The sequence below is a fragment of the Streptomyces sp. CBMA291 genome, assembly GCF_014596525.1.
GTDB lineage: Bacteria > Actinomycetota > Actinomycetes > Streptomycetales > Streptomycetaceae > Streptomyces.
In genome coordinates, this window is record NZ_MSJP01000114.1 from 112,908 (window position 1) to 169,746 (window position 56,839).

Sequence of the window (56,839 nt, forward strand, 5' to 3'; positions counted from 1 at the left end):
GCCCGTCACCGCCCTCGTCGGCGTCGTCGTCCTCGCCCTCGTCGCGGGCGGCACCGGCATCCTCGGCTCCGGCGGCGACTCCACCGCCTCGGGCCCGGACACCGGCCACGGCAAGAAGATCAGCATCGGCTACATCCCCTGGGACGAGGGCATCGCCTCCACGTACCTCTGGAAGGAACTCCTGGAGCGGCGCGGATACGAGGTCGACGCCCTCCAGCTGGAGGTGGGCGCCCTCTACACGGGCCTGGCCGGCGGCCAGCTCGACTTCCAGACCGACTCGTGGCTGCCCGTCACCCACGCCCAGTACTGGGAGAAGTACCGGAACAAGCTGGAGGACCTCGGCTCCTGGTACGGCCCCACCTCCCTGGAACTCGCCGTCCCCTCGTACGTCGAGGGCGTCGACTCCCTCGCCGACCTGAAGGGCAAGGGAAAGCAGTTCAAGGGCCGGATCGTCGGCATCGAGCCCAGCGCCGGAATGATGGGCATCCTGAAGGACAAGGTGCTCAAGGAGTACGGCCTGGAGGGCGAGTACAAGGTCGTCGACGGCTCCACGCCCGGCATGCTCGCCGAGCTGAAGCGCTCCTACGAGCGCAAGGAACCGGTCGTCGTCACCCTCTGGTCGCCGCACTGGGCCTACTCCGCCCACGACCTGAAGAAGCTCACCGACCCCAAGGGCACCTGGGGCACCGGCGACGGCGTCCACACCCTCGCCCGTAAGGGATTCACCCAGGACAACCCCGAGGTCGGCCGCTGGCTGAAGGACTTCTCGCTGACCGAGAAGCAGCTCACCGACCTGGAAGCCGTCATCCAGGAGACCGGCAAGGGCAAGGAACAGCAGGCCGTCCGCACCTGGCTCGACGCCACCCCGGGCCTCGCCGAGAAGCTCACACCGCAGTAGCCCCGGCACGGCCGCCCGGCCCACGACCGGGGAGCCGCTGTCCGAAAAGGGGTGGTCGCCGAACGCATTCGGCGGCCACCCCTTTTCGGCACGACGCGAAACCCCGCCCCAAAGCTGCGTAAGGTTCAGGTAACCGCCCGGTACGGGTACGCGCGAGGAACGAGGGAGGGAGCCGACATGGACGAGAAGGAATCACCACGCGTGGGCGCGGCCGTCAAGAGGCGACGCAGAGCGCTCCAGCTCACCCTGGCCGTCGTCGCCACCCGCAGCGGCCTGTCCGTGCCCTTCCTCAGCCAGGTCGAGAACGACCGCGCCCGGCCGAGCCGCCGCTCCCTCGAACTGGTCGCCGGCGCCCTGGAGACCACGGCCGGGGAACTCCTCGCCGCCGCCGAGGCCGCCAGGACCGTCGACGTCGTCCGGGCCGGGGAGCACTCCACCACGCTGCCGCCCGGCGTCCGCTCCCTCGTCCGGGGCCGGCACCAGCTGCACGCCCTGGAATTCACCGGCGAGCAGGACGCGGGACGCGAATTCCAGCACCGCAACGACGAGCTGCTGTACGTGGCCGACGGCGCCGTCGAGATCGAGGCCGAGGGCCGCGCCCACCGGCTGGGCCGAGGCGACACCCTCTACCTCTCCGGTGGCGTCCGCCACCGCTGGCGCGCCACCGAACCGGGCACCCGGCTGCTCGTCGTCGCGGTCGCCGAACACGTCGAGGCCGAGGAACGGTGACGGCGGCCGGGACCCGGTCCGTTTCGACGGTGGTGCGGACCCCGCCCGTGCAAGCGGTGGTGCGGACCTCGCCCGTGCCGACGGCGGCCGGGACCGCGCCCGTGCCGGGCTTCGGCACCGGCACCGGAGCGCCATGAGAGTCGTCTCCCTCGTCCCCTCGCTGACCGAAGCCGTCGCCGTCACCCTCCCCGGCGCCCTCGTCGGCGCCACCGACTGGTGCGCCCGGCCCGCCGGGCTCGACGTCGCACGCGTCGGCGGCACCAAGAACCCCGACGTCCCCGCCGTCCTCGCGCTCCGCCCCGATCTCGTCCTCGCCAACGAGGAGGAGAACCGCGCCCCCGACCTCGACGCGCTGCGGGCCGCCGGGACCGACGTCCTCGTCACCGAGATCCGCACCCTCGACCAGGCCTTCGACGAACTCGCCCGGACCCTCGCCGCCTGCGGCGCGCCCCGTCGCCCCCGCTGGCTCGACGAGGCGGAGGCGGCCTGGGCGGCGGTCGTCCCGGCAGGGCCGTACACCGCCGTCGTCCCCGTCTGGCGCCGCCCCTGGATGGTCCTCGGCCGGGACACCTTCGCCGGAGACCTGCTCGCCAGACTCGGGGTGCGCAACCTGTACGCCGACCACCCCGAGCGCTATCCGCGCCTCCCGCTCGACGAGCTGCGCGCCGCCGGACCCGACCTGGTCGTCCTGCCCGACGAGCCCTACCGCTTCACCCGCGACGACGGCCCCGAGGCCTTCCCCGGGACCCCCGCCGCACTCGTCGACGGACGCCTGCTCACCTGGTACGGGCCTTCGCTCACCGAGGCTCCGCGCGGGCTGGCGCGGGCCCTGCGGGCAGCGCGCCGCTGACGAGCCCGCGCAGGGTGTGCGCCCCGGCCAGCAGCCAGGCGCCGACGAGCAGCGCGTACAGGCCGAAGGCCAGCCAGCGGAAGACGGCGAGACCGGTGTGCTGGGCGAGCCCCTCGGCGCCGGTCACACAGGTCCCGACGGGGAACGTGAACGCCCAGAAGGTCATCGCGAAGCCCATGCCCTGCCGCCGCGCCCGCAGCACCATCGCCCCGGCGAGCGCCAGCCACAGCAGCGCGAAGCCCATGACGGGGACCCCGTAGAGGACGGCGAAGGAGGCGAAACCCCGCGCGTACGAGGCGGGCAGCACGCCCGGGGCGACGTCGGCGAACTTGTTCGCGGCGGTCGTCGACTGCCCGAGCGGGCCGAGGACCAGGAAGAGCGTGGGGGTCAGCGCGAGCGGCAGCGGCCCGCCGGTCACCAGACGGCCGAACACCAGCGGCAGCATGACCAGGGTCGCGAGCAGACTGACGCCGAACATCGCCCAGCACAGGATCAGCAGGGTCTCCTGGGCCTGCCCCGCGGGCAGGTGGGGCACGAGCAGCGGGCCGAGGGCGGCGGAGACCATGGGCGCGACGACCGGCAGCAGCCACACCGGCGACGCGCTCTCGATCCGGTGGTGCACCACCATGAGATACGGCACCGCCACCGCCGCCGCGAGCCCGACGAGCGTCCCGGCGCCGAACAGGACCCCGTCGAGCGCCACGGCCGCCGGAAGCCCGATCCAGTCGCGGCCCACCAGCATCGCGCCACCGCCGACCGCGAGCAGCGCCATCGAGAGACAGCCGTAGAACGGGGCCATCGCCGGGTCGAGGAGATGCGCGCGGGCCTGGTCGCGATGGCGGATCCAGTGCACCGCACGGGCGGCGAGCAGGACGAGCAGCATCGCGAGGGAGAGCGCCCAGACCGCCGCGCAGACCGTACGCGTGCCGGGACCGGCCCCGGGAAGCCCCACGCCCGCGGTGGCGACGATGGCCGTGCCCATCACGGCGGCGTACCAGTTCGGGCCGAGATGCCGGACGGACCGGGCGGGGGAGCGGAGCGGACGGACGCCGTGCGCGGGGGCGGAGCGGGCGGTACGGGGAGGTGCGAGGCTTGCCATGTCTCCACTTTCTTTCCCCTCCACCGCCCCCACCAGGGATCTTGCGGCTATGACGCCATAAGCTGGCTTTATGAGCGGAGACGGGGAGACACGGAGCGAGGCCACCGACGACGACGGGACCCCGACGGGAGGACCACCGGGCGGCGGCCGTCGCGCGTACGGGGAAGGGGGTCGCCCGCAGCTGCACCACCGGGTTCCGGACCTCGGGGCGCTCGAACTGCTCCTCGCCGTCGCCCGGCACGGCAGCCTCGGCGCCGCCGCCCGCGAGGTCGGCATCACCCAGCCCGCCGCCAGCAGCCGCGTCCGCTCGATGGAACGACAGCTCGGCGTCGCCCTCCTCGACCGCTCGCCGCGCGGCTCGCGGCTCACCGACGCGGGCGCGCTCGTCACCGACTGGGCGCGGCGGATCGTCGAGGCGGCCGAGGCATTCGACGCGGGCGCCGAGGCCCTGCGCGGGCGGCGGGACTCCCGGCTGCGGGTGGCCGCCTCCATGACGATCGCCGAGTACCTGCTGCCCGGGTGGCTGATCGCGCTGCGCGCGGAGCGGCCGGGGACGGCGGTGTCGCTCCAGGCGGGGAACTCGGCGGTGGTCGCGGAACGGCTCCTCGGCAACGAGGCGGACATCGGCTTCGTGGAGGGGCTCGCGGTCCCCGAGGGCCTCGACGGCGTGGTCGTCGCCCACGACCGGCTCGCGGTCGTGGCCGCCCCCTCCCACCCCTGGGCCCGCAGGCGCGGCCCGCTGGCACCGGCGGAGCTGGCCTCGACCCCGCTGGTCCTGCGGGAACGCGGCTCGGGCACCCGGCAGGTCCTGGACGCGGCGCTCTCCGCCCACGGCGGTCTCGCACAGCCGCTTCTCGAACTGGCCTCCACCACGGCGGTGAAGGCCGCGGCGGTCAGCGGGGCCGGGCCCGCCGTCCTCAGCGAACTGGCGATCGCCGAGGAACTGGCCTCCCACCGGCTGGTCGCCCTCCCCGTCCAGGGGGTCCTGCTCCGCCGCGACCTCCGCGCGGTCTGGCCGACGGGCCACCGCCCCACGGGCCCGGCCCGAGACCTGCTCTCCCTGACCCGGGCCCGACCCGCGGGGTGAATCCGGTACGTCGGGGAAGGCCGGGCCTTGGCATGCCGGGGAAACCGGGTCCCGGTACGTCGGGAAGGCCGGGTCCCGTACGAGTCGGAAGCCCGGTCCCGGTACGTCGTCAAGGCCGAGTCCCGTGCGCGCGGAAGGCCCGGTCCCGGTGCGGGTGAAGGCGTCGCCCCGCGTCCTATCCCCCCGCCGCCGCCACCAGCCCCCGCATCACCCGCAGGTCCTCGCCCATCTCCGGGTGCCACTGGACGCCGAGGGCCCAGGCGGGGGCGGGCAGTTCCACCGCCTCCACCGTGCCGTCCTCCGCGTGGGCCGAGGGCGAGAGGCCCGCGCCCAGCCGGTCCACCGTCTGGTGGTGATAGGTCGGGACCTCGGAGAGTTCCGGGACCAGGGACGCGTACAGGCTTCCCGGCACCGGCTTCACCGGGTGCCGGCCGATCACCCCGACCGCCTCCACGTGCCCGTCCAGGTGCTGGACCAGCGTGCCGCCCAGGGCCACGTTGAGGAGCTGCATGCCCCGGCAGATCCCGAGCAGCGGGGTCCCCGAGGCCAGGGCCGCCCCGATCAGGGCCAGCTCCCAGGCGTCCCGCTCGCGGGCGGGCGGGCCCGTACGCGGATCGGGTGCGGCCCCGTACCGTACGGGCTCCACGTCCGCCCCGCCCGCCACGACCAGACCGTCGAGCCGGGCCACGGTCGGGGCCGCCGCACCGGGCGCGTCCGGCGGCAGCATCACCGCGAGTCCGCCGCTCTCCTGGACGAGCCGGGGGTAGCCGGCGGGCAACAGCGCGGCCCGCAGGTCCCACACCCCCCAACGGGCCTGGTCCAGATAGGTGGTCACTCCGATGAGCGGCTTGGACACGTGCTTCCTCCAGGGGTGCGGGGAGGCCGTCGGGCCGGCTCCGGCCGGGTCCGGCCCGGTCGGGTTCAGTTCCGGTCGAGTTCGGCCTCGGCCGCCGCGAGCGCCGCGAACTCCTCCTCGGGCGCCTTGGCCACCAGACGGTGCCGACTGTAGAACGCGAAGTAGGCGAGGGCGATCACGTACACCCCGAGCGTCAGGAGCGCCGCCGCCCGGTCCACCAGGAAGGTCGCGACCAGGGCGGCGAGGGCGAGGACCAGGGCGGTGGCCGAGGTCGCCGTCCCGCCGGGCGTGCGGTACGGCCGGTGCAGTCCCGGCTCGCGGCGGCGCAGCACGATGTGGGAGAGCGCCATCAGGGCGTACGAGAGGGTGGCGCCGAAGACGGCGATGTTCAGCATCCGCGCCCCGTCACCGGTCCCGGCGGCCAGCGCGAAACCGATCGCGCCCGGCACGAGCAGCCCCAGGTACGGCGACTTGCGACGGTTGGTGAGGGAGAGGAAGCGGGGCAGGTAGCCCGCCCGGGAGAGCGCGAAGAGCTGCCGTGAACCGGCGTAGACCAGCGAGAAGAACGAGGCCACCAGACCGGCCAGACCCGCGTAGTTCACGAACCGGCCGAGCGCGGTCGGCGGCCCGTCTCCCTGGAGCGCCACCACCAGCGGATCGCCCGCCTCGCTCACCGCCGACGCGCCCCGCGCGCCCGTCGCGGCGAGAAAGGTCACCACGGCGAGCAGCACCAGCACGCCCAGGGCCGTCGCGAGCGCCCTCGGCAGGGACCGCACCGGGTCCCGCGCCTCCTCGGCGGCGAGCGGCACGCCCTCGACGCCCAGGAAGAACCACATGCCGAAGGGGAACGCGGCCCAGATCCCGAGCAGCCCGAACGGCAGCCAGGAACTTGCCCCGAACGCCCCGCCGTCGACCGGGATGTCGTCGAGACCGTCGAACCGGAAGCGGGCGAAGGCGCCGAACGCGAAGACGACGAGCGCCACGACCGCGATCGCCGTCACGACCAGGCTGAAACGCAGCGCCTCGCCCACGCCCCACAGGTGGATGCCGAGGAACAGGGCGAAGCAGACCAGCAGGACCGGCCGGCCGGACTCCGCACCGAAGAGCCCGAGGGACTCGACGTAGTCGCCGATGAAGATCGAGATCGCGGCCGGGGCGAGGATGTACTCGATGAGGATCGCCGTCCCGGTGAGGAACCCGCCCCAGGTGCCGAGCGCCCGCCGGGCGAAGCCGTAACCGCCGCCCGCCGTGGGCAGGATGGCGGACAGCTCGGCGAGCGCGAAGACCAGACAGGCGTACATCACGCCCATCAGGGCGGCGGCGATGGCGAGCCCGCCGAAACCGCCCTTCGACAGGCCGATGTTCCAGCCGGAGAAGTCCCCGGAGACGACGTACGCGACCCCGAGCCCGGTGAGCAGCAGCCAGCCCGCGCTGCCGCGCCGCAGGGTCCGCCGGGCCAGGTAGTCGTCCGGGGCGGGCGGGCCCGCAGAGACGTTCCCGGGGGCGCTTCCTCCGGTCCTCCGGGCCGCGTTCCCGTCCGTACTCCCGTCCGCCTCCCTCGCCGTGTCCCCGTCCGTCTTCCTGCCCGTGTTCCCGGATGTCTTCCCGTCCGCGTTCCCGGAGGTGTCGTCGAGCGTCATGGCGGCGTCAGCTCCCCGTGGCAAAGGATCGGACGCATACCTTTGCGTCGGCGAGCGGGGGAGCGCAACCCCCCTTCCGGACTTTCACCCCGCCCGCCAGGCCAAGCCGCGCGAGGCCGGGCGAGGCCGTGTCGGGTCGCGTCGCGTCGAGTCGCGTCAGGGCGGGTCGCGTCAGGCCGTCAGGCCGTGTCAGGTCAGAAAGCCCCGCAGCAGCGCCGCCGTCCCCGCGCAGTGTTCCCGCATCACCGCGCGCGCCGCGTCCGCGTCCCCGTCGAGCACCGCCTCCACCGCCGCGGTGTGCTGACGCTGCGAGTGCTCCAGATTGCGCACCAGGAGCGGAATGCAGTCGAGCAGATCGTTCACGGTCGCCCGGACGGCCGCGTACTGGGCTATGAGCGTCGGCGAGCCGGACAGCTCGGCGAACGTCAGATGGAACAGCGTGTCCTGGCGGCGGTATTCGGCCAGCGGGGCGTCACGGGTCGCCGTCAGCGCCGCCCGCAGCCGCCCGGCGCCCGCCGCGTCCAGGCCATGGGCCGCGCACAGCCCCGCCGCGCCCACCTCAAGGACCTCGCGGAACCGCAGCACGTCCTCCATGTCGACGGAGGCGATCCGGCGGCGCAGCTCGTGCTCGTCGGCCGTCCGGTCGCGGGTCCGTACGAACGTGCCGCCGTACCGCCCGCGTCTGCTCTCCACCAGCCCCTGCTCCTGGAGGACCTTCAGGACCTCGCGGAGCGTCACCCGGCTGATGCCCATCCGGTCCGCCAGCTCCCGCTCGGCCGGCAGCCGCTCCCCGGCGGGCACCAGGCCGAGCCGCACCACCTGGAGGATCTGTTCGAGGGCCTCCTCGAAACCGTTGCCCGCCCGCACCGGCCGCAGCACGGGCGTCAACCGGTCCGCCGATCCACTCGTACTGGCCATGTTGTCGTTTCTCCCTCTCCGATGCTTCCCAAGCAATGGTCTCGGCCCATACCTTATGGCTCCTTGGCAGGCCGAAGGAGGAGCAGTCCCGTGGCAGACCGCACACCCCCGCTCGCCGTCGAGGAGCTTCGGGCCCTCGTCGCGAACGGCGAGATCGACACCGTCGTCCTGGCCTTCCCCGACATGCAGGGACGCCTCCAGGGCAAGCGGTTCGCCGCCCCGTTCTTCCTCGACGAGGTACTCGGCCACGGCACCGAGGGCTGCGCCTACCTCCTCGCCGTCGACACCGAGATGAACACCGTCGACGGCTACGCGATGTCCTCCTGGGACCGCGGCTACGGCGACTTCGCGATGCACCCCGACCTCACCACCCTCCGCCGCCTCCCCTGGCACGACGCCACCGCCATGGTGACGGCGGACCTCGCCTGGCACGACGGCACCCCCGTCGCCGCCGCGCCCCGCCAGATCCTCCGCCGCCAGCTGGCCCGCCTCGCGGAACTCGGCCTCACCGCCCACGTCGGCACCGAACTCGAGTTCATCGTCTTCAAGGACGGCTACGAGCAGGCCTGGGACGCCGACTACCGGGGCCTCACCCCCGCCAACCAGTACAACATCGACTACTCCGTCCTCGGCACCGGCCGGATCGAGCCCCTCCTGCGCCGCATCCGCAACGGGATGACCGGCGCCGGGCTCACCGTCGAATCCGCCAAGGGCGAGTGCAACCCCGGCCAGCACGAGATCGCCTTCAGGTACGACGAAGCCCTCGTCACCTGCGACCAGCACGCCGTCTACAAGACCGGCGCCAAGGAGATCGCCGCCCAGGAGGGCCACTCCCTCACCTTCATGGCCAAGTACGACGAACGCGAGGGCAACTCCTGCCACGTCCACCTCTCCCTCCAGGACGCCGAGGGACGGAACGTGATGGCCGGGGATGAGCCGGGAGGCATGTCCGCGACCATGCGCCACTTCCTCGCCGGACAACTCGCCGCCCTCCGCGACTTCTCCCTCCTCTACGCCCCCAACATCAACTCCTACAAGCGGTTCCAGCCCGGCTCCTTCGCGCCCACCGCCGTCGCCTGGGGCCACGACAACCGCACCTGCGCGCTCCGCGTCGTCGGCCACGGCCGCTCCACCCGCTTCGAGAACCGGCTGCCCGGCGGCGACACCAACCCCTACCTCGCCGTCGCGGGCATGATCGCCGCCGGACTCCACGGCATCGAACAGCACCTCGAACTCCCGCCACCCTGCACCGGCAACGCCTACACCGGGGAGTACGCGCACGTCCCCCGCACCCTGCGCGAGGCCGCCGAACTCTGGGAGACCAGCGAACTCGCCAAGGCCGCCTTCGGCGACGAGGTCGTCGACCACTACCGCAACATGGCCCGCGTCGAGACCGAGGCCTTCGACGCCGCCGTCACCGACTGGGAACGCCGCCGCTCCTTCGAACGCCACTGACCCCGCCCCGCCGCACCGCTCCGGCCCCGCCGCTCCCGCCCCGAGCCTCCCCGCGTCACCGAGAGGAACGACGTGCTCCAGGTACTGAACCCGGCGACCGAGGAACCGGTCGCCACCGTCCACGCCACCACCCCCGCCGAAGTCGACGCCGCCGTCACCCGGGCCGCCGCCGCCCAACGCGGCTGGGCCGCCGCCGCCCCCGCCGACCGCGCCCGGCTCCTGCGCCGCTTCGCCTCCGTCGTCGACCGGCACGTCGAGGAACTCGCCCGCCTGGAAGTCGCCGAAGCCGGACACCTCATCGGCAACGCCCGCTGGGAAGCGGCCAACGTCCGCGACCTGCTCGACTACGCCGCCGGGGGAGTGGAACGCCTCACCGGACGCCAGATCCCCGTCCCCGGCGGCGTGGACGTCACCTTCCTCGAACCCCTCGGGGTCGTCGGCGTCATCGCCCCCTGGAACTTCCCCCTGCCCATCGCCGCCTGGGCCACCGCCCCCGCCCTCGGCGCGGGCAACGCCGTCCTCCTCAAACCCGCCGAGGCCACCCCCCTCACCGCCCTCCGCCTCGCCGAACTCGCCTTGGAGGCGGGCCTGCCCGAAGGCCTCTTCCAGGTCCTCCCCGGCCACGGCCCCGTCACCGGCCACGCCCTCGCAACCCACCCCGGCGTCGCCAAGATCGTCTTCACCGGCTCCACCAAGGTCGGCAAGTCCCTCATGGCCACCTGCGCCGGCCAGGTGAAACGGATCACCCTCGAACTCGGCGGCAAGAACCCCAACATCGTCTTCGCCGACGCCGACCTGGAGACCGCGGCGGCCACCGCCCCGATGTCCTTCCTCGACAACAGCGGCCAGGACTGCTGCGCCCGCACCCGCGTCCTCGTCCAGCGCAGCGCCTACGACCGCTTCCTCGCCCTCCTCGCCCCCGCGATCGAGGCGATCGTCGTCGGCGACCCCGCCGACGAACGCACCGGGATGGGCCCCCTCATCTCCCGCGCCCACCTCGACCGCGTCCGCTCCTACGTCCCCGACAGCCTCCCCGGCATCCGGGGCAAGGCCCCCGAGGGCCCCGGCTTCTGGTTCCCGCCGACCGTCCTCACCGAGGTCCCCGAAGACGCCCCCTGCGCCGTCGAGGAGGTCTTCGGACCCGTCGCCGTCGTCCTCCCCTTCGACGACGAGGCCGACGCGATCCGCCTCGCCAACGCCACCGAGTACGGCCTCTCCGGCTCGATCTGGACCCGGGACGTCGGCCGCGCCCTGCGCGTCTCCCGCGCGGTCAGGGCCGGTGCCCTCTCCGTCAACTCGCACTCCAGCGTCCGCTACTGGACCCCGTTCGGGGGCTTCGGGCAGTCCGGTCTCGGCCGCGAACTCGGCCCCGACGCCCTGACCGCCTTCACCGAGACCAAGAACGTCTTCATCAGCACGGAGGGCCCCGCACTGTGAGCAACGAGATCATCTGCCGCCGCCTCGTCGGCCGTACCGCCGTCGTCACCGGAGCAGGCAGCGGCATCGGCCTCGCCACCGCCCGCCGCCTCGCCTCCGAAGGCGCCCACGTCGTCTGCGGCGACATCGACGAGACCACCGGCAAGGCCGCCGCCGAAGAGGTCGGCGGCACCTTCGTCCAGGTCGACGTCACCGACCCCGAACAGGTCGAAACCCTCTTCAGGACCGCCTACGAGACCTACGGCTCCGTCGACATCGCCTTCAACAACGCCGGCATCTCGCCCCCCGACGACGACTCCATCCTGGAAACCGGCCTGGAAGCCTGGAAACGCGTCCAGGACGTCAACCTCACCTCCGTCTACCTCTGCTGCAAGGCGGCCCTGCCCTACATGCGCCGCCAGGGCAGGGGCTCCATCGTCAACACCGCCTCCTTCGTCGCGGTCATGGGAGCGGCCACCAGCCAGATCTCCTACACCGCCTCCAAGGGCGGCGTCCTCGCCATGTCCCGCGAACTGGGCGTCCAGTTCGCCCGCGAAGGCATCCGCGTCAACGCGCTCTGCCCCGGCCCGGTCAACACGCCCCTCCTGCGGGAACTGTTCGCCAAGGACCCCGAACGCGCCGCCCGCCGCCTCGTCCACATCCCTCTCGGCCGCTTCGCCGAGGCCGAGGAGATCGCCGCGGCCGTCGCCTTCCTCGCGAGCGACGACTCCTCCTTCGTCAACGCGAGCGACTTCCTCGTGGACGGAGGCATCTCGGGGGCGTACGTCACACCGCTCTAACCCCACCCGCCCCACCGGCCGCCGGACGACCCCCGGCGGCCGGACCCGTCAGAGGAACGTACGGCCCTCGCCCCGGTACGTCGGCACCGTCGCCACGACCCGGTCGCCCTCCACGAGGCGCAGACTGTCGAACCGCTCGCACAGCTCACCGGCCTTGGCGTGCCGGAACCACACCTTGTCGCCGATCCGCAGATCGTCGGCGGGCGAACCCAGCAGCGGCGTCTGCACCTCGCCCGGCCCCTCCTGCGGGTCGTACCGCAGCCCCTCCGGCAGATACGGCACCGGCAGCCGGTCCGCCCCCGCAGCCCCGGACGCCGGATAACCGCCCCCGAGCACCGTCACCACCCCGACCCCCGGACGCCGCACCACCGGCTGCGCGAAGAGCGCCGCGGGGCGCCCGCGGAACGAGCTGTAGTGATCGAAGAGACGCGGCACGAAAAGCCCCGAACCCGCCGCGACCTCCGTCACCGCCTCCTCGGCCACCGTGTGCTGCACACTGCCGGTGCCCCCGCCGTTCACGAACTCAAGCTCCGGCGCCACCGCCCGCACGGCCCGCACCGCCGCCGCCCGCCGCCCGGCCAGCTCCCGGCGCGCCGCCCCCTGCATCAGCCGGACCGCCCGCGACCGCAGCGGCCGGCCCTCGACCGCGTCCCCGACCCCCGCCACATGCCCCTCGTACGCCATGATCCCGACCAGCCGGAAACCGGGCCGCCGCGCCACCGAGCGGGCCAGCTCAGCCAGTTCGGCGGGCTCCCGCAGCGGCGAACGACGGGCCCCGATCCTGATCCGGCCGCCCAGCAGCCACAGCGCGGTGTCCAGCTCCAGACAGACCCGGACCTCCTCGGACCCGCCCGCCCGGGACGCGTCGATCAGATCCAGCTGCGCCACGTCGTCGACCATCACGGTCACGGCGGCGGCGAGCTTCGGATCACGCGCCAGCTCCGCGAACCCGCCCCGGTCCACCGACGGATACGCCAGCAGCACATCCTCGAAACCGGCACGGGCCAGCCAGATCGACTCGTCGAGCGTGAACGACATGACCCCCGCGAAACCCGGCCGCGCGAGCACCCGTTCAAGCAGCGCCCTGCACCGCACCGACTTGCTCGCCACCCGCACCGGCTTGCCCCCGGCACGCCGCACCAGATCCTCCGCGTTGGCGTCGAAAGCCTCCAGATCGACGATCGCCACCGGCGCGTCGAGATGGGCGGTGGCCCGGTCGTAGCGGGCCCGGTCGGCGGCACGGGGAGTCATGGCCCGAGCTTGCCAGACGGGTTTACGGGTGGGTAGCCCCTGGGTTCCCGCGCCAGGGGGAACAGCCCGTAGAGTGACGGGCATTGTCGACACGAGCGGGGGACGGGGATGACCGGCGAGCACCGCCCCACGCCCTCCCGCGTCACCGGCGCCCCGCTCCCCGTCCCGGGCCCGGCCGAACCCCCGGCCGACCCGGAGACCACCACCCGCCTCCGCGTCATCCGTCCCCAGGAACCGCCGAAGCCCCCGGAGCAGCCCAGGCCCGCCCCGGTCCCCACGCGCCCGGCCCTGCCCGCCCAGGGCGGCGCACCCGCCCCCACCGCCCTCGCCCCCGCAGCACCCGCCCCCCGGCCCACCCCGGTCCCCGGCCCCGTCCTGCCGGCCCGCCCGGTCCTTCCGTACGGCCAGGGGCCCGTCCCGTCCCGTACGACGGGCAGCGGACAGGCGGCGCCCATAGGGCACGGCGGACACGGCGAACACGGCGGACACCCGGCCTACGCGGGCCCGGCGGCACCCACGGATCACCCGGGCCACCCGAGTCACCCCGGCCACCCAAGTCACCCCGGTCACCTCACAGCCATCCCGACGGCCCCGCCCCCGGCCGAGCCCGTCCCGAAGCGGAAGACCGGGCGGACCCTCGGAGTCGCCGTCTGCGCCGTGCTCGGGATCGGGCTCATCGGCGGGGCGCTCGCCGGGACCTGGCTGGCCGCCGCCGAGCCCGGCGGTCCCGTCCTGCCCGCCGGGTACGCCGAGACCGAGGAGCTGTGGCACAACGCCCCCGTCGACACGCTCTTCCCCCGCACCCTCCCGGGCCCCGGCGCGGGACCCGGAGGCGCGGCGCGCACCTGGACCCGGATCGTCGTCGCCCCCGACGCCCCCTGCTCCTCCGCCACCCTCGCCAAGGGGCTGCTCGCCGTCCTCCGGCCGCTCGGCTGCGAGCGCGTGCTGCGCGCCACGTACACCGACGCCACCGCCAGCAGCGTGATCACCGTCGGTCTCGTCTTCACCCACGCCGAACCGGCCGGACAGCGCGCCCTCGGCCCCGGCCTCACCGGGCGCCTCGGCCGCGATGTCCCGCCCGCGCTCCCCGGCCCCGGCACCGTCGCCGCCCGCTTCGGCGCCGCGCAGCGCGCCAGCTGGTGGCTGCACGCCCCCGCCGACCTGCCCGTCGTGGTCACCGCCGTCTCCGGCTTCGCCGACGGCCGCCCCGTCGACCGCCCACAGCCCGCCGACGGGGCCATGGCCCGGGGCCGTACCGACGCCATCGCGCAGTCCGGTCTCGGTCACGAGGCCAAGGGCATCACCCTCCGCTTCGAGCTGCTGCTGCGGTCCGCCGCCACCCCGGCGGCGAAGGAGCCCGCCCGGTGACCCGAGCCCCCCGCCCCCGAAGGCCCGCCACCGGCCTCCCCACCACCGACTCGCCTGCCACGGAGCCCCTGGACTCCACCACCGGCCTCCCCGCCACCGGCCTCCCCACCACCGACTCGCCCGCCACCGAACTCCGGGGCTCCACCACCGGCCTCCCCGCCACGGAGCCCCGGGATCCCGCCACCGGCCTCCCCGCCACGGAGCCCCTGGACCCCGCCACCGGCCTCCCCGGTACCCGCCTCCGCACCCCCGCCGTCCGTACCCCCGCCGTCCGTTCCGCCGCGCCCGCGGTCCCTCCTCGTGCCCCCGTCCTCCGGCTCCGTCTTCCCGTGGTCGTCCTGCTCGCCGGTGCCTTCTCCGTCCTGCCCGTGCCGGTCACGCCCGCGCACGCCGACTCCATCCGGGCCCGGCAGTGGGGGCTCGAAGCGCTCCACACCCGCGAGGCCTGGCGTACCACCAAGGGCGAGGGGATCACCGTCGCCGTCCTCGACACCGGCGTCGACGCCGAGCACCCGGACCTGACCGGCTCGGTGCTGCCCGGCCACGACCTCGTCGGCTTCGGAGCCACCCGGGGCGACCGCGCCTGGGCCCGGCACGGCACCGCCATGGCCGGCATCATCGCGGGCCACGGACACGGACCCGGCGGCGAGGACGGCGTCCTCGGCATCGCCCCCGAGGTGAGGATCCTCCCCGTACGGGTCATCCTCGAAGGCACCGACAAGGCCCGCGAGAAGGCCCGCAAGACCCGGGGCACCGCCCTCGCCGAAGGCATCCGCTGGGCCGCCGACCACGGCGCCGACGTCATCAACCTCTCCCTGGGCGACGACTCCGAGTCCGCCCACCCCGACGCGGGCGAGGACGCGGCCGTGCAGTACGCCCTCGGCAAGGGCGTCCCGGTCGTCGCCTCCGCGGGCAACGGCGGCGAGAAGGGCGACCACGTCTCGTACCCGGCGGCCTACCCCGGCGTCATCGCCGTCGCCGCCGTCGACCGCTACGGCACCCACGCCTCCTTCTCCACCCGCCGCTGGTACGCCACCGTCAGCGCCCCCGGCGTCGACATCGCCATCGCCGACCCCGACCACCGCTACTACGAGGGCTGGGGCACCAGCGCCGCCGCCGCGTTCGTCTCCGGCTCCGTCGCACTCGTCCGCGCCGCCCACCCCGACCTCACCCCGGCGCAGATCAAACGGCTGCTCGTCGACACCGCCCGGAACCGGCCCAAGGGCGGCCGCAGCGACTCCAAGGGATACGGGACGGTCGACCCGGCCGCCGCCATCGCCGCCGCCGCGAAGACCGGGGGCGCCGACCCCAAGGCCGCCACCTCCGGCTACCGGGGCGAGTACTTCGGCCCCGGCCCGCTGCCCGCAGCCGAGGAACCCCGCCCCCTCGGCCTGCTCGCCCCGCTCGCCGGCGGCCTCGGCGTCCTCCTGCTCCTCACCGCCGCGCTGCTGCGCCGCACCGGCCGGAAGACCCGCTGAGCGCGGGACCCGGCTCCGGGCCCGCCCGGCCCCGCCGTTAGGCTCGGCCCGTGGAGCTCAAGAACATTCCGGACCCCGGATTCTCCGACGACGACGGCACCGCCGCCCCGGCGCTCACCGCGGCCCTCGCCGCCTGGGCCGAGGACAGAACCGCCCACGGCCCGGTCCTCGAAGCCCTGCGCGGAGCCCGCCTCCTGGTCCCCGTCGTCGCCGTCCTCGGCGAGGTCGAGACCGACGAGAACGGCCTCCGCCGCGAGAAGACCAGCGACATGGCCGTCCCCACCCTCACGGCGGGCGACCGGCGCGCCCTGCCCGCCTTCACCTCGACCGACTCGCTCGCCCTGTGGGACCCGGGAGCCCGGCCCGTCGCCGTCCCGCTCCACCAGGCACTCCAGGCGGTCGCGCACGAGAAGGCGGACACCCTCCTCCTGGACCTCTCGGGACCCGTGCCCTACGAGGTGACGGGACCGGCGCTGCTCGCGCTCGCCGAGGGCCGCTCCAGCACCTACCCGCTCGACGACCCCGCCGTGCGGGAAGCGGTCCGCGCCGCCGTCGCCGCCGAGCCCGCCGTGCTCCGCGCCCACCTGGGACCGGGCGAAGCCGACGGCACGCTCGCCCTCATCCTCGCCGGGGACGCCTCGCCCGCCGAGGCCGCCCAGCGGGTCGCCCGCACCCTGGCGGCCGACGAGACGCTGAGGGCCCGCCTGGTGCGCGGCCTCGACCTGGCACTCCTGCCCGCCTCGGCCACCCCGCCGGGCGAGCCCTTCTACGTCAAGGGGCCGCGGACGCCCTGAGGCCTTCCGCGGTCGTGGGCCGCGAGCCTCCAGCCCAGACACGCCGAGGGGCCGGAGACGTCCTGAGACGTCTCCGGCCCCTCGGCATGGAAGGCGGCCGACTAGCCGTACACCGGCCCCGTGTACTTCTCGCCCGGTCCCTGGCCCGGCTCGTCCGGGATCAGGGACGCCTCGCGGAAGGCGAGCTGGAGGGACTTCAGACCGTCCCGCAGGGGAGCGGCGTGGAAGGACGAGACCTCCGTGGCTCCGGCGTCGAGAAGACCCGCGAGGGCGTGCACCAGCTTGCGGGCCTCGTCGAGGTCCTTGTGCTTGTCGCCGTCCTCGGTGAGCCCGAGCTTCACCGCGGCGGCGCTCATCAGGTTGACGGCGACGGTCACGATGACCTCCACCGCGGGGACCTCCGCGATGTCACGGGTCATGGCTGCGAAGTCGGGGGACTCCGAGGATGGGTTCTGGGGCGTCTCGCTCATGCCTCATACGATAGGGCGGTCCTCGGTTAGCGGAGACCGCCGGGTCCTGCTAACCTTGTGTAACGACCGGCCGGACACATGCGTGCCCGGCCCACAAGTGGAGGCTCCGAACTCCCACCTGACCACCCTCACGGGTGGCGGGTCACCGGTCAGGTGGCGCCCATCGTTCCGTACGGACGATGGAGCCGCCCGATGTGCGCCCCGCGGTTGATCGCGGCGGTGCTCCGGTTTTCCATGGAGCCCCGCCTGTGTCCCGTCCGGGGCGTTTTTTCATGTACCGGCGCGGTTGGTCTCAGAAACTGAGTTGCGTGTCCGTCCGCCAGGCGGTCGCGTGGTGCTACCGAGGAGGATCCATCAGCGCCGAGCCCCGCATCAACGACAGGATTCGCGTTCCCGAGGTGCGACTTGTCGGACCCAGCGGCGAGCAGGTCGGGATTGTTCCGCTTGCCAAGGCCCTGGAGCTCGCACAGGAGTACGACCTCGATCTGGTCGAGGTCGCGGCGAACGCCCGTCCGCCCGTGTGCAAGCTCATGGACTACGGGAAGTTCAAGTACGAGTCGGCCATGAAGGCCCGTGAGGCGCGCAAGAACCAGGCGCACACGGTCATCAAGGAGATGAAGCTCCGGCCGAAGATCGACCCGCACGACTACGACACCAAGAAGGGTCACGTCGTCCGGTTCCTCAAGCAGGGCGACAAGGTCAAGATCACGATCATGTTCCGTGGTCGTGAGCAGTCCCGCCCCGAGCTTGGATTCCGGCTGCTTCAGCGGCTGGCGTCGGACGTCGAGGAGCTTGGCTTCATCGAGTCCAACCCGAAGCAGGACGGCCGGAACATGATCATGGTTCTCGGTCCGCACAAGAAGAAGACCGAGGCCATGGCCGAGGCGCGTGAGGCCCAGGCCGCACGCAAGGCAGAGCGTCAGGGCGCCGCCCCCGAGGAGACCCCCGCCGCCGAAGCCCCGGCCGAGACCGAGACTTCGGTCGAGACCGAGACCGAGACCCCCGAGGCGTGATCCGAGGGGCTGCCAACCAGGCCGCCCCGGGCCCCGCCCGGACCCACCACACGAAGAATTGACGCTCCCGGCAGCCCGGTGCCCGCACCGGGGGGAGCGCCACTGACGAGGAGATACGGCGCGATGCCGAAGAACAAGACGCACTCTGGTGCCAAGAAGCGCTTCAAGGTGACCGGCTCCGGCAAGATCCTGCGCGAGCGCGCCGGCAAGCGCCACCTGCTCGAGCACAAGTCGTCCAAGCTGACGCGTCGCCTCACCGGCAACGCCGAGATGGCCCCGGGTGACGCCGCCAAGATCAAGAAGATGCTGGGCATCTGAGTCTGATCTCCCGCCCTCCCCGCCGAGGGCATCCGGCCGAGACCGGGTTCCATCCGTTTTTCGGGTCGCGTGAGGACCACCGCGACCCCGCTACAAGGAGTTAACAAGTGGCACGCGTCAAGCGGGCAGTCAACGCCCACAAGAAGCGCCGGGCGATCCTCGAGCAGGCCTCCGGCTACCGCGGTCAGCGCTCGCGCCTGTACCGCAAGGCCAAGGAGCAGGTCACCCACTCGCTGGTCTACAACTACAACGACCGCAAGAAGCGCAAGGGCGACTTCCGTCAGCTGTGGATCCAGCGCATCAACGCCGCTGCCCGCCTGAACGGCATGACGTACAACCGCCTCATCCAGGGTCTGAAGGCCGCCAACGTCGAGGTGGACCGCAAGATCCTCGCCGAGCTGGCCGTCAACGACAGCAACGCGTTCGCCGCGCTGGTCGAGGTCGCGCAGAAGGCCCTCCCGGCCGACGTCAACGCCCCGAAGGCCGCCGCCTGATCTTCCAGGCCGCAGTACTTCCGCCCGGACCCGCAGCCGCACACGCGACTGCGGGTCCGGGTGCTTCCGCCCCTTGAGACGCCACCCCGCACCTCAAGGGCCCCGGGCCCACCGCACCACCGGGGACCCCGCACCCGCGGGCCCTCCGTACCGCGAAGGCACCCGCCCCTCCGGCCCCGGGGCTCACCCGCCCGGCCCGCCCCGCCCGCCCGGCCCCCAGCCGTCCGGCCCCGAAGAGAGAACCGCGCACCCCATGGTCACCCCCGAGCTGATCTCCCCGCGTTCCCCGCGCGTCGTCGCCGCCCGGCGGCTCGCCAAGCGCAACTTCCGGGGCAAGGACCGCCTCTTCATCGCCGAAGGCCCGCAGGCCGTCCGCGAGGCCGTCGCGCACCGGGGCCCCGGCGGAGAGCCCACCCTCGTCGAACTCTTCACCACCGTCGAGGCCGCCGAACGCCACAGCGCCATCGTCGACGCCGCCCACGCCGCCGGAGCCCGCGTCCACCACGCCTCCGACGACGTCCTCGCCGAGGTCTCCCAGACCGTCACGCCCCAGGGCCTCGTCGGCGTCTGCCGCTTCCTCGACTCCCCGTTCGAGGACATCGTCGCCGCCCGGCCCAAGCTGGTCGCCGTCCTCGCCCACGTACGCGACCCCGGGAACGCCGGCACGGTCCTGCGCTGCGCCGACGCCGCCGGAGCCGACGCCGTCGTCCTCACCGACGCCTCCGTCGACCTCTACAACCCCAAGTCCGTCCGCGCCTCCGTCGGCTCCCTGTTCCACCTCCCGGTCGCCATCGGCGTCCCCGTCGAACAGGCCGTCGCCGGACTCAAGGGCGCCGGTGTCCGGATCCTCGCCGCCGACGGCGCGGGACAGGACGACCTCGACGACGAACTCGACGCCGGCACCATGGGCGGCCCCACCGCCTGGATCTTCGGAAACGAGGCCTGGGGCCTCCCCGAGGAGACCCGGGCCCTCGCCGACGCCGTCGTCCGCGTCCCCATCCACGGCAAGGCCGAAAGCCTCAACCTCGCCACCGCCGCCGCCGTCTGCCTCTACGCCTCCGCCCGCGCCCAGCGCCCCCGAACCTCCCCCTGAGGGGTCCATTCCGCCTCCCTCGCCCAGTAGAGTGACGGTCTCGGGGGCCCACTGCGCTACACGGAGGGGTGGGGATACGGGGATGACGGTCGGCACGGACAGTCCCGCACAGGCACGGAGCGTCACGCCGCACGCCCCGGAACAGGGCGCCCCGCCGCCCGCACCGGAACCGCCGGACCCGAGGGCCGAGCGCCCCCCCGGCCCCGCCGACTTCCACGGCGTCCACCCCGACGACCTGCCCGACGGTCTCGTCGTCGCCGACGAGACCGGCCGGGTCGTCTGCTTCAACGCGGCCGCCGCCCGCATCACCGCCGTCCCCGCCGGACGCGCCCTCGGCCTCCCCCTCGACCGGGCCCTGCCCCTCGAAGACCTCAAGGGCCACCGCTGGTGGACCCTGACCGACCCCTACGGGGGACTCGCCACCCGACGCGGCCAGCCCGAGCGCAACCTCCTGCTGCCCGGCGGCCGCGAGGTCCTCGTCTCCGCCCGCTACCTCCGCGAGCACCCCACCGGACCCGTCCGCCGCGTCGTCGTCTCGCTGCGCGGCACCGAGGCCCGCCGCCGCACCGAACGCAGCCACGCCGAACTCATCGCCACCGTCGCCCACGAACTGCGCTCCCCGCTCACCTCCGTCAAGGGCTTCACCGCCACCCTCCTCGGCAAGTGGGAACGGTTCAGCGACGACCAGAAACGCCTGATGCTGGAGACCGTCGACGCCGACGCCGGACGCATCAAACGGCTCATCGCCGAACTCCTCGACATCTCCCGGATCGACTCCGGCCGCCTGGAAGTACGCCGCCAGCCCGTCGACATCGCCGCCGCCGTCGGCCGGCACGTCCAGGCCCACACCGCCGCGGGCCAGTCCCCCGACCGCTTCTTCGTCCGGATCAGGCCCGAGCTGCCCCCGCTCTGGGCCGACCCCGACAAGATCGACCAGATCCTCGGCAACCTCCTGGAAAACGCGGTGCGCCACGGCGAGGGAACCGTCACCATCGAGGTGGCACCCGCCACGACGCACACCGGCGGGCAGTCCGACGGATCGCCCGGCGGAGAAGAGGGGACGGAGGTCACCGTGAGCGACGAAGGACCCGGCATCCCCGAGGAATCCATGAACCGCGTCTTCACCCGCTTCTGGCGGGGCAGCAAGCGCGGCGGCACCGGACTCGGCCTCTACATCGTCAAGGGCGTCGTCGAAGCCCACGGCGGCACCATCAGCGTCGGAAGAGGCCCCGGAGGCGGCGCCGAGTTCCGATTTATCCTGCCCGTCGGCACCCCGGCCCACCTCGTCTGACGCCATCCGACGAGATCAGGAGCCGCCCGGTCCGCCCACGGGCTCATTCGCGTTCCCCCACCCCGTTAGACTCGTCCTTTGGCACGTTTGCGCCCTTGACGTCGAGCGGGGCCGCCCAGCCAGCCAACGGAAGCACGGGAAGAGATGTCCGCACCCAATAAGTCGTACGACCCGGTTGAGGTCGAGGCACTGAAACCGGAAGAGATCGAGCGCATGCGGGACGAGGCGCTCGCCGCCTTCGCGGCCGCGGGCGACCTCGACGAACTCGCGCAGGCGAAGACCGCGCACACCGGCGGCACCTCGCCGCTGGCGCTCGCCAACCGCGAGATCGGCGCCCTGCCCCCGCAGGCCAAGGCCGCCGCCGGAAAACTCGTGGGCCAGGCCCGCGGCACCGTCTCCAAGGCGCTCGCCGCCCGCCAGACCGAGCTGGAGGCCGAGCGCGACGCGCGCGTCCTCGTCGAGGAGGCCGTCGACGTCACCCTGCCGTACGACCGCGTCCCGGCCGGCGCCCGCCACCCCCTCACCACCCTCATGGAACGCGTCTCCGACGTCTTCGTCTCCATGGGGTACGAGATCGCCGAAGGCCCCGAGGTCGAGGCCGAGTGGTTCAACTTCGACGCCCTCAACTTCGTACCGGACCACCCGGCCCGCCAGACCCAGGACACCTTCTTCGTCCAGGGCCCCGAAGGCACCACCGGCGACGAGTCCGGCGTCGTGCTGCGCACCCACACCTCCCCGGTGCAGGCCCGCACGCTCATCGACCGGGAACCCCCGGTCTACGTCGTCTGCCCCGGCCGCGTCTACCGCACCGACGAACTCGACGCCACGCACACCCCGGTCTTCCACCAGATCGAGCTGCTCGCCGTCGACGAGGGCCTCACCATGGCCGACCTCAAGGGCACCCTCGACCACATGGTCCAGGCGCTCTTCGGCTCGGACATGAAGACCCGGCTGCGCCCCAACTTCTTCCCGTTCACCGAGCCGTCCGCCGAGATGGACATGCTCTGCTACGTCTGCCGCGGCGAGTCCGTCGGCAACCCCGACCGGCCCTGCCGCACCTGCGGCAGCGAAGGCTGGATCGAACTCGGCGGCTGCGGCATGGTCAACCCCAAGGTGCTCGTCGCCTGCGGAGTGGACCCCGAGAAGTACAGCGGATTCGCCTTCGGGTTCGGCATCGAGCGGATGCTGATGTTCCGCCACAACGTGGAAGACATGCGAGACATGGTCGAGGGTGACGTCCGGTTCACCCGGCCGTTCGGGATGGAGATCTGATGCGGGTCCCGCTTTCTTGGCTGCGGGAGTACGTCGACCTGCCGGCGACGGAGACCGGCCGCGACGTACAGGCCAAACTCATTTCGGCCGGCCTTGAGGTCGAGACCGTCGAACAGCTCGGCGCGGGCCTCACCGGCCCCCTGGCGGTCGGCAAGGTCCTCACCATCGAGGAACTGACGGAGTTCAAGAAGCCCATCCGCTTCTGCACCGTCGACGTCGGCCAGGCCAACGGCACCGGCGAGCCCCAGGAGATCATCTGCGGCGCCCGGAACTTCGCCGTCGGCGACAAGGTCGTCGTGGCCCTGCCCGGCGCCGTCCTCCCCGGTGACTTCCGCATCGCCGAGCGCAAGACGTACGGCCGCGTCTCCCGGGGCATGATCTGCTCCGGCGACGAACTCGGCATGGGCGACGACGGCACGCACGGCATCATCGTGCTCCCCCCGGAGCACGAGATCGGCAGCGACGCCACCGTCCTCCTGGAGCTGTACGACGAGGTCCTCGACATCGCCGTCACCCCGGACCGCGGCTACTGCCTCTCGATGCGCGGCGTCGCCCGCGAGGCCGCCACCGCCTACGGGCTCCCGCTGCGCGACCCGGCCCTCCTCGACGTGCCCGCGCCCAACTCGTACGGCTACCCGGTCCGGATCTCCGACCCCTTCGGCTGCGACCGCTTCACCGCGCGCACCGTCGTCGGTCTCGACCCCGAGGCCCGCTCCCCGATCTGGCTCCAGCGCCGCCTCCAGAAGGCCGGCATGCGCCCGATCTCGCTCGCCGTCGACATCACGAACTACGTGATGCTCGAACTCGGCCAGCCGCTGCACGCCTACGACCGCAGCCGCATCGACGGCCCCATCGGGGTCCGCCGCGCCGAAGCAGGGGAGAAGATCACCACCCTCGACGGCACCGTGCGCGTCCTGGACGCCGCCGACCTCGTCATCACCGACAACCGCGGCCCCATCGGCATCGCGGGCGTCATGGGCGGCGCCAACACCGAGGTCGCCGACCCCGAGACCGACCCCGAGACCGGCGTCGTCACCGGCACCTCCGAGGTCGTCATCGAGGCCGCGCACTTCGACGCGATCTCCATCGCCCGCACGGCCCGCCGCCACAAGCTGTCCTCCGAGGCGTCCAAGCGCTTCGAGCGCGGCGTCGACCCGCAGGCAGCGGCCGCCGCCGCCCAGCGCACCGTCGACCTGCTCGTGCTCCTCGCGGGCGGCACCGCCGAGGCCGGCGTCACCGAGATCAGCGCCCCGTCCGCACCGCGCACCATCACCCTCCCGGCGAACCACCCGGACAAGGTCGCGGGCGTCGAGTACGGCCGCGAGACCGTCGTCCGCCGCCTCCAGGAGGTCGGCTGCGACGTCTACGGCCAGGACGAGCTGGTCGTCACCGTCCCCTCGTGGCGCCCCGACCTCAACGAGCCGAACGACCTCGCCGAAGAGGTCATCCGCCTCGAAGGCTACGAGAACCTGCCCTCCACGCTGCCGAGGCCCCCGGCGGGCCGCGGCCTCACCGCCCGCCAGCGCGTCCACCGCCGGGTGGGCCGCGCCCTCGCCGGCGCGGGCTACGTCGAGGCGCCGAACTACCCCTTCATCGGCGAGCAGCTCCTCGACCAGCTCGGCCTCGACGCGGACGACGACCGCCGCCGGGTCGTCACCCTGGTCAACCCGCTCTCCGACGAGGAGCCCGCGCTCCGTACGACGCTGCTCCCGGGCCTGCTCGGCGCGCTCCGCCGCAACGACAGCCGGGGCAGCCACGACCTGGCGCTCTTCGAGACCGGACTGGTCTTCCGCCCCGAGGGCGAGCCCGGCATCGCCGTCCGGCTCCCCGTCGACCGGCGGCCCAGCGACGAGGAGATCGCCGGAGTCGACGCCGTGCTGCCCGCGCAGCCCCGGCACGCCGCCGTCGTCCTCGCCGGTGCCCGCGAGCAGGCCGGCTGGTGGGGCAAGGGCCGCCCGTCCGACTGGGCCGACGCGATCGAGGCGGCCAGGACCGTGGCCGCCGAGGCCGGGGTCGAGCTGATCATCAGCGCCGACCAGCACGCCCCCTGGCACCCGGGCCGCTGCGCCGCCTTCCACGTCGAGACCGACGGCGAGAAGATCCTCGTCGGCCACGCGGGCGAACTCCACCCGCGCGTCGTCAAGGCCTACGGCCTGCCGGCCCGCAGCTGCGCCATGGAGCTCGACCTGGACCTGCTGGAGAAGGCGAACGAGGGACCCGTCCAGGCCCCCCGTATCTCCACCTTCCCGGTCGCCACCCAGGACGTCGCCCTGGTCGTCGCCGCCGACGTCCCGGCCGCCTCCGTCGAGGCAGCCCTCCGCGAGGGTGCCGGCGAACTCCTTGAGTCCGTCCGGCTCTTCGACGTCTACACCGGAGACCAGCTCGACGAGGGCACCAAGTCCCTGGCGTACGCCCTGAAGTTCCGCGCCCCGGACCGCACCCTCACCGTCGAGGAAGCCACCGCGGCCCGCGACGCGGCCGTCGCCCTGGCGACGACCCGCACGGGCGCCACCCTCCGCGGCGCCTGACCCCGAGCGACACCCCCGCAAGGGCCGCCCCGAAACCTCGGGGCGGCCTTTCGCCGTTCCCACCCATCCTCCAGTTCCGAACGCGTGCGCCTGAACCGTGCACACATACCCATGGCGAAGCCCCTGGCGGAGGGTGGTGGGCCGGGGGCGCTCACTCCTTCGGGTGAGATCGCCGGGGGGTGTTCCGTGGTGGGGCGTGCGGTCGGGAGAATCGACGCGGCCGCAGGGGCGGACCTGTGGGCCGCAGGGCCGGTGGGCTCTGTCGGGGCTCGGGAAGGGCCGTGCATGATCCGTACGAGAGCGTTGGTCTCCGGGGGTTCCCGGCTCCGCCGGATGGCTCCGCTCGTGCTTCCCACCGCGTGGGGCGCGGTCGCCGTGGCCTGGAAGTACGGCTGCCCGCTGGCCCGGCAGCAGGGGCTGCCCATGAGAATCACCACCAGCGTCGTCTTCCTCACCGTCGGCATCGGGCTGATCGTCGGCGTCCGGCACGGTCTCGTCCGCGAGCTGGCCCGGGTGCGCGCCATCGCCACCGCCACCCAGCAGGTCCTGCTGCGCCCGCCGCCCGCCCGGCTCGACGGACTCGCCCTGGCCGCCGGGCAGTTGTCCGCTTCCCGGGGCGCCGTCGTCGGCGGCGACCTGTACGAGGCCGCCGCCACCCCCTACGGGGTACGGGTGGTCATCGGGGACGTCCGGGGCCACGGTCTCGCCGCCCTGGGCGCCGTGGTCGCGGTCCTCGGCAGCTTCCGCGAGGCCGCCCACGACGAACCCGAACTCGCAGGGGTCCTGCGCCGACTGGAGCGGGCACTGGACCGGCATCTGCGGGAGCGGGCCCGGGACGAGCACCCGGCACGCTCCGGGACGGCGCCGGAGCACCCGGTGGCGGAGGAGTTCGTGACGCTGCTGCTCCTTGAGATCCGCCCCGACGGGCGGCTGGCGGTGTTCAACTGCGGTCACCCCGGCCCGTACCGCCTCGGATCGGCGGTGGAGCGGCTGACGGTCGGCGAGCCGCTTCCCCCGCTCGGCGTCCTGCCGCTCCCGGCCGTCCTCACCCCGTACACCGCGGCCCGGCTGCTGCCCGGCGAGACCCTCGTCCTGCACACCGACGGCGCGGAGGAGGCCCGTGACCGGCGCGGCCGGTTCTTCGCCCTCGACACCGCCCTGGCCGGGGAGCCCGGCGAGCCGCCCGCCGCCCTCGTCCGACGCGTCCACACCGCGCTGCTGCACCACACGGGAGGCCGGCTGACCGACGACGTCGCCCTGCTCGTCGTACGGAACGACCGCATCCGGGTCCCGGCGCAACCCGCCGAATCCGGGCTGCGCCGACCCCGGCCCGCCCCCTCCTCCCACCGCTGAGCGGAGGGGAGCGGGGGCCGGGCGCCGCCCGCTCCGCCGGGGAGCGTCGGGCAGAGAGGCGGGCGGGCGGCGCGGACCGGGCGGCCGCCTGAACGAGGGGGGCCGGCGGCCCGGTCGTCGCCTTGCGGCGAGAGAAACAGTCAACCGGTCCGGAGGCAGGGGCGGCAGAGCACGCGGACCGGAAGCACGGGTACTCGGTTCACACCCCGTGCGAATCCCCCGGCCCGAGGGCCTGTGCTCTTTCGGCGTCGGCGTCGGCGTCGGCGTCGGTGCCGGTATCGGCGTCGGCCCCGGTGCCGGGAAACCCGTACGGCCCCGCCTCGCCCCGACCACCGCAGCCCCCGCACTCGTCCGTCCCGTACCAAATCGCCCGCCGCTACGCTGAGTTCACCGAACGACCGGAGCGGTCATGCAGCCCAACACCTTGCTCGACGCCCTGCTGGACGAAGCGGGCGTCTCCCACGCCGGACTCGCCGCCCATGTGAACCGGGCCGGTCTGGCCAGGGGGCTCGCCCTGCGCTACGAGCACACCGCCGTGGCCCGCTGGCTGAAGGGCCAGCGCCCGCGCGGCCAGGTACCCGATCTGATCTGCGAGGTGCTGGCCGCGCGGCTGCACCGGCAGGTGACCCTGGACGACATCGGCTACGGGCCGCCGGAAGGACCGCTGCCCGCGCCCGGCTCGCCGCTGTCCGGCTTCGTCGAGCGGGCGGCCGCGCTCTGGCGCTCCGACCAGCAGCAACGCCCCCATCTGGTGGGCGCGCCCGCCGTCACCGGCACCCCGGCCGTGATGCCGGTGTGGGAGTGGGAGAACCCGCCGGAGGACACCGACGTGTCCCGGACCGGCCGGACGACGGTGTCACCGGCCGACATCGCCGTCCTCGGCGCCGCCCGCACCCACTACGAGCAGATGTACCGCAAGGCCGGCGGCATCGCGACCCGCGCCCGGATCGTCGGCTTCCTCACCGCCGAGACCGCCCCGCTGCTGCGGGGCTCGTACGGCGACGCGCTGGGACGGCGGCTGCACCGGGCCACCGGCGGGCTGGTCGCGGTGGCCGGCATCTGCGCGTACGACGCCGACGCGCACGGACTGGCCCAGCGCTACTTCCACCAGGCGCTTCGGCTGGCGAAGGCGAGCGGGGACCGGGGCTTCGGCGCCTATGTGATCGCGCTGCTGGTCAACCAGTCGCTGCTCATGGGGGAGTTCCGGCAGGCGGTGGCGTTCGCGGAGGCGGCACTACGGGCGGCGGGGGCACGGATCACTCCGGCGCTCGCCGCGGACCTGACGGCGATGCAGGCGAAGGCGTACGCGCGTCTCGGCGACGGCACGGCGGCGCTGGCCTGCATCCGGCGGGCCGAGGCGGCGGCGGAGCGGATCAGACCGGGGGAGGAACCGGCCGAGACGGGGTACGTCCAGCCGGGGCTCGTCAACGTACAGGTCGCCGAGGCACTGCTCAGTCTGGGTGACCTCGCCGCGGCCCACGAGCACGCCCGAGCGGCGGTGGGGACGCCCTCGCACGACCGGGGGCGGGTGCACCGGCTCGCGATGCTGTGCCAGATCGAGCTGCGGCGGGGGGAGCCGGACGCGGCGGCGCGGACGGCCGTGGAGATGACGGAACGGGCCCGGGGAATGGAGTCGCGGCGGCTGCGGGACCGGCTGCGACAGGTCAGGCAGCAGCTGCTGGGCAGCGGTTGCGGCGAGGCGAGGGAGGCGGCGGCGTTGATCGACGGAACTCTGCGCGTTCCCCTGTAGTTCTCGAACTGCTGCCAGATCACCACCAAACCAGCACCGACCAGTCGGAAGGTGGCAAGAACGTGCAGTGGACGAAACTGAGTGAACACTCCGTCTATGAGAACCGCTGGTTCCGAGTGAACCTCGCGGACGTCGAACTACCGGACGGGCGCCGCCTCGACCACTATCTGATCCGGCTGCGGCCCGTCGCCCTCGCGACGGCGGTCAACGAAGCCGACGAAGTCCTGATGCTCTGGCGCCACCGCTTCATCACCGACAGCTGGGGCTGGGAACTCGCCGCAGGTGTCGTCGAGGACGGCGAGGACCTCGAAGCCGCCGCCGCCCGCGAGATGGAGGAGGAGACCGGCTGGCGCCCCGGACCGCTGCGCCACCTCCTCACCGTCGAACCCTCCAACGGCCTCACCGACGCCCGTCACCACCTCTACTGGACCGACCAGGCCACCTACACCGGCCCGCCCGAGGACGCCTTCGAATCCTCCCGACGCGCCTGGATCCCGCTGGAGAAGGTCCCCGAACTGATCGCCCGGGGCCGGGTCCCGGCCGCGAACACCGTCGCGGGACTGCTCCTGCTCCACCGGCTGCGCCTCGGCTGAGCACGGACGGCGAGACGGCGGACGGGCCCGTATCCGCGAGGTGCACGGATACGGGCCCGAGGCAGGGAGTGACGGGTGGGGCCGGTCAGGCGTACGGGTAGAAGCCCGAGCCCGTCTTCCGGCCGAGCCTGCCCGCGTCCACCATGCGCTGGAGCAGCGGGGGAGCGGCGTACAGCGGCTCCTTGAACTCCGAGTACATCGAGTCGGCGATCGAGGCGATCGTGTCCAGACCGATGAGGTCCGAGAGCTTCAGTGGGCCCATCGGGTGGGCGCAGCCGAACTCCATGCCGTTGTCGATGTCGTCCCGGCTCGCGATGCCCGACTCGAACATCCGGATCGCGGAGAGCAGATACGGCACGAGCAGCGCGTTCACCACGAAGCCCGACCGGTCCTGGGCGCGGATCGCGTGCTTGCCCAGCGTCTTCTCGGCGAAGGCCTGGGCCCGGCTGATCGTGCCCTCGGAGGTGGTGAGGGCCGGGATCAGCTCGACGAGCTTCTGCACCGGGGCCGGGTTGAAGAAGTGGATGCCGATGACCTGGTCGGGGCGGGAGGTCGCCACGGCCAGCTTCACCAGCGGGATGGAGGAGGTGTTCGAGGCCAGGATGGCGTCCGGGCGGGTCATCACCTGGTCGAGTACCTGGAAGATCTCGGTCTTGACCTGCTCGTTCTCCACGACCGCCTCGATGACGAGGTCGCGGTCGGCGAACTCGCCGAGATCGGTGGTGAAGCTGAGCCGCGCGAGCGTCGCGTCCCGCTCCTCCTCGGAGATCTTGCCGCGTTCGGCGGCCTTGGCCAGCGAGTTGATGAGCCGGGTACGCCCGATCTCCAGCGCTTCGCCGGTGGTCTCGGCGACCTTCACCTCAAGCCCGCTCCGGGCACACACCTCTGCGATGCCTGCGCCCATCTGGCCGCAGCCCACCACTCCGACGCGCTCAATGTCGGCCATGGAGTCCGTCACCTCGTGCCTCTCGCTCTTCTCTGGCGGCGGAGCCCCGTGTGATTCCGGTGCGTCCGCCTCGACCCCACGACGTTACCGCTCATTAACCGATGATCGATCGGCCGGGGCGGGCATGCTGTCCGGGTAGGTGTGACGTATCCGACACAGGAGGGGTACAAGTGCGGCCTATCGGCAGAAGAGGATTCGTGACGGGCGCCACCGGAGCGGCGCTCGCGGCGGCGGGTGCGGGGGCGCTCGCGAGCGCGGGCGCGGGGACGGCGTCCGCCGCCGGGACCGGGCCCGGAGCGGGATCGGGGTCCGCCGCCGGGACCGCGTCCAGAGCTGCGTCCGACGTCGGGTCCGGGGTCGGGCACGGGGGCGCCCCCGGAAGGCGTTCCGGGCGAGGCGGGAGACACCGCCGCGAGTTCCGGGGTGTGTGGATCGCCACCGTCGCCAACCGCGACTGGCCCTCCCGCCCGGGGCTCGGCGCCGGGGAGCAGCGTGCCGAACTCCTCGCCCTCCTCGACGCCGCCGTCGCCCGCCGCCTGAACACGGTCGTCCTCCAGGTCCGGCCCACCGCCGACGCCCTGTGGCCCTCGCGGTACGAGCCGTGGGCCCAGTACCTCACGGGGACGCAGGGCCGCGACCCCGGCTGGGACCCCCTCGGCACGGCCGTGGAGGAGGCCCACGCGCGGGGGCTCGAACTGCACGCCTGGTTCAACCCGTACCGCGTGGCGAACCACACGGACCCCACCCGGCTCGTCCCGGACCACCCGGCCCGGCGCCACCCCGAGTGGGTGCTGCCCTACGGCGGCAAGCTCTACTACAACCCCGGGCTTCCCGAGGTCCGCCGGTTCACCCAGGACGCGATGCTGGACGCGGTCCGGCGCTACGACGTCGACGCCGTGCACTGGGACGACTACTTCTACCCGTACCCGGTGGCCGGGCAGGTCTTCGCCGACGACGAGGCGTACGCGCGCTACGGCGGCGACTTCCCCGACAAGGCGTCCTGGCGGCGGAACAACATCGACCTGCTGGTCTCCGAGACCGCCACCCGCATCAGAAGGACCAGGCGGAACGTCGACTTCGGCATCAGCCCCTTCGGCGTCTGGCGGAACATCGCCACCGACCCCGAGGGCTCGGACACCCGCGCCGGCGTCCAGACCTACGACGACCTGTACGCCGACACCCGCAAGTGGATCAGAGAGGGCTGGATCGACTACGTCGTCCCGCAGCTGTACTGGAACATCGGCCTGCCCGCCGCCGACTACGCCAAACTGCTGCCCTGGTGGGACGCGGCCGTCCGGGACACCGGCGTACGCCTCCACATCGGCGAGGCGCTCTACAAGGCGGGCGACCCCGCCCAGCCCGCCGCCTGGCAGGACCCCGGGGAACTCTCCCGGCATCTGGACCTCGCCGCCCGGTACCCCGAGGTGTCGGGCCACTGCTACTTCGCGGCGAAGGAGGTCGCGGCGGACCCGATCGGGGCGATGGCCAGGGTCGTGGCCGACCACTACCCGACCAGGAGCCGACCGCCGAGACGACGGGGATGACCGGGCGCGGTGACCGAGTGCGGTGACTGGGTGCGGTGACCGGTTGGAGGCACCGGCCGGAGTGACCGGATGGGATGACCGGGCGGGGCGGACGGTCCGGACGTCGGACCCGGTGGGGTGACGCGAGAGCCGGATCGGGTGAGGCGGTTCAGAAGATCGTGCCGGGTCCCGCATCCGGACGGTGCCGTACGACGGTGTCGGGGCCCGGCGACATCAGGGCCTCGTGACCGTCGTCCTCGAACTTCACGCGATACGGGGGCGTGCCGTTCTCCCCCAGTACCTGAAGGACCTCGGCCGTACGGTCATGGTGACCGACGGTCCGGCCGTGCACCAGCAGTGTGTCGCCCACGTTCGCCTGCATCGGGGAGACCTCCTCGCGAGCGGGTCTTTCACCTCGGGCCTGTCCCTGCCATTGTGTCCCGTTTCCGCGCGGCGCGCCGTTCGCCGTGTCGGCCCCGGTCGCCGGACCGCTGGGTCGCCGCGATGCAGAGCAGGACGGCCACCGCCGCGACCGGAGCGGCCGACGGCAGCGTCTCGCCGAGCAGGGACACCGACCAGACCAGGGTCAGCAGCGGCTGGGCCAGCTGCAACTGGCTCGCCTTCGGAATGCCGATCGACGCCATGCCCCGGTACCAGACGTACAGACCGAAGAAGGTGGAACCGGCCGCCACCCAGACCAGACCGAGGACACCGTGCGCACTCAGCCGCACCGGCTCCACCGCGAGGGCCACCCCCGCGCCCGCCACCATCGGCGGCAGACACAGCACCAGCGCCCAGCCGATGACCTGCCAGCCGGGCATCGACCGGGCGAGCCGCCCACCCTCCGTGTATCCGGCGGCGCAGACCAGGAGCGCCCCGAACAGATACAGATCGCCCCGCGACAGCGCCCCGCCGCTCTGCTGGAGCGTGAACACGATGACCACCGCCGCACCGCCCACGGCCGCGCCCCAGAAGGTACGGGACGGGCGGCGCCCCGTACGCAGGGCGGCGAAGATCGCGGTGGTCAGCGGCAACAGGCCCACGACCACGGCGGCGTGCGAGGTGGTGGACGTCCGCAGGGCCAGGGTCGTCAGGAGCGGGAAGCCGATGACGACACCCCCGGCGACGACGGCGAGACCCGCCCAGTGGCGCCGCTCCGGCAACGGCACCCGTCCGGCCAGGAGAAACCCGCCCGCGAGGAGGGCGGCGAGCGTGGAACGCAGGGTCACCAGCGACCAGGGGCCGAAGCTTTCGAGCCCCCAGACGGTCGACGGGAAGGTCAGGGAGAAGGCCACGACACCGAGCACGGCGAGCAGAGTGCCGCGCCGGAGGGGGTCGACTCCTGCCGGAGCGGCGGGGCTTGAACCTGGAGGGGGTGGGGTGGCGGGGACCGGGGCGGCCGGGGACGGGTGGGTGAGGGTTGGGGTGGCCGGGGATGCGGTGGCTGGGGACGGGTGGGGCAGGGGTGAGGTGTCTGGGGATGGGATGCCTGGAGACGAGGTGCCTGAGGACAGGGCTGAGGGGGCCCGGTCGGCAGGACTCGGGTCGGCGGAGCCCGGGTGGGAGGTGCCCGGTTCGGCCGGGGTGACAGGGGCCGGGGCGATGGGGCTCGGGTCGGCGGGGGCCGTCGTGGCGGCTTCGCCGGGAGCGGTGACCGTTATCGCCGAAGTGGCAGTAGCGCTACTCTGTTCTCTCATGAATGAGCGTAGCAGTGTCACGGAACTGGCGCAGGCCCTGAAATCCGAGCTGAACCGCTACTCTCCTGGCGGAAAGCTGCCGTCCAGCCGGGCACTCGTCGAGCGCTACCGGGTCTCCCCGGTGACCGTCACCCGCGCCCTCGCACAGCTCGCCGCCGAAGGACTCGTCGTCACCCGCCCCGGCGCCGGCGCCTTCCGTGCCGAACCCCGCACCACACCCGCCGCCACCGGAGACACCTCCTGGCAGGAAGTCGCCCTCAGCGCCGACACCGCCACCGAACTCGTCCCCCGAGCCGTCGACGCCTCCGGAGTCCTCGCCACCCTCTCCGCGCCCCCGCCCGGCGTGATCGAGTTCAACGGCGGCTACCTCCACCCCTCCCTCCAGCCCGAACGAGCCCTCGCCGCCGCCCTCGCCCGCGCCGGACGCCGCCCCGGAGCCTGGAGCAGGCCCCCCACCGACGGTCTGCCCGAACTGCGCGACTGGTTCGCCCGCGAGATCGGCGGCGGCGTCACTGCGGCCGAGATCCTCATCACCGCCGGCGGTCAGTCCGCCATCACCACCGCCCTGCGCGCCCTCGCTCCGCCCGGCACCCCCGTCCTGGTGGAATCGCCCACCTACCCCGGTATGCTCGCCGTCGCCCGAGCCGCCGGACTCCGGCCGGTACCCGTACCGGTCGACGCCGACGGCGTCCGCCCCGACCTCCTCGAAGCCGCCTTCCGCGCCACCGGCGCCCGCGTCCTCGTCTGCCAGCCGCTCTTCCAGAACCCCACCGGCGCGGTCCTCGCCCCGGAACGCCGCCGCGAGATCATCCGAATCGCCCGCGCCGCCGGAGCCTTCGTCGTCGAGGACGACTTCGCCCGCCGCCTCGTCCACGAGGACGCGCCCCCACTGCCCGCCCCGCTCGCCGCCGACGACCCCGACGGCGTCGTCGTCCACATCTGCTCACTGACGAAGATCACCTCGCCCAGCCTCCGGGTCGGCGCCCTCGCCGCCCGGGGACCCGTCCTCGAACGCCTCCGGGCCATCCAGATCGTCGACAGCTTCTTCGTCCCCCGCCCCCTCCAGGAAGCCGCGCTCGAACTCGTCGGCTCCCCCTCCTGGCCCCGGCACCTGAGGGCCGTCGCCCAGGAACTCGGAAACCGCCGGGACATCCTGCGCGGCGCGATCGCCCACCGGCTGCCCGCCCTCGCCCTGCCCCACGTCCCCTACGGCGGCTACCACCTCTGGCTCCGCCTCCCCGACACCCTGCCCGAGGCCGCCCTGCTCGCCGCCGCCCTGCGAGCCGGAGTCTCCGCCGCCCCCGGCCGCCCCTACTTCTGCGCCGAACCCCCCGCAGGCCACCTCCGCCTGAGCTTCGCGGGCGTCGCGACCCCCACCGAAATCACAGAAGGCGTACGCCGCCTGCGCACGGCCCTGGACGAACTCGGGGGATGACTCGGGGGAGCGGGGCGGGGACGGGGCGGGGGAGTGGAGGTGGGGGTGGGGGTAGGGGTGGAAATTTCCATCGTCGAACTCCGCCGGGGGAGGGGCCCCGCCCCCCCTACCCCCCCACCCCCTCCCCCCCCACCCCCTCCCCGCCCCTCCCTCGCCACCCTCTCCCTCCCCGTCTCGGCAAATTCACCTGACAATTCCCGTCCCCGCTGCGACTCTTCGCCCATGAGCGACAGCACGATCACCAACAGCGCGACTGCGGAACCTGCCCTGACGCACGGCATCTACGACATCTCGGCCGATGCGGGGCGGATCGATGCCGAGCGTGTCCATCACTGGCTCTCCACGGACGCCTACTGGGCCATGGGGCGGCCCCGGGAGAAGCAGGACCGGGCCATCGAGGGCTCGCTCAACTTCGGCGCGTACCACCGTGAGACCGGCGAGATCGCCGCCTACGCCCGGGTCGTCACCGACTACGCCACCTTCGCCTGGCTCTGTGACGTCTACGTCGACCGGCCCGCCCGTGGCACCGGTCTCGGCACCGCGCTCGTCACCGCCGTCCGGGACCACCTCGCTCCGTACGGGCTGCGCCGGATCCTGCTCGCCACGGCCGATGCCCACGGCGTCTACGAGAAGGTCGGCTTCACCCCCCTCCAGATCCCGGACAAGTGGATGGTTCTCGGGCAGCCGTAACCTGAGTCCCCGCAGCCCCGGGGGCCGACCTCTTGACCCTTGGCGTCCCCGGCCTCACGATCGCGCCCATGAGTCTTCGGGTGACGCTCGTCACAGCGGCACGCAGCTCCTCTCTGCTCGCCGAACGGTTCGACGATGATCGGCCTCTCGACGAGGCCGGGTGGTACGACGTCCAGCTCGCCGCGCCCGCGCTCATCCCGCTCGGCGCGGCCGAACTGCGCTACTGCTCCCCGACCCCGCGCTGCCGCGCCACCGGCACCGCCCTTGGCTACGCGCCCCTCGCCCAGCCGGCCCTGCGCGACTGCGACATGGGCCGCTGGCGGGGACGGACCCTCACCGAGGTCGCCGCCCTCGAACCGGCCGCCGTCGACGCCTGGCTGACCGACGCCCGCACCGCTCCGCACGGCGGCGAACCCCTCCTCGCCTTCATCGCCAGGATCGGGAACTGGCTCGACACCCGCCCCGCCGAGGACGGCGCCATCGTCGCCGTCGCCGAGCCCGCCGTCGTACGGGCCGCCCTCGTCTACGCCCTGAAGGCGCCACCCGCCGCCTACTGGAACGTGGACGTCCGCCCCCTCTCCACCGTCACCCTGACCGGCCGCCCCGGCCTCTGGCACCTCCGGCTCGACGCCGCCGCGCACTGACGACCTTCCCGGCTCGACGCCGCAGCGCACGGAGGGAAGCCCGCGACCGGCTAGCCTGGGCAGCACGATGAACCGTCTGACCACGTCATGGGGCGCCTTCACGCTCACCCGCCACCCCGAGGACCCGCGCGACCAGCTCCGTGCCTGGGACGCGTCCGACGAGTACCTTCTCGACCATCTGGCCGAGAGCGGCACCGACCTCTCCGGCAGCGTCGCCGTGCTCGGCGACCGCTGGGGAGCCCTCGTCACCGCCCTGCACTCCGCCGGGCCCGCCGAACTCGTCCAGATCTCCGACTCGTATCTGGGCCGCCGTGCCACCCGCACCAACCTCGCGCGCGCCGGAGCCGCCCGGGACGCCGTCCGGCTGCTCACCACCCAGGACCCGCCGCCCGAGCGGATCGACGTCCTCCTCGTCCGCGTCCCCAAGAGCCTCGCGCTCCTGGAGGACCAGCTGCACCGGCTGGCGCCCGCCGTGCACGAGGGCACCGTGATCGTCGGCACCGGCATGGTCAAGGAGATCCACACCTCCACCCTCCGGCTCTTCGAGCGGATCATCGGCCCCACCCGGACCTCGCTCGCGGTGAAGAAGGCCCGGCTGATCCACGCCACCCCGGATCCGGCCCTCACCCCGCGCCCCAACCCCTGGCCGCACCGGTACGACCTCCCGGCCGACACCCCCGCGCCCGGCCTCCCCGGCCTGACGGTCGCCAACCACGCCGGCGTCTTCTGCGCCGACCGCCTCGACATCGGCACCCGCTTCCTCCTCGCCAATCTGCCCGGCCGCGTCGGCCAGGCCAAGGTCGCCGACCTCGGCTGCGGCAACGGCGTGGTCGGTCTCGCCATCGCCCTCCACGAGCCCGAAGCGGAACTCGTCTTCACCGACGAGTCGTATCAGGCGGTCGCCTCCGCCGAGGAGAACTTCCGCACCCACCTCGGCCCGAACCGCCCGGCCGAGTTCCTCGTCGGCGACGGTCTCGCCGACCTGCCCACCGGCTCCGTGGACCTCGTCCTCAACAACCCGCCGTTCCACACCCACCAGGCCACCACCGACCGGACCGCCCGCCGCATGTTCACCGATGCCCGGCGCGCCCTGCGCCCCGGAGGTGAACTGTGGGTCGTCGGCAACCGGCACCTCGGCTACCACGTCACCCTGCGCCGTATCTTCGGCAACAGCGAACTCGTCGCGAGCGACGCGAAGTTCGTCGTCCTGCGCGCGGTGCGGCGCAAGTAGCCTTTCGCCGCCGGGGAGCGGGGTGTCACGGGGCCGGTGTCCCGTGGCACCCCGCCCTCATATGTTCCAGCTGCGGGAGCACAGGACGAGCCGGTATCCGTCGGGGTCGGCGACGGTGACCCCGTACTCGTCCCAGTACGGATTGTGCGAGGCCACCCGCGTGCCGCCCGCGTCGACCAGCCGCCGCACCTGCTCCTCCTCGACCGGCTCCCCGAGGTAGACGACGAAGAGGTCCTCCACGGTCGGGGTGGGCTCCAGCGGATTCTCCGGGTCGAAGGTCAGCTCGAAGTGCCAGCCGCCGTCCGCGGGGCCGACCATCAGCAGATCGTGCTCGCCCGGGGCGCTCGCGGTGCTCCGCCACAGCACCGCGAGCCCGAGCCCGTCGACGTAGAACCGCTCGGCGGCGGCCAGGTCCCGTGAGGGGCGGGCGACCCGCACCCGCGTCAGCGCATCGATGATCATGCCTCAAGGCTAGGACCGGCGGGGTGCGCCGTCCTCAGGGATGACCCTGGCCCGTCACGGATCCGACCCCGAGAAACGGTTCGGGGGCGGGCTCAGGGGCGCACATGGGCTCGGACAGGGGGCGGGCGCGGGGCGGAAGACGGGGCCACGGTCCCGGACCGGCCCAAACTCCAGCCCCCGCAGCCCGTACAACCCCGCCCCAACCCCCTACACCCCCCAACTCCACACCCCTCACACCCCCGCACCCCAACCCCCCCCTGCAACCCCGCACCCCAACCCCCCTGCACCCCCCGCCCCAACCCAAAGGACCGCCCCGACGCGAGCTGCGTCGGGGCGGTCCTTTGGGATCAGGCGGGCGCGGGGCCCACGGGTCAGTCGTTGCCGAGTTCCATCGCGGCGCGGTCCAGCAGCTCGTCGTCGTCGGAGACCTCGCCGCGGGAGGCGATGGCCTCCGCGCCGCCCTCGGGCATGCTGCCGATCAGACCGGTCGCGGCGGCCTGGGCGGCACCGATGGCCGGGTTGGAGGTGCCGATCAGGCCGAGGCCCGCGTACTGCTCCAGCTTGGCGCGGGAGTCGGCGATGTCGAGGTTCCGCATGGTGAGCTGGCCGATCCGGTCGGACGGGCCGAAGGCCGAGTCCTCGGTGCGCTCCATGGACAGCTTGTCCGGGTGGTAGCTGAACGCCGGGCCCCGGGTGTCGAGGATCGAGTAGTCCTCGCCCCGCCGCAGCCGCAGCGTGACCTCGCCGGTGACGGCCGCGCCGACCCAGCGCTGGAGGGACTCGCGGACCATGAGCGCCTGCGGGTCCAGCCACCGGCCCTCGTACATGAGCCGGCCGAGGCGACGGCCCTCGTTGTGGTACTGGGCGAGGGTGTCCTCGTTGTGGATCGCGTTGACCAGCCGCTCGTAGGCGGCGTGCAGCAGGGCCATGCCGGGGGCCTCGTAGATGCCCCGGCTCTTGGCCTCGATGATCCGGTTCTCGATCTGGTCCGACATGCCCATGCCGTGGCGGCCGCCGATGGCGTTGGCCTCCATGACGAGGTCGACGGCGGAGGCGAACTCCTTGCCGTCGATGGTCACCGGGCGGCCCTGGTCGAAGCCGATGGTGACGTCCTCGGCGGCGATCTCGACCGAGGGGTCCCAGAAGCGGACGCCCATGATCGGCTCGACGGTCTCGACGCCGGTGTCCAGGTGCTCCAGGGTCTTGGCCTCGTGGGTGGCGCCCCAGATGTTGGCGTCGGTGGAGTACGCCTTCTCGGTGCTGTCCCGGTAGGGCAGGCCGTGGGCGACCAGCCACTCGGACATCTCCTTGCGGCCGCCCAGCTCGGTCACGAAGTTCGTGTCCAGCCAGGGCTTGTAGATCCGCAGGTGTGGGTTGGCGAGGAGACCGTAGCGGTAGAACCGCTCGATGTCGTTGCCCTTGAAGGTGGAGCCGTCGCCCCAGATCTGGACGTCGTCCTCCAGCATCGCCCGGACCAGCAGCGTGCCGGTGACGGCACGGCCGAGGGGGGTGGTGTTGAAGTAGGCGCGACCGCCGGAGCGGATGTGGAACGCTCCGCAGGTGAGCGCGGCAAGACCCTCCTCGACCAGCGCCGCACGGCAGTCGACCAGGCGCGCGACCTCGGCGCCGTAGGTCTTGGCGCGGCCGGGCACCGAGGCGATGTCGGGCTCGTCGTACTGGCCGATGTCGGCGGTGTAGGTGCACGGGATGGCGCCCTTGTCGCGCATCCATGCGACGGCGACAGAGGTGTCGAGGCCGCCGGAGAAGGCGATGCCGACGCGCTCGCCGGCGGGCAGGGAGGTGAGGACCTTGGACATGGGAAGAGTATGCATCATCTCGCATGGTCATGCAAAGGGATGTTTTCCCGCGCCCCTTCAGCCTCTCCCTCCGTGCCCGTTTTCGCGCGCGGGCGGATCCTTGACCTGTGGGGCGGGGAAGGGTTCCGGTGTGGCGGTGAGGCCGTCCGTCGATCGAAATCCCTGATCACGACCCCCGCCCCCACTCCAGTGCGTTGCATAAAAGTGCGTACCCACGTATAGTCATGCCATCTATAAGGAGGGTGCTTCGATGACGGTACGAGTAGCAGTGGCGGGTGCGAGCGGATACGCGGGCGGAGAGCTTCTGCGTCTCCTCCTCACTCACCCGCACGTGGAGATCGGCGCCCTGACCGGCCACTCCAACGCCGGTCAGCGGCTCGGGGCGGTCCAGCCCCACCTGCTGCCGCTCGCCGACCGCGTCCTCGTGCCCACCACCGCCGAGGAACTCGCCGGACACGACGTCGTCTTCCTCGCCCTGCCCCACGGACAGTCCGCCGCCGTCGCCGAACAGCTCGGACCGGACGTCCTCGTCGTCGACATGGGCGCCGACTTCCGGCTCAAGGAGCCCGGCGACTGGGAGGCGTACTACGGCTCCCCGCACGCCGGGACCTGGCCCTACGGCCTCCCCGAGCTGCCCGGCGCCCGCGCCGCCCTCGAAGGGACCAAGCGGATCGCGGTGCCCGGCTGCTACCCCACCGCCGTCTCGCTCGCGCTCTTCCCCGCGTACGAGAACGGACTCGCCGAGCCCGAAGCCGTGATCGTCGCCGCCTCCGGCACCTCAGGCGCGGGCAAGGCGCCCAAGCCGCACCTGCTCGGCAGCGAGGTCATGGGCAGCATGTCCCCGTACGGCGTCGGCGGCGTCCACCGGCACACCCCCGAGATGATCCAGAACCTCAGCGCACCGGCGGGGGAGCGGGTCACCGTCTCCTTCACGCCCACCCTGGCGCCGATGGCCCGCGGCATCCTCGCCACCTGCACCGCCGCCGCGAAGCCCGGCGTCACCGCCGAGACCGTCCGCGCCGCCTACGAGAAGGCCTTCGCCGACGAGCCCTTCGTCCATCTGCTGCCCGAGGGGCAGTGGCCGTCGACGGCGTCCGTCTACGGTTCCAACGCCGTTCAGGTCCAGGTCACGTACGACCCGGCGGCGAACCGGATCATCGCGATCAGCGCCATCGACAACCTCGCCAAGGGCACCGCCGGCGGCGCGGTGCAGAGCATGAACATCGCCCTCGGGCTCCCCGAGGCCACCGGACTTCCCGTCGCGGGAGTCGCTCCGTGAGCGACGCGCCCACGGCCACCGGTCCGCAGACGAAGCCCCCGTCCCCGTGCCACGCGGGCACCGACGGGGCGACCCCCCGGGCAACGGCCCCGGGGAAGAACGGAGAGACACAGTGAGCGTCACCGCAGCGAAGGGATTCACGGCGGCGGGCATCGCCGCCGGGATCAAGCAGAACGGCAACCCGGACCTGGCCCTCGTGGTCAACACCGGACCGCGCCGCGCCGCCGCGGGAGTCTTCACCTCCAACCGCGTCAAGGCCGCCCCCGTCGTCTGGTCCCAGCAGGTCCTCGCCGACGGCGAACTGACCGCCGTCGTCCTCAACTCCGGCGGCGCCAACGCCTGCACCGGCCCCCAGGGCTTCCAGGACACCCACGCCACCGCCGAGAAGGTCGCCGAAGTCCTCACCGCCCAGGGCACGGAGACCGGCGCGGGCGACGTCGCCGTCGCCTCCACCGGCCTCATCGGCATCCTCCTCCCCATGGACAAGCTCCTCCCCGGCGTCGAGAAGGCCGCCGCCGAACTGTCCGAGCACGGCGGCGAGAAGGCCGCCATCGCCATCAAGACCACCGACACCGTCCACAAGACCGCCGTCGCCGGCGGCGACGGCTGGACCGTCGGCGGCATGGCCAAGGGCGCGGGCATGCTCGCCCCCGGCCTCGCCACCATGCTCGTCGTCCTCACCACCGACGCCGACGTGGACGCCGAAGGCCTCGACAGCGCCCTGCGCGACGCCACCCGCGTCACCTTCGACCGGGTCGACTCCGACGGCTGCATGTCCACCAACGACACCGTCCTCCTCCTCGCCTCCGGCGCCTCCGGCGTCACCCCCGCCCAGGACGCCTTCGACGAGGCCGTCCGGACCGTCTGCGACGACCTGGCCCGCCAGCTCATCGGCGACGCCGAGGGCGCCAGCAAGGACATCCGGATCGAGGTGGTCAACGCGGCCACCGAGGACGACGCCGTCGAGGTGGGACGCTCCATCGCCCGCAACAACCTCCTCAAGTGCGCCATCCACGGCGAGGACCCCAACTGGGGCCGGGTGCTCTCCGCCATCGGCACCACCCGCGCCGCCTTCGAACCCGACCGGCTGAACGTCGCCATCAACGGCGTCTGGGTCTGCAAGAACGGCTCCGTCGGCGAGGACCGCGACCTCGTCGACATGCGCTACCGGGAGGTCGTCATCACCGCCGACCTGGCCGCCGGCACCGAGTCCGCCGTCATCTGGGCGAACGACCTCACCGCCGACTACGTCCACGAGAACAGCGCGTACGCGTCATGACCGACGACTCCACGAACCAGACGCGGAAGCACACGGCCCTCCCCAAGGCGGAGATCCTCATCGAGGCGCTGCCCTGGCTGACACGGCACAACGGCAAGACGGTCGTCATCAAGTTCGGCGGCAACGCCATGATCGACGACGACCTCAAGGCCGCCTTCGCCCAGGACGTCGTCTTCCTGCGCCAGGCCGGTCTCAAGCCGGTCGTCGTGCACGGCGGCGGCCCCCAGATCAGCGCCGCCCTCGACCGCCACGGCATCGCCAGCGAGTTCAAGGCGGGCCTGCGCGTCACCACCGAGGACGCCATGGACGTCGTACGGATGGTCCTCGCGGGCCAGGTGCAGCGCGAACTCGTCGGGCTGCTCAACCAGCACGGCCCACTCGCCGTCGGCCTCACCGGCGAGGACGCCCACACCATCACCGCACGCAAGCACCAGCCGCTCGTCGACGGCGAACGGATCGACATCGGCCGGGTCGGCGAGATCACCGCCATCGACACCGGCGCCATCAAGGCACTCCTGGAGGACGGCCGTATCCCGGTCATCTCCTCCATCGCCCGCTCCCAGGACGACGGACATGTCTACAACGTCAATGCTGATACGGCGGCTGCGGCACTCGCTGCGGCGCTGGGCGCCGAGACCCTGATGGTCCTGACCGACGTCGAGGGCCTCTACGAGGACTGGCCCCACAGCGACGAGGTCATCAGCCGGCTCACCGCCGGCCAGCTGGAGAAGCTGCTGCCCGAACTCTCCAGCGGCATGGTCCCCAAGATGGAGGGGTGCCTGCACGCCGTCCGCAACGGGGTCACCACGGCCCGCGTCATCGACGGACGCGTCCAGCACTCCATCCTGCTGGAGATCTTCACCGACGAGGGCATCGGCACGATGGTCGTGCCCGACGGACAGGGGGAATCATGAGCAACGAGCAACTGATCCAGCGGTGGCAGGGCTCGCTGATGGACAACTACGGCACCCCCGCCCTGCCCCTCGTCCGCGGCGAAGGCGCCACCGTCTGGGACGCCGAAGGCAACGCCTACCTGGACTTCGTCGGCGGTATCGCCGTCAACGCCCTCGGCCACGCCCACCCGGCGATCGTCGAGGCCGTCACCCGGCAGGTCCAGAGCCTCGGCCACGTCTCCAACCTCTTCGTCGCCGAGCCGCCCGTCGCCCTCGCCGAACGGCTCCTCGCCCTCTTCGACCGCCCCGGCAAGGTCTTCTTCTGCAACTCGGGCGCCGAGGCCAACGAAGCCGCGTTCAAGATCGGCCGGCTCACCGGACGCACCCGGATGGTGGCCACCCAGGGCGGCTTCCACGGCCGGACCATGGGCTCCCTCGCCCTCACCGGCCAGCCCGGCAAGCAGACCCCGTTCCTGCCGCTCCCCGGCGACGTCACCCACGTCCCGTACGGTGACGCCGACGCCCTGCGCGCCGCCGTCACCGAGGAGACCGCGCTCGTGATCATCGAGCCGATCCAGGGCGAGAACGGCGTCGTCGTCCCGCCCCCCGGCTACCTCAAGGCCGCCCGGGAGATCACCCGTGCCACCGGCACCCTCCTCGTCCTCGACGAGGTCCAGACGGGCACCGGCCGCACCGGCCACTGGTTCGAGCACCAGGCCCACGAAGGCGTCGACCCCGACGTCGTCACCCTCGCCAAGGGACTCGGCGGCGGGCTTCCGCTCGGCGCGACGGTCGCCTTCGGACCGGCGGCGGAGCTTTTCGGCCCCGGGCACCACGGCACCACCTTCGGCGGCAACCCGATCGCCTGCGCCGCCGGACTCGCCGTCCTGGACACCCTGGCCGCCGACGCCGCCCTCGACCACGTCAAGGCCGTCGGGGAGCGGCTGCGGCGGGGAATCGAGGGTCTGGGCCACCCGCTGGTCTCCCACGTCCGTGGTGCGGGCCTCCTGCTGGGTATCGTGCTCACGGAGCCCCTCGCACCCCAGGTGCAGAAGGCGGCTCAGGACGCCGGCCTCCTGGTGAACGCGCCCGCCCCCGACGTCGTACGGATCATGCCTCCGCTGATCCTCACCGACGCCCAGGCGGACACCTTCCTCAAGACCCTGCCCGGAGTCCTCGACGTGGCGAACGGGCAAGCACGAACCGGAGAATGAGACGACGATGACCGACGCGCAGGAGACCGAGCACGGAGGGCCGTCGGTTCCGCAGACCCGTACCGCCCGTCACCGAAGGATCGTCGACATCCTCAACCGGCAGCCGGTGCGCTCGCAGAGCCAGCTCGCCAAGCTCCTCGCGGACGACGGGCTGAGCGTCACCCAGGCGACGCTCTCCCGCGACCTCGACGAGCTGGGCGCGGTGAAGATCCGCAACACCGGCGGCGAGCTGATCTACGCGGTGCCCAGCGAGGGCGGCTTCCGCACCCCGCAGGCGCCGCTCGGGGAGTCCGCCAAGGAGGAGCGCATGCGCCGCCTCTCCGGCGAACTCCTGATCTCCGCCGAGGCGTCCGCGAACCTGGTGGTCCTGCGGACCCCGCCGGGCGCCGCCCAGTTCCTCGCGTCCGCCATCGACCAGGCCGAACTCCACGCGATCCTCGGCACGATCGCGGGCGACGACACCCTCCTCCTCATCAGCCGCGACCCCGCCGGCGGCCAGGCCCTCGCCGACCACCTGCTGCGACTGGCGCAGAAGGACCGCTGACGGGCCCGGTCCCGTCACCCCGCCGACGACGTCGCCGGCCGCTCACCCCCGAGCGGCCGGCGCCGTCGTCTCCGGGGTGCGGGGCCCGGTGGCGGGCTGGGGCGGCAGGGGGAGCGGGAGGGCGGGCAGACCGTCGAGGCTGGTCGCGATGTGCTCCTTCTTCTCGCAGTACGCGCTGAACTCCTCGTCCGTCTTGCGGTTGAAGTACTCGGCGTGCAGCGACCGTTCCTCCTGGAACTCCAGCACGGGAACGGCGAACCCGCAGGCGCTGGCGACCCGCTGGGCCCGCACCAGGATGATCGCCCGCGCACTGCTCTGGCCCTCGACCGCCTCGGCCGGGAAGCGGGCGAAGAGGCCGGGCCAGCGGGGGTCGTCGCGCAGGACGACCTCCCCGGCGCCATGCACCCGTACGACGGTCGGCGGGCCGGAGAACGCGGTCCACATGAGGGTGATGCGGCCGTTGCCCGGCTCGCGCAGATGGGCGATGGTCTCGGCTCCGCTGCCGCCGAAGTCGACGTAGGCGAGAGTCAGTTCGTCGAGGACGACGAGGGTGCCCTTGCGGCCCTTGGGGGAGAGGTTGACGTGCCCGTCGCCGGAGAGCGGCGCGGTCGCGGTGAAGAAGACCAACTGCTCCTCGATGAAGGCCCGAAGACGTTCGTCGATGCGTTCGTATGTCTTTCCCATCCCCCCATGGTGCGCGTGTCGTCCGCGCGGCGCGCCGGGTTATCCCACGGAGCGGACTTCCCTGGCGTACCCCTCGCCTCGCATTGACAAAGAATACGGAGGACCGCATAGTTATGCTGTCGACGTCCTCGCCTCCCGCGGAGGCCGCGGCACCACCCACCCTCCCGAGGAGCAGCAGCTGTGAGCAGCAACAACGGTGACGTCCGGCTCTGGGGCGGACGGTTCGCGGACGGCCCGGCCGAGGCCCTGGCGAAGCTGTCCGCGTCGGTCCACTTCGACTGGCGTCTCGCGCCGTACGACATCGCCGGATCCCGCGCCCACGCGCGCGTGCTGCACAAGGCCGGGCTGCTCACCGAGGACGAACTGACCCGCATGATCGCCGGGCTCGACCAGCTGGAGGCGGACGTCGCCGACGGCTCCTTCGTCGGCACCATCGCCGACGAGGACGTCCACACCGCCCTGGAACGCGGCCTCCTGGAGCGCCTCGGCCCCGACCTCGGCGGCAAGCTGCGCGCCGGCCGGTCCCGCAACGACCAGGTCGCCACCCTCTTCAGGATGTACCTGCGCGACCACGCCCGGATCATCGGCGGCCTCGTCGCCGAACTCCAGGACGCCCTCGTCGGCCTCGCCGAGGCCCACCCGGACGTCGCCATGCCCGGCCGTACGCACCTCCAGCACGCCCAGCCGGTGCTCTTCGCGCACCACGTCCTGGCCCACGCCCAGTCCCTCTCCCGGGACGCCGAGCGGCTGCGCCAGTGGGACACCCGGACGGCCGTCTCCCCGTACGGCTCCGGCGCCCTCGCCGGTTCCTCCCTCGGGCTCGACCCGGAGTCCGTCGCCAAGGACCTCGGCTTCGAGCGCGGCTCGGTCGGCAACTCGATCGACGGCACGGCCTCGCGCGACTTCGTCGCCGAGTTCGCCTTCATCACCGCGATGATCGGGATCAACCTCTCGCGGATCGCCGAGGAGATCATCATCTGGAACACGAAGGAGTTCTCCTTCGTGACCCTGCACGACGCCTTCTCCACCGGCTCGTCGATCATGCCGCAGAAGAAGAACCCCGACATCGCCGAGCTGGCCCGGGGCAAGTCCGGCCGCCTCATCGGCAACCTCTCCGGTCTGCTCGCCACCCTGAAGGCGCTCCCGCTCGCCTACAACCGCGACCTCCAGGAGGACAAGGAGCCGGTCTTCGACTCCTGCGACCAGCTGGAGGTCCTGCTCCCCGCCTTCACCGGCATGATGGCCACGCTCACCGTCAACCGGGACCGCATGGAGGAGCTGGCCCCGGCCGGCTTCTCGCTCGCGACGGACATCGCCGAGTGGCTGGTCAAGCAGGGCGTCCCGTTCCGGGTGGCGCACGAGGTCGCGGGCGAGTGCGTCAAGGTCGCCGAGTCCGAGGGCAAGGAACTCGACGAGCTGACGGACGAGCAGTTCGCCAAGATCTCCGAGCACCTCACCCCCGAGGTCCGCACGGTCCTCAACGTCCCCGGCGCCCTCGCCTCCCGCGACGGACGCGGCGGCACCGCGCCCTCCGCCGTCGCCGTCCAGCTGGTCGAGGTCAAGGCGGACCTGGTCATCCAGCACGCCTGGGCCACCGCCAAGCAGAAGTAGGCGCACCGCCGGAACCCCCGGCCGTACCTCGTCACCCAGCGCCGCCGCCCCTCTCCCGGACGGCGGCGCTGCCGTACGTACGGCTCCGACGCCCCCTGGCCGGTACTCCGACGCCCCCCGGCCAGTACTCCGGCGCCCCCGGGCCGGTACTCCGACGCCCCGGTCGGCACTCCGGCCCCCTGGCCGTGGCCCCGGCACCCCGGCCGGCACCCCGACCGGCATCCCTGCACCCCGGTCGGCACTCCGGCTGATACCCCGGCACCCCAGGCGAATCGAGCCCCCCTCGATGAGTCATGCGACTCCCGAATGAGACATCGATGTCTCATTCGGTGTACAGTCGTCTCATGTCAGTCGACCGCACCCAGGTGCTCCGTGCCGCCGCCGCCCTGCTCACGCGCAAGGCCACCGCCACCATGGACGAGGTCGCCCGTGCCGCCGGGATCGGCCGGGCCACCCTCCACCGGCACTTCGCCGGACGGGACGCCCTGGTGCGGGCGCTCGAAGAGCTGGGCATCCAGGAGATGGAGCAGGCGCTCGACCGCGCCCGGCTCGACGAGGGGCCCGAGGACGAGGCGCTGCGCCGGTTCGTCGCCGAGGCCGAGCCCGTCGCGCCCCTCCTGTCGTTCCTCGTCACGGAGAACCAGCTCTTCGAGGGCGACCAGCTGCACGAGGGCTGGGAACGCCTCGACGCCCGCATCGCCGCCCTCTTCCGGCGCGGCCAGGAGCGGGGCGTCTTCCGGATCGACCTGACCCCCGCCTGGCTCTGCGAGGCCCTCTACGGGCTCATCGGCTCCGGTGCCTGGGCCGTACACGACGGCCGGGTCGCAGCCAAGGACTTCCAGTACATGATCGTCGAGCTGCTGCTCGGCGGAGCACGCAGGAGCGTGGAGCAGTGACCACCAGCACCCTCACGAACCGGAGCCATACCGAGGGCGCGCACCGCCCCGGCAGGTGGCTCGCCCTCTCCGTCCTCGTCCTGGCCGTCCTCCTCGTGGCGGTCGACGCCACGGTCCTCGGCCTCGCCACCCCCTTTCTCTCCGAGGACCTGAAGCCCTCGGGCACCCAGCTCCTCTGGATCGGCGACGTCTACTCCTTCGTCATCGCCGGACTCCTGGTCTCCATGGGCAGTCTCGGCGACCGCATCGGACGCAAGAAGCTGCTCCTGATCGGCGCCACCGCCTTCGGCGCCGTCTCCGTCCTCAACGCCTACGCGACCAGCCCCGAGGCGATGATCGCGGCCCGCGCCCTCCTCGGTGTCGCCGGTGCCACCCTGATGCCCTCCACCCTGGCGCTCATCCGCAACCTCTTCCACGACCCGCGCGAGCGCAGCCTCGCCATCGGCATCTGGGGTGCGATGGCCTCGGCCGGTGCCGCCGTCGGACCGGTCGTCGGCGGATTCCTGCTCGAACACTTCTGGTGGGGCTCGGTCTTCCTCATCAACCTGCCCGTGATGGGCGTCCTCGTCGTCGTCGGCCTCAAGCTGATCCCCGAGTCGAAGAACCCCGCCCCTGGCCCCTGGGACCTGCCGAGCGTGCTGCTCTCCCTCGTCGGCATGATCGGCGTCGTCTACGCGATCAAGGAACTGGCCTCGCACGGCGCCTCCCTCGACGCGGCGGTCGCCGCCCTCGCCGGCATCGCGGCCCTGACCTGGTTCGTCCGCAGGCAGCTGACCCTGGCCGCGCCGCTCCTGGACATGCGCCTCTTCCGCCACCGGGGCTTCTCGGGCGCCGTACTCGCCGATCTGCTGACCATCCTCGGCCTCTCCGGCCTGGTCTTCTTCCTGTCCCAGTTCTTCCAGCTGGTCCAGGGCCGCCACCCCCTGGAGGCGGGGCTCGCCGAGCTGCCCGCCGCCGTCGGCGCGGTCACGGCCGGTCTGATGGCGGGACTCGCGGCCCGGCGCTTCTCCGTCCGGTCGGTGGTCTCCGGCGGACTCGCGGCGGTCGGCCTCTCCCTGGCCGTCCTCACCACGCTCGACCAGCACACCGGCTATCCGCTGCTCGGCGGCGCCCTGCTCGTCGTGGGCGTGGGCGCGGGATTCGCCTTCACCGTCACCGCCGACGTGATCCTCTCCAGCGTCCCCAAGGAACAGGCCGGTTCCGCCTCGGCCGTCTCCGAGACCGCGTACGAGCTGGGCGCCGCGCTCGGCATCGCCCTCCTCGGCTCGATCGTGACCGGCGTCTACCGCGACTTCGCCACCCCGTCCGGCGTCCCCTCGGGCACCGCGTCCGCCGCCCACGAGTCGCTCGGCGGCGCGGTCGAGGCCTCCGGATCCCTGGCCCCGGAGACGGCGACGGCCCTGGTGTCGGCAGCCCAGGAGGCCTTCGTGGACGGGCTGCGGATCGCCGCGGGCGTCGGCGCCGCGGTCCTGCTCGCGACGGCGGTCGCCGCCTGGTTCCTGCTCAAGGGCCAGAAGCTGGAGGACGGCGTCGAGCACTGACGCCCCCGCGCGTGCCGGACGGGCCTCTCCGGACCGTCCCGGAACGCACCGGTGCCCCGTACGGACGCATCCGTACGGGGCACCGGCACGCGCGGACTCAGGCCGCCTTGGCCTTGGTCGCGTACATGTCCACGTACTCCTGCCCGGACAGGCGCATGACCTCGGCCATCACCGAGTCCGTCACCGCCCGCAGCACATAGCGGTCGCGGTCCATCCCGTCGTACCGCGAGAACTCCATCGCCTCGCCGAAGCGGACCGTCACCCGGCCCGGACGCGGGAAGCCCGACCCGCCCGGCTGGATCTTGTCGGTGCCGATCATCGCGAACGGGATGACCGGGGCCCCGGTCATCAGGGTGAGGCGCGCGATGCCCGTACGGCCCCGGTACAGCCGGCCGTCGGGGGAGCGGGTGCCCTCCGGGTAGATGGAGAAGATCTTGCCCTCCTCCAGGATCCGGCGGCCGGTCATCAGCGCCGCGACACCGCCGCGCCCGCCGTCGCGGTCCACCGGGATCATGCCGACACTGGTGAAGAACCAGGCCATCGCCCGGCCCTTGAGGCCCTTGCCGGTCACGTACTCGTCCTTGCCGATGAAGTAGACCGGGCGGTCCAGACAGATCGGCATGATCATCGAGTCGATGAAGGTCAGGTGGTTGCCCGCGAGGATGACGGGACCGGTCCCCGGGATGTTCTCGGTGCCCTCCACGCGGGGGCGGAACATCAGGCGCATGACCGGCCCGAGCACTGCCTTGATGATCGCATGACGGGACAACGGTTCCTCCGGTGCGGGTCGGTCCAGCTGACGGTGCAGCAGGCGACGATACTCGCGGCGCGCGGCCGTGCGCACATCGGGTTCACGGAGTGGATACGTGGTGTTGACGCGTGTTTCCGCCATGTTCGGCCGCGGTCTGCCGCCCGTAGGGGCCCGGTGCCTAGCGTCGGGGCACACCCGTCGACAGCGGCGGCACACCACAGCAGGAGGGCACTTCCATGACCCAGGGCGAACGCCGGACCCCGGCGCGGCGGACGGTTCTCGGAGCGGCGGGCGCCACGGTGCTCGGCGCCTCCACGGCCCTCACGGCCGGTACGGGCACGGCTCTCGCGGCGGGCGCGGGGGCCGCGCCCGCCGGACGGCCGCACGGCCACGGCGGCTACCGCTCGCTCCCCGTCCCCACCGTCATAGGCCACCGGGGCGCCAGCGGCTACCGCCCCGAGCACACCCTCGGCTCCTACCAGCTCGCCCTGGACCTCGGCGCCCACGTCGTCGAACAGGACCTCGTCCCCACCAAGGACGGACACCTGGTCTGCCGCCACGAGAACGACATCACCGGCACCACCGACGTCGCCGACCACCCCGAGTTCGCCTCCCGCAAGACCACCAAGACCGTCGACGGGGCCAAGCTCACCGGCTGGTTCACCGAGGACTTCACCCTCGCCGAGCTGAAGACCCTGCGCGCCAAGGAGCGGATTCCGGCCACTCGCCAGGAGAACACCCTCTACGACGGCCGGTGGACCGTCCCGACCTTCGAGGAGGTCCTGCGCTGGGCCGAGGACGAGGGCCGCCGCCGGGGCCGCCCGGTCTGGCTGCACGTCGAGACCAAGCACCCCAGCTACTTCCGCGCCCTCGGCCTCGGCCTTGAGGAGCGCCTCGCCAAGCTGCTCCGCCGGTACGGGCGGCACCGCGCCGACTCCCCGGTCTTCCTCCAGTCCTTCGAGCCGGGCAGCATCCAGCGCCTGGCGAAGCTGGTCGACGCGCCCGGCGTCGTCCTGCTCTCCGGCGCGAACAGCCGCCCCTGGGACTTCGTCGAGGCGGGCGACCCGCGCACGGTCGCGGACCTCGTCACCCCCAAGGGCCTGCGCTGGATCGCCTCCTACGCGCGGGGCATCGGCCCCACCCTCGACCTGGTCATCCCCAAGGACGCGAGCGGGCGCCTCGGCGACCCCACGACCCTGGTGCGCGACGCGCACGCGGCGGGCCTGATCCTCCACCCGTACACCCACCGCAACGAGAACACCTTCCTGCCGGTGGAGTTCCGCCGGGGCACGGACCCGACGGCGTACGGCGACGCCTTCGGGGCCCTGAAGCGGTACCTGGAGACCGGCATCGACGGCATCTTCGCCGACAACCCGGACACGGCCCTGCTCGCGGCGGCGGACCTGGACAACCGGGGCTGAGCCCGCGGGAGGGGTGCACGGGCCGGGGGACGCACGAGTCGGAGGCGGTACGGGCCGGGCGTACGGGCCGGGTCCACGAGCCGAGGGGCGTACGGGCCGAGGGGCGTACGGGTTGGGCGGCGGGCCCGTACACCCCTCGCACGGGTGGTTTGCGGCGCGGACCGCAACCACGCGCGCGTGCCCCGCCATCTCGCCCCTCATGACCAACCCCGCGACCAACCCCCTGCCCACTTCCGCGACCAACCCCCTGCCCACTTCCGAGACCGCCGCCCCAGCCGCGCCTTCCGCCCCAGCAGGGCCTTCCGCCCCAGCCGCGCCTTCCGCCCCCGCCGAGCCCACGGCCCCCGCAGAAACAGGGCTCACCTCCGGGGAAACAGGGCTCACCCCTGCGGAACCCGGGCTCACCCCCGCAGGACCGAGGCCCACGCCCGTGGCGCAGGAGACCGCCCCCGGCCTCCTCGCCGCGCTCGCGCCCCTGCTCGCCGCCGAGTCGGACGCCGAGGCGCCCGCCGCCGGGGTCGACCCCGGGGACCTCGAACAGGCCGTCTGGCTCCGGCTTCTGGAACGGCTCCGGGAGACCGGCGCCGCCCCCGAGCGGCCCGCCGAATGGCTGCGCCGGGCCGTCCGGGCGGAGGCCCGCCGGGCCCGCAGGACCCGCCACCACGAGCGCCCCTACCTCGACGAGCCCGTCCACGAGCCGGCCGGCGCCGAGCCGCACGGCTCTCCCGAGCACTCCCTGCTGGTCGACGAGGGCCGCCGCTTCCTGCGCGCCGCCGTCACCCGAACGCCCGGACGCTGTCCCCGGGTGCTGACCGCGATGCTCGACCCCCAGGACCACACCTACCGCGAAATCGCAGGAGAGTTGGGTATCTCACAGGGCAGTCTGGGGCCGATGCGTTCCCGTTGCCTGGGATGCCTGCGCAGAATGCTGGCGGCAGAGGTTCCCGCTCCCGGCCGATGGGGAAGGGTGCGGTAAACCGATGATCGACCAGATGAGCGGGAGGCGTGCACACATGGGCCTGAGCGTGACCATCTCGGCAGCGGCAGCACGGGACGCGGAGCACATCCTGAAGCTTCAGTACCTCTGCTACCAGAGCGAGGCGGAGCTTTACGGTGACTGGTCCATCGAACCGCTCACCCAGTCCCTCGACGCCCTGCGCGCCGAACTCGACGAGGGGTACGGTCTCGTGGCCCGGCTCGGGGACGAGGTCGTCGCCTCCGTGCGCGCCCGGCTCGACGAGGACGGCACCGTGCGGATCGCCAAGCTGATCGTCCACCCGCGCATGCGGCGGCACGGTCTCGGCGGGCGGCTCCTCGACGCCATCGAGAACCACTTCGCGACCGGCGCCGACCGGCTGCCCGCCCCGCCCGCCAAGCGCTTCCGGCTCTTCACCGGCCACCGCGGCGAGGGCGACCTGCGCCTCTACCGCAGCCGGGGGTACACCCGAGTGGCCACCGGCGAGGCCGGTCCCGCGGTGACCCTGGTGACCCTGGAGAAGGCCGCCTGAGCGAGGGTCACCGCCCGGCCCGTCCTCAGGACGCCGGACCGCGCGACTTCCGCAGCCACCAGATGCCGGTCAGCGGCAGCAGCACCGGGATGAAGAGGTAGCCGTAGCCGTAGTCCGACCAGACCGTCGCGTCCGGGAAGGCGGACGGCTCCACCAGCGTCCACGTCCCGACCACCAGGACACCCGCCAGCTCGGCGGCGCAGCACACCAGCGCCGCCCTGCGGGCCGTCTCCCCGCCGCGTACCAGGGTGTACGTGATGAAGGCGTAGACGACGGCGGCCACCGCCGAAAGGGCGTACGCGAGCGGGGCGCGGTCGAACTCGGTGGCGATCTGGTAGACCGACCGCGAGACCGCGCCGACCGACATCACGCCGTACAGCCATACGAGCAGTATGCCGGGGCCGCTGACGAGCCGGGTCTTCGCGCCCGGCGTGCCCTGCGCCCGCTCTTGCGTCTCGGTCATGGTCAGCCCACCGTCCAGATGTCGTAGAGACGCACTTCGAGCACGGCCAGCACGACCGCGCCCGCGGCCACCGTGGCCGAACCCCACCGGCTCCGCTCGGCGAGCGACATGGAACCGGCGATGGGCACCGCGCACAGCGCCCCGAGGAGATAGGCGACGAAGATCGTCGCGCCCTCCTCCGCCTTCTCGCCACGCGCCAGCTGCACGATTCCGACGATCAGCTGGACCAGGACGAGGAAGGTCACCACGGCCATGCCGATGAAGTGCCAGTCCTTGGTCGGCTGATCGCGGAGGGCGGCGTAGCCGCACCAGGCGGCGAGGGCGAGCGCGGCCGCGGCGACCGCGACCGTCAGGGCGTCAAGCATGCGCCCGAGGGTATTACGGGGCGAAGGGCCCGATGTCCGCGGCCCCACCGCCGCACCCCGCCGAAGGGCGTCCGGGACGTGGCCTTGGCCACAGCCGGGGCCCGCGCCGGGCCCTCCGTACCCCCGCCGCCCCTCCTCTTGATCCCTGCTCTCCGCAGGCCACGGCGGGAAAACGAGGCGGAATGGCAGGCTCGGAGCCGTATCGGGATACGTCTCAAAGGTGTCCGCTATTCGGACAACCCCTTTCGTCCCCATCTGAGCGTGGTTTACTTGCAGCCATGACCACGACGAGCAGCCGCACCCTTGCGACCGAGGCGATCACGACGCCCGGTGCTCGTTGTATGTGTCGAATGCGCGCCTTCTGAGGGCCCCCGCCTGAGTCTCACGCCCCGAAGCGAGACCGACGGCCGTGCCGCTCCGCCCGCCCTCCGGCGGCGGACCGTGCCCGCCCCGCGCACCCCACCGACTCCCGGCCGAGGCCGGAGCGGACTCCGTGCGCCTGACTGTCCGAATTGACGAATGCCCCGTGCGTGACGGACCCCGCGTCACGCACTCGACAGTGACGGAAACCCCTGTGATCACCACTTCGGGCCTGACCAAGGTCTACGAGTCGCGCGGCCGGCAGGTCACCGCTCTGGACGGTGTCGACCTCCACGTCCGCGAGGGCGAGGTCTTCGGCGTGATCGGCCAGAGCGGCGCCGGCAAGTCCTCCCTCATCCGCTGCGTCAACCTCCTGGAGCGCCCCACCTCCGGCACGGTGACCGTCGACGGCGTCGACCTCACCGCCCTCGCCGGGAAGGGCCGCCGCGCGGGCAAGGGCCTGCGCCGGGCCCGCAGCGGCATCGGCATGGTCTTCCAGCACTTCAACCTGCTGTCCTCCCGCACGGTCAAGGACAACATCGAGCTTCCCCTGGAGATCCTCGGCGTCTCCGGCGCCGAGCGCTCCCGCCGGGCCCTCGAACTCCTCGACCTCGTCGGTCTCGCCGACAAGGCCAAGGCCTACCCCGGGCAGCTCTCCGGCGGCCAGAAGCAGCGCGTCGGCATCGCCCGCGCCCTCGCGGGCGAGCCCAAGGTACTGCTCTCCGACGAGGCCACCAGCGCCCTCGACCCGGAGACCACCCGCTCCATCCTCCAGCTGCTGCGCGACCTCAACCGGCAGCTCGGCCTCACCGTCCTCCTCATCACCCACGAGATGGACGTCGTGAAGACGATCTGCGACTCCGCCGCGCTGATGGCACACGGCCGGGTCCTCGAATCCGGCACCGTCGGCGAACTGCTCGCCACCCCCGGCTCCCGGCTGGCGACCGAGCTGTTCCCGCTCAGCGGCGCCCACACCGGACCCGACCGCACGGTCGTCGACGTCACCTTCCACGGCGACTCCGCGAACCAGCCGGTCATCTCCCAGCTCTCCCGCACGTACAACATCGACATCTCGATCCTCGGGGCGGCGATGGACACCGTCGGCGGCCGGCAGATCGGCCGGATGCGGATCGAACTCCCCGGACGGTACGAGGACAACGTCGTCCCGGTCGGCTTCCTGCGCGAACAGGGCCTCCAGGTCGAACTCGTCGAGGTGCCGGACCCCGTCGCCACCGTCCCCGCCCCCGCCCACACCCTCCTGAAGGAAGGTGCCAAGTGACCTGGTCCGAGATGCAGCCCCTGCTGGAGCAGGGCACGGTCGACACGCTCTACATGGTCCTGTGGGCCACCGTCGTCACCATCGTCGGCGGACTGCCGCTCGGCATCCTCCTGGTCCTCACCGACCGGGGCGGACTGCTCCAGAACCTCGCGGTGAACAAGGTCGTCGGCGCGATCGTGAACATCGGCCGCTCGATGCCCTTCATCATCCTGCTGATCGCCCTGATCCCCTTCACCACCTTCGTCGTCGGCACCTTCATCGGCCCGACCGCGATGATCGTGCCGCTCGCCATCGGCGCCATCCCCTTCTTCGCCCGGCTCGTCGAGACGGCCGTCCGCGAGGTCGACCACGGACTCGTCGAGGCCGTCCAGTCCATGGGCGGCGGCATCCCCACCATCGTCCGCAAGGTCCTGCTCCCGCAGGCACTGCCCTCGCTGGTCTCCGCCGTCACCACCACGATCATCGTCCTCATCGGCTACTCCGCGATGGCCGGCGCGGTCGGCGGCGAAGGCCTCGGCTCCAAGGCCGTCACCTACGGCTACGCGCGCTTCGACACCACGTTCATGCTGGTCACCGTGGTCGTCCTGGTCGTCATCGTGACCGTCGTCCAGCTCATCGGCGACGGGGTCGTACGACTCCTCGCCCGCCGGGGCCACACCGCCTGACCCGCCCCGGCCACCCCAGACTTCGTCCTTCGAAGAACAAGCCCGGACTCGTTGTCCAGGCGTCCACCGCACCACCGGAAAGAGGCACTCTTCGTGCGTAAGAACATCAAGCTCACCGCCGGTATCGCCACCACCGCCGCCCTCGCCCTCGGCCTCACCGCCTGCGGCACCTCCTCGGACCCCGCCGCCGACAAGGGCGCGTCCGCCGACAAGCCGCTCGTCGTCGCCGCGTCCCCGACGCCGCACGCCGAGATCCTGAAGTTCGTCAAGGACAACCTGGCCGAGAAGGCCGGCCTGAAGCTGGAGGTGAAGGAGTTCACGGACTACATCCTGCCGAACACCGCCACCGAGACCGGCCAGGTCGACGCCAACTTCTTCCAGCACAAGCCGTACCTCGACGACTTCAACGTGAAGAACAAGACCCACCTCGTCGCGGTGGCCAACACCCACCTGGAGCCCCTGGGCTTCTACTCCAAGAAGCTCTCGTCCCTCAAGGACGTCAAGCCCGGCCAGACCATCGCCATCCCCAACGACACCACCAACGGCGGCCGCGCCCTCCAGCTGCTCGCCGCCAACAACCTGATCACCGTCAAGCCGGGCGTCGGCACCAACGCCAAGGTCTCCGACATCACCGACAAGAAGGGCCTGGAGTTCAAGGAGCTGGAGGCCGCCACCGTGCCCCGCGCCCTGAACGACGTGGACGCCGCCGTCATCAACGGCAACTACGCCATCGAGGCCCACCTGGAGCCCACCAAGGACGCCATCGTCCTGGAGAAGGCCGACGGCAACCCGTACGCCAACATCCTCGTCGTCAAGCAGGGCGACGA

54 protein-coding genes (2 of these 54 only partly in view) are annotated in these 56,839 nt (G+C 72.7%); 39 read left to right on the plus strand and 15 right to left on the minus strand.

Features of this window, described 5'->3' with window-relative positions; genetic code table 11:
* The 3 genes from BU197_RS28795 to BU197_RS28805 all read left to right on the plus strand — a co-directional run.
* Positions 1-898, plus strand: the end of a protein-coding gene (locus BU197_RS28795) for an ABC transporter permease/substrate binding protein (protein ID WP_188271257.1). The gene continues 908 nt to the left of window position 1, outside the view; the window shows 898 of its 1,806 coding nt (coding positions 909-1,806); its start codon lies beyond the left edge, outside the window; it ends in the stop codon at positions 896-898.
* 177 nt (positions 899-1,075) lie between these two features.
* Entirely contained in the window at positions 1,076-1,627 is a 552-nt protein-coding gene (locus tag BU197_RS28800) for a helix-turn-helix domain-containing protein (protein WP_188271258.1), read from the plus strand.
* 133 nt (positions 1,628-1,760) lie between these two features.
* On the plus strand, positions 1,761-2,477 hold the full coding sequence (locus BU197_RS28805; RefSeq protein ID WP_188271259.1) for a helical backbone metal receptor: 717 nt from the start codon (positions 1,761-1,763) through the stop codon (positions 2,475-2,477).
* Here the strand turns inward: BU197_RS28805 and BU197_RS28810 are convergent.
* The gene (locus BU197_RS28810; RefSeq protein ID WP_188271260.1) at positions 2,425-3,576 is read right to left on the minus strand and encodes a TDT family transporter; all 1,152 of its coding nucleotides are present in this window, start codon (positions 3,574-3,576) and stop codon (positions 2,425-2,427) included. The two genes, BU197_RS28805 and BU197_RS28810, sit on opposite strands and share 53 nt — an antisense overlap.
* A 70-nt stretch (positions 3,577-3,646) precedes the next feature.
* On the opposite strand from BU197_RS28810, the gene BU197_RS28815 reads away from it, so the two are divergent.
* The gene (locus tag BU197_RS28815; protein WP_223182880.1) at positions 3,647-4,663 is read left to right on the plus strand and encodes a LysR family transcriptional regulator; all 1,017 of its coding nucleotides are present in this window, start codon (positions 3,647-3,649) and stop codon (positions 4,661-4,663) included.
* A 175-nt stretch (positions 4,664-4,838) separates the two neighbouring features.
* On the opposite strand, the gene BU197_RS28820 is transcribed toward BU197_RS28815, so the two are convergent.
* The 3 genes from BU197_RS28820 to BU197_RS28830 all read right to left on the minus strand — a co-directional run bounded on the left by BU197_RS28820 (position 4,839) and on the right by BU197_RS28830 (position 8,077).
* Positions 4,839-5,519 carry a gamma-glutamyl-gamma-aminobutyrate hydrolase family protein gene (locus tag BU197_RS28820; protein WP_188271261.1) on the minus strand — a complete coding sequence of 227 codons (681 nt, stop codon included), beginning with the start codon at positions 5,517-5,519 and terminating at the stop codon, positions 4,839-4,841.
* Positions 5,520-5,584: 65 nt separating this feature from the next.
* On the minus strand, positions 5,585-7,159 hold the full coding sequence (gene eat / locus BU197_RS28825) for an ethanolamine permease (RefSeq protein WP_188271262.1): 1,575 nt from the start codon (positions 7,157-7,159) through the stop codon (positions 5,585-5,587).
* Between the two features lie 189 nt (positions 7,160-7,348).
* Positions 7,349-8,077, minus strand: a complete 729-nt coding sequence (locus BU197_RS28830; RefSeq protein ID WP_188271263.1) for a FadR/GntR family transcriptional regulator — start codon at positions 8,075-8,077, stop codon at positions 7,349-7,351.
* 90 nt (positions 8,078-8,167) lie between these two features.
* Between BU197_RS28830 and BU197_RS28835 the strand changes: the two genes are divergently transcribed.
* From BU197_RS28835 to BU197_RS28845, 3 genes are all read left to right on the plus strand, one after another.
* On the plus strand, positions 8,168-9,532 hold the full coding sequence (locus BU197_RS28835; protein WP_188271264.1) for a glutamine synthetase family protein: 1,365 nt from the start codon (positions 8,168-8,170) through the stop codon (positions 9,530-9,532).
* A gap of 72 nt (positions 9,533-9,604) precedes the next feature.
* Positions 9,605-10,969, plus strand: coding sequence for an aldehyde dehydrogenase family protein (locus tag BU197_RS28840; protein ID WP_188271265.1), 1,365 nt, complete (start codon positions 9,605-9,607; stop codon positions 10,967-10,969).
* On the plus strand, positions 10,966-11,748 hold the full coding sequence (locus BU197_RS28845) for a 3-oxoacyl-ACP reductase (RefSeq protein ID WP_188271266.1): 783 nt from the start codon (positions 10,966-10,968) through the stop codon (positions 11,746-11,748). The genes BU197_RS28840 and BU197_RS28845 overlap by 4 nt, the downstream gene beginning before the upstream one ends.
* Before the next feature lie 48 nt (positions 11,749-11,796).
* Here the strand turns inward: BU197_RS28845 and BU197_RS28850 are convergent, their stop codons facing one another.
* Positions 11,797-12,999, minus strand: coding sequence for an amino acid deaminase/aldolase (locus BU197_RS28850; RefSeq protein ID WP_188271267.1), 1,203 nt, complete (start codon positions 12,997-12,999; stop codon positions 11,797-11,799).
* A gap of 108 nt (positions 13,000-13,107) precedes the next feature.
* On the opposite strand from BU197_RS28850, the gene BU197_RS28855 reads away from it, so the two are divergent.
* The 3 genes from BU197_RS28855 to BU197_RS28865 all read left to right on the plus strand — a co-directional run bounded on the left by BU197_RS28855 (position 13,108) and on the right by BU197_RS28865 (position 16,639).
* A complete protein-coding gene (locus tag BU197_RS28855) occupies positions 13,108-14,367 on the plus strand; it encodes a hypothetical protein (protein WP_188271268.1) in 1,260 nt (419 codons plus the stop codon).
* A 329-nt stretch (positions 14,368-14,696) separates the two neighbouring features.
* Complete coding sequence (gene mycP, locus BU197_RS28860) at positions 14,697-15,845, plus strand: type VII secretion-associated serine protease mycosin (protein ID WP_188271315.1); 1,149 nt, start codon at positions 14,697-14,699, stop codon at positions 15,843-15,845.
* 50 nt (positions 15,846-15,895) lie between these two features.
* Positions 15,896-16,639, plus strand: coding sequence for an SseB family protein (locus BU197_RS28865; protein WP_188271269.1), 744 nt, complete (start codon positions 15,896-15,898; stop codon positions 16,637-16,639).
* A gap of 101 nt (positions 16,640-16,740) precedes the next feature.
* Here the strand turns inward: BU197_RS28865 and BU197_RS28870 are convergent, their stop codons facing one another.
* The gene (locus tag BU197_RS28870) at positions 16,741-17,109 is read right to left on the minus strand and encodes a DUF1844 domain-containing protein (RefSeq protein ID WP_188271270.1); all 369 of its coding nucleotides are present in this window, start codon (positions 17,107-17,109) and stop codon (positions 16,741-16,743) included.
* 272 nt (positions 17,110-17,381) lie between these two features.
* On the opposite strand from BU197_RS28870, the gene infC reads away from it, so the two are divergent.
* From infC to BU197_RS28920, 10 genes are all read left to right on the plus strand, one after another.
* The gene (infC, locus tag BU197_RS28875; RefSeq protein ID WP_188271271.1) at positions 17,382-18,122 is read left to right on the plus strand and encodes a translation initiation factor IF-3; all 741 of its coding nucleotides are present in this window, start codon (positions 17,382-17,384) and stop codon (positions 18,120-18,122) included.
* Positions 18,123-18,245: 123 nt separating this feature from the next.
* Positions 18,246-18,440 carry a 50S ribosomal protein L35 gene (gene rpmI, locus BU197_RS28880; RefSeq protein WP_015032399.1) on the plus strand — a complete coding sequence of 65 codons (195 nt, stop codon included), beginning with the start codon at positions 18,246-18,248 and terminating at the stop codon, positions 18,438-18,440.
* A 107-nt stretch (positions 18,441-18,547) separates the two neighbouring features.
* Positions 18,548-18,934 (plus strand): 50S ribosomal protein L20, encoded by a 387-nt coding sequence (gene rplT / locus BU197_RS28885; protein ID WP_188271272.1) that lies wholly within the window; start codon positions 18,548-18,550, stop codon positions 18,932-18,934.
* Positions 18,935-19,187: 253 nt separating this feature from the next.
* Positions 19,188-20,027: a TrmH family RNA methyltransferase gene (locus BU197_RS28890; protein WP_188271273.1), complete on the plus strand. Its 840-nt coding sequence runs from the start codon at positions 19,188-19,190 to the stop codon at positions 20,025-20,027.
* Positions 20,028-20,109: 82 nt separating this feature from the next.
* Positions 20,110-21,318, plus strand: coding sequence for a PAS domain-containing sensor histidine kinase (locus BU197_RS28895; protein ID WP_188271274.1), 1,209 nt, complete (start codon positions 20,110-20,112; stop codon positions 21,316-21,318).
* 144 nt (positions 21,319-21,462) lie between these two features.
* Entirely contained in the window at positions 21,463-22,590 is a 1,128-nt protein-coding gene (pheS, locus tag BU197_RS28900; RefSeq protein WP_188271275.1) for a phenylalanine--tRNA ligase subunit alpha, read from the plus strand.
* Positions 22,590-25,118, plus strand: a complete 2,529-nt coding sequence (gene pheT / locus BU197_RS28905) for a phenylalanine--tRNA ligase subunit beta (protein ID WP_188271276.1) — start codon at positions 22,590-22,592, stop codon at positions 25,116-25,118. The genes pheS and pheT overlap by 1 nt, the downstream gene beginning before the upstream one ends.
* A gap of 285 nt (positions 25,119-25,403) precedes the next feature.
* Entirely contained in the window at positions 25,404-26,471 is a 1,068-nt protein-coding gene (locus BU197_RS28910) for a PP2C family protein-serine/threonine phosphatase (RefSeq protein WP_188271277.1), read from the plus strand.
* A gap of 409 nt (positions 26,472-26,880) precedes the next feature.
* Positions 26,881-28,221: a transcriptional regulator gene (locus BU197_RS28915; protein ID WP_188271278.1), complete on the plus strand. Its 1,341-nt coding sequence runs from the start codon at positions 26,881-26,883 to the stop codon at positions 28,219-28,221.
* 62 nt (positions 28,222-28,283) lie between these two features.
* Positions 28,284-28,814, plus strand: coding sequence for an NUDIX domain-containing protein (locus BU197_RS28920; protein WP_188271279.1), 531 nt, complete (start codon positions 28,284-28,286; stop codon positions 28,812-28,814).
* Positions 28,815-28,899: 85 nt separating this feature from the next.
* On the opposite strand, the gene BU197_RS28925 is transcribed toward BU197_RS28920, so the two are convergent.
* Positions 28,900-29,760 (minus strand): 3-hydroxybutyryl-CoA dehydrogenase, encoded by an 861-nt coding sequence (locus BU197_RS28925; protein WP_188271280.1) that lies wholly within the window; start codon positions 29,758-29,760, stop codon positions 28,900-28,902.
* A 170-nt stretch (positions 29,761-29,930) separates the two neighbouring features.
* On the opposite strand from BU197_RS28925, the gene BU197_RS28930 reads away from it, so the two are divergent.
* Positions 29,931-31,304, plus strand: a complete 1,374-nt coding sequence (locus BU197_RS28930; RefSeq protein ID WP_411158549.1) for a glycoside hydrolase family 10 protein — start codon at positions 29,931-29,933, stop codon at positions 31,302-31,304.
* 148 nt (positions 31,305-31,452) lie between these two features.
* On the opposite strand, the gene BU197_RS28935 is transcribed toward BU197_RS28930, so the two are convergent.
* Together BU197_RS28935 and BU197_RS28940 are read right to left on the minus strand one after the other, a co-directional pair.
* Entirely contained in the window at positions 31,453-31,665 is a 213-nt protein-coding gene (locus BU197_RS28935) for a DUF1918 domain-containing protein (RefSeq protein ID WP_188271282.1), read from the minus strand.
* A 28-nt stretch (positions 31,666-31,693) separates the two neighbouring features.
* On the minus strand, positions 31,694-32,599 hold the full coding sequence (locus tag BU197_RS28940) for a DMT family transporter (protein ID WP_188271316.1): 906 nt from the start codon (positions 32,597-32,599) through the stop codon (positions 31,694-31,696).
* A 379-nt stretch (positions 32,600-32,978) separates the two neighbouring features.
* On the opposite strand from BU197_RS28940, the gene BU197_RS28945 reads away from it, so the two are divergent.
* From BU197_RS28945 to BU197_RS28960, 4 genes are all read left to right on the plus strand, one after another.
* On the plus strand, positions 32,979-34,415 hold the full coding sequence (locus tag BU197_RS28945; RefSeq protein ID WP_188271283.1) for a PLP-dependent aminotransferase family protein: 1,437 nt from the start codon (positions 32,979-32,981) through the stop codon (positions 34,413-34,415).
* A 222-nt stretch (positions 34,416-34,637) separates the two neighbouring features.
* Positions 34,638-35,105 (plus strand): GNAT family N-acetyltransferase, encoded by a 468-nt coding sequence (locus BU197_RS28950; protein ID WP_188271284.1) that lies wholly within the window; start codon positions 34,638-34,640, stop codon positions 35,103-35,105.
* 68 nt (positions 35,106-35,173) lie between these two features.
* Entirely contained in the window at positions 35,174-35,749 is a 576-nt protein-coding gene (locus tag BU197_RS28955; RefSeq protein ID WP_188271285.1) for a histidine phosphatase family protein, read from the plus strand.
* 67 nt (positions 35,750-35,816) lie between these two features.
* The gene (locus BU197_RS28960; RefSeq protein WP_188271286.1) at positions 35,817-36,980 is read left to right on the plus strand and encodes a methyltransferase; all 1,164 of its coding nucleotides are present in this window, start codon (positions 35,817-35,819) and stop codon (positions 36,978-36,980) included.
* A 57-nt stretch (positions 36,981-37,037) separates the two neighbouring features.
* On the opposite strand, the gene BU197_RS28965 is transcribed toward BU197_RS28960, so the two are convergent.
* Both BU197_RS28965 and argG read right to left on the minus strand, forming a co-directional pair.
* Positions 37,038-37,442, minus strand: a complete 405-nt coding sequence (locus tag BU197_RS28965) for a VOC family protein (protein ID WP_188271287.1) — start codon at positions 37,440-37,442, stop codon at positions 37,038-37,040.
* A gap of 371 nt (positions 37,443-37,813) precedes the next feature.
* Positions 37,814-39,259 (minus strand): argininosuccinate synthase, encoded by a 1,446-nt coding sequence (argG, locus tag BU197_RS28970; protein ID WP_188271288.1) that lies wholly within the window; start codon positions 39,257-39,259, stop codon positions 37,814-37,816.
* A 250-nt stretch (positions 39,260-39,509) separates the two neighbouring features.
* Here argG and argC point away from each other — a divergent pair, with 250 nt between their 5' ends.
* From argC to BU197_RS28995, 5 genes are all read left to right on the plus strand, one after another.
* Positions 39,510-40,538 (plus strand): N-acetyl-gamma-glutamyl-phosphate reductase, encoded by a 1,029-nt coding sequence (gene argC, locus BU197_RS28975; RefSeq protein WP_188271289.1) that lies wholly within the window; start codon positions 39,510-39,512, stop codon positions 40,536-40,538.
* Between the two features lie 112 nt (positions 40,539-40,650).
* Positions 40,651-41,817 (plus strand): bifunctional glutamate N-acetyltransferase/amino-acid acetyltransferase ArgJ, encoded by a 1,167-nt coding sequence (argJ, locus tag BU197_RS28980; protein WP_188271290.1) that lies wholly within the window; start codon positions 40,651-40,653, stop codon positions 41,815-41,817.
* Positions 41,814-42,731, plus strand: coding sequence for an acetylglutamate kinase (gene argB / locus BU197_RS28985; RefSeq protein WP_188271291.1), 918 nt, complete (start codon positions 41,814-41,816; stop codon positions 42,729-42,731). Before argJ ends, argB begins: the two co-directional genes overlap by 4 nt.
* Positions 42,728-43,924, plus strand: a complete 1,197-nt coding sequence (locus BU197_RS28990) for an acetylornithine transaminase (RefSeq protein ID WP_188271292.1) — start codon at positions 42,728-42,730, stop codon at positions 43,922-43,924. Before argB ends, BU197_RS28990 begins: the two co-directional genes overlap by 4 nt.
* A gap of 7 nt (positions 43,925-43,931) precedes the next feature.
* On the plus strand, positions 43,932-44,468 hold the full coding sequence (locus BU197_RS28995; RefSeq protein WP_188271293.1) for an arginine repressor: 537 nt from the start codon (positions 43,932-43,934) through the stop codon (positions 44,466-44,468).
* A gap of 42 nt (positions 44,469-44,510) precedes the next feature.
* On the opposite strand, the gene BU197_RS29000 is transcribed toward BU197_RS28995, so the two are convergent.
* Entirely contained in the window at positions 44,511-45,152 is a 642-nt protein-coding gene (locus tag BU197_RS29000; RefSeq protein ID WP_188271294.1) for a pyridoxamine 5'-phosphate oxidase family protein, read from the minus strand.
* A 180-nt stretch (positions 45,153-45,332) separates the two neighbouring features.
* Here BU197_RS29000 and argH point away from each other — a divergent pair, with 180 nt between their 5' ends.
* The 3 genes from argH (at position 45,333) to BU197_RS29015 (ending at position 49,200) form a co-directional block, all read left to right on the plus strand.
* Positions 45,333-46,763, plus strand: coding sequence for an argininosuccinate lyase (gene argH, locus BU197_RS29005; protein WP_188271295.1), 1,431 nt, complete (start codon positions 45,333-45,335; stop codon positions 46,761-46,763).
* 344 nt (positions 46,764-47,107) lie between these two features.
* On the plus strand, positions 47,108-47,659 hold the full coding sequence (locus tag BU197_RS29010) for a TetR/AcrR family transcriptional regulator (protein ID WP_188271296.1): 552 nt from the start codon (positions 47,108-47,110) through the stop codon (positions 47,657-47,659).
* Complete coding sequence (locus BU197_RS29015; protein ID WP_188271297.1) at positions 47,656-49,200, plus strand: MFS transporter; 1,545 nt, start codon at positions 47,656-47,658, stop codon at positions 49,198-49,200. The genes BU197_RS29010 and BU197_RS29015 overlap by 4 nt, the downstream gene beginning before the upstream one ends.
* Positions 49,201-49,297: 97 nt before the next feature.
* Here BU197_RS29015 and BU197_RS29020 read toward each other — a convergent pair whose 3' ends face one another.
* Entirely contained in the window at positions 49,298-49,969 is a 672-nt protein-coding gene (locus BU197_RS29020; protein WP_188271298.1) for a lysophospholipid acyltransferase family protein, read from the minus strand.
* 218 nt (positions 49,970-50,187) lie between these two features.
* Here BU197_RS29020 and BU197_RS29025 point away from each other — a divergent pair, with 218 nt between their 5' ends.
* The 3 genes from BU197_RS29025 to BU197_RS29035 all read left to right on the plus strand — a co-directional run bounded on the left by BU197_RS29025 (position 50,188) and on the right by BU197_RS29035 (position 52,880).
* Positions 50,188-51,372, plus strand: coding sequence for a glycerophosphodiester phosphodiesterase (locus tag BU197_RS29025; protein WP_188271299.1), 1,185 nt, complete (start codon positions 50,188-50,190; stop codon positions 51,370-51,372).
* A gap of 430 nt (positions 51,373-51,802) precedes the next feature.
* Complete coding sequence (locus tag BU197_RS29030) at positions 51,803-52,348, plus strand: RNA polymerase sigma factor (RefSeq protein WP_188271300.1); 546 nt, start codon at positions 51,803-51,805, stop codon at positions 52,346-52,348.
* A gap of 37 nt (positions 52,349-52,385) precedes the next feature.
* Positions 52,386-52,880: a GNAT family N-acetyltransferase gene (locus BU197_RS29035; RefSeq protein ID WP_188271317.1), complete on the plus strand. Its 495-nt coding sequence runs from the start codon at positions 52,386-52,388 to the stop codon at positions 52,878-52,880.
* A gap of 25 nt (positions 52,881-52,905) precedes the next feature.
* On the opposite strand, the gene BU197_RS29040 is transcribed toward BU197_RS29035, so the two are convergent.
* Positions 52,906-53,343 (minus strand): hypothetical protein, encoded by a 438-nt coding sequence (locus BU197_RS29040; RefSeq protein WP_188271301.1) that lies wholly within the window; start codon positions 53,341-53,343, stop codon positions 52,906-52,908.
* Between the two features lie 2 nt (positions 53,344-53,345).
* Entirely contained in the window at positions 53,346-53,708 is a 363-nt protein-coding gene (locus BU197_RS29045) for a hypothetical protein (protein WP_188271302.1), read from the minus strand.
* Between the two features lie 574 nt (positions 53,709-54,282).
* Here BU197_RS29045 and BU197_RS29050 point away from each other — a divergent pair.
* The 3 genes from BU197_RS29050 to BU197_RS29060 form a co-directional block, all read left to right on the plus strand.
* Positions 54,283-55,347, plus strand: coding sequence for a methionine ABC transporter ATP-binding protein (locus BU197_RS29050; RefSeq protein WP_188271303.1), 1,065 nt, complete (start codon positions 54,283-54,285; stop codon positions 55,345-55,347).
* The gene (locus tag BU197_RS29055; protein ID WP_188271304.1) at positions 55,344-56,012 is read left to right on the plus strand and encodes a methionine ABC transporter permease; all 669 of its coding nucleotides are present in this window, start codon (positions 55,344-55,346) and stop codon (positions 56,010-56,012) included. The genes BU197_RS29050 and BU197_RS29055 overlap by 4 nt, the downstream gene beginning before the upstream one ends.
* A gap of 93 nt (positions 56,013-56,105) precedes the next feature.
* Positions 56,106-56,839, plus strand: partial view of a MetQ/NlpA family ABC transporter substrate-binding protein gene (locus BU197_RS29060; protein WP_188271305.1) — the 5' portion only. 115 nt of this gene lie beyond the right edge of the window; the window shows 734 of its 849 coding nt (coding positions 1-734); it begins with the start codon at positions 56,106-56,108; the stop codon falls past the right edge of the window.

Coding starts and splice junctions, on each gene's coding strand:
- BU197_RS28800 (WP_188271258.1), top strand. CDS start 1,076: ATGGACGAGAAGGAATCACCACGCGTGGGCGCGGCCGTCAAGAGGCGA.
- BU197_RS28805 (WP_188271259.1), top strand. CDS start 1,761: ATGAGAGTCGTCTCCCTCGTCCCCTCGCTGACCGAAGCCGTCGCCGTC.
- BU197_RS28810 (WP_188271260.1), bottom strand. CDS start 3,576: ATGGCAAGCCTCGCACCTCCCCGTACCGCCCGCTCCGCCCCCGCGCAC.
- BU197_RS28815 (WP_223182880.1), top strand. CDS start 3,647: ATGAGCGGAGACGGGGAGACACGGAGCGAGGCCACCGACGACGACGGG.
- eat (WP_188271262.1), bottom strand. CDS start 7,159: ATGACGCTCGACGACACCTCCGGGAACGCGGACGGGAAGACATCCGGG.
- BU197_RS28830 (WP_188271263.1), bottom strand. CDS start 8,077: ATGGCCAGTACGAGTGGATCGGCGGACCGGTTGACGCCCGTGCTGCGG.
- BU197_RS28850 (WP_188271267.1), bottom strand. CDS start 12,999: ATGACTCCCCGTGCCGCCGACCGGGCCCGCTACGACCGGGCCACCGCC.
- BU197_RS28855 (WP_188271268.1), top strand. CDS start 13,108: ATGACCGGCGAGCACCGCCCCACGCCCTCCCGCGTCACCGGCGCCCCG.
- BU197_RS28870 (WP_188271270.1), bottom strand. CDS start 17,109: ATGAGCGAGACGCCCCAGAACCCATCCTCGGAGTCCCCCGACTTCGCA.
- infC (WP_188271271.1), top strand. CDS start 17,382: ATGTACCGGCGCGGTTGGTCTCAGAAACTGAGTTGCGTGTCCGTCCGC.
- rpmI (WP_015032399.1), top strand. CDS start 18,246: ATGCCGAAGAACAAGACGCACTCTGGTGCCAAGAAGCGCTTCAAGGTG.
- BU197_RS28890 (WP_188271273.1), top strand. CDS start 19,188: ATGGTCACCCCCGAGCTGATCTCCCCGCGTTCCCCGCGCGTCGTCGCC.
- BU197_RS28895 (WP_188271274.1), top strand. CDS start 20,110: ATGACGGTCGGCACGGACAGTCCCGCACAGGCACGGAGCGTCACGCCG.
- pheS (WP_188271275.1), top strand. CDS start 21,463: ATGTCCGCACCCAATAAGTCGTACGACCCGGTTGAGGTCGAGGCACTG.
- pheT (WP_188271276.1), top strand. CDS start 22,590: ATGCGGGTCCCGCTTTCTTGGCTGCGGGAGTACGTCGACCTGCCGGCG.
- BU197_RS28910 (WP_188271277.1), top strand. CDS start 25,404: ATGATCCGTACGAGAGCGTTGGTCTCCGGGGGTTCCCGGCTCCGCCGG.
- BU197_RS28915 (WP_188271278.1), top strand. CDS start 26,881: ATGCAGCCCAACACCTTGCTCGACGCCCTGCTGGACGAAGCGGGCGTC.
- BU197_RS28925 (WP_188271280.1), bottom strand. CDS start 29,760: ATGGCCGACATTGAGCGCGTCGGAGTGGTGGGCTGCGGCCAGATGGGC.
- BU197_RS28935 (WP_188271282.1), bottom strand. CDS start 31,665: ATGCAGGCGAACGTGGGCGACACACTGCTGGTGCACGGCCGGACCGTC.
- BU197_RS28945 (WP_188271283.1), top strand. CDS start 32,979: ATGAATGAGCGTAGCAGTGTCACGGAACTGGCGCAGGCCCTGAAATCC.
- BU197_RS28950 (WP_188271284.1), top strand. CDS start 34,638: ATGAGCGACAGCACGATCACCAACAGCGCGACTGCGGAACCTGCCCTG.
- BU197_RS28955 (WP_188271285.1), top strand. CDS start 35,174: ATGAGTCTTCGGGTGACGCTCGTCACAGCGGCACGCAGCTCCTCTCTG.
- BU197_RS28960 (WP_188271286.1), top strand. CDS start 35,817: ATGAACCGTCTGACCACGTCATGGGGCGCCTTCACGCTCACCCGCCAC.
- BU197_RS28965 (WP_188271287.1), bottom strand. CDS start 37,442: ATGATCATCGATGCGCTGACGCGGGTGCGGGTCGCCCGCCCCTCACGG.
- argG (WP_188271288.1), bottom strand. CDS start 39,259: ATGTCCAAGGTCCTCACCTCCCTGCCCGCCGGCGAGCGCGTCGGCATC.
- argC (WP_188271289.1), top strand. CDS start 39,510: ATGACGGTACGAGTAGCAGTGGCGGGTGCGAGCGGATACGCGGGCGGA.
- argB (WP_188271291.1), top strand. CDS start 41,814: ATGACCGACGACTCCACGAACCAGACGCGGAAGCACACGGCCCTCCCC.
- BU197_RS28990 (WP_188271292.1), top strand. CDS start 42,728: ATGAGCAACGAGCAACTGATCCAGCGGTGGCAGGGCTCGCTGATGGAC.
- BU197_RS28995 (WP_188271293.1), top strand. CDS start 43,932: ATGACCGACGCGCAGGAGACCGAGCACGGAGGGCCGTCGGTTCCGCAG.
- BU197_RS29000 (WP_188271294.1), bottom strand. CDS start 45,152: ATGGGAAAGACATACGAACGCATCGACGAACGTCTTCGGGCCTTCATC.
- BU197_RS29010 (WP_188271296.1), top strand. CDS start 47,108: ATGTCAGTCGACCGCACCCAGGTGCTCCGTGCCGCCGCCGCCCTGCTC.
- BU197_RS29025 (WP_188271299.1), top strand. CDS start 50,188: ATGACCCAGGGCGAACGCCGGACCCCGGCGCGGCGGACGGTTCTCGGA.
- BU197_RS29035 (WP_188271317.1), top strand. CDS start 52,386: ATGGGCCTGAGCGTGACCATCTCGGCAGCGGCAGCACGGGACGCGGAG.
- BU197_RS29040 (WP_188271301.1), bottom strand. CDS start 53,343: ATGACCGAGACGCAAGAGCGGGCGCAGGGCACGCCGGGCGCGAAGACC.
- BU197_RS29045 (WP_188271302.1), bottom strand. CDS start 53,708: ATGCTTGACGCCCTGACGGTCGCGGTCGCCGCGGCCGCGCTCGCCCTC.